General features: G+C 63.7%; 39 protein-coding genes (1 of these 39 cut by a window edge). 20 read left to right on the top strand and 19 right to left on the bottom strand.

What is annotated here, in order from left to right:
* Together ACQKPS_RS24045 and ACQKPS_RS24040 are read left to right on the top strand one after the other, a co-directional pair.
* Positions 1 to 6,573: amino acid adenylation domain-containing protein (locus ACQKPS_RS24045; RefSeq protein WP_427605741.1), on the top strand; the 6,573-nt coding region annotated here is incomplete at its 5' end.
* 59 nt (positions 6,574 to 6,632) lie between these two features.
* The gene (locus ACQKPS_RS24040; RefSeq protein WP_427605740.1) at positions 6,633 to 7,580 is read left to right on the top strand and encodes an alpha/beta hydrolase; all 948 of its coding nucleotides are present in this window, start codon (positions 6,633 to 6,635) and stop codon (positions 7,578 to 7,580) included.
* Positions 7,581 to 8,000: 420 nt separating this feature from the next.
* Here ACQKPS_RS24040 and ACQKPS_RS24035 read toward each other — a convergent pair whose 3' ends face one another.
* From ACQKPS_RS24035 to pvdM, 5 genes are all read right to left on the bottom strand, one after another.
* Entirely contained in the window at positions 8,001 to 10,478 is a 2,478-nt protein-coding gene (locus ACQKPS_RS24035; protein WP_427605739.1) for a TonB-dependent siderophore receptor, read from the bottom strand.
* Between the two features lie 80 nt (positions 10,479 to 10,558).
* Positions 10,559 to 12,217: a cyclic peptide export ABC transporter gene (locus ACQKPS_RS24030; protein ID WP_427605738.1), complete on the bottom strand. Its 1,659-nt coding sequence runs from the start codon at positions 12,215 to 12,217 to the stop codon at positions 10,559 to 10,561.
* A gap of 150 nt (positions 12,218 to 12,367) precedes the next feature.
* Complete coding sequence (locus ACQKPS_RS24025; RefSeq protein ID WP_427605737.1) at positions 12,368 to 13,222, bottom strand: formylglycine-generating enzyme family protein; 855 nt, start codon at positions 13,220 to 13,222, stop codon at positions 12,368 to 12,370.
* 25 nt (positions 13,223 to 13,247) lie between these two features.
* Positions 13,248 to 14,537 carry a pyoverdine-tailoring periplasmic protein PvdN gene (gene pvdN / locus ACQKPS_RS24020; RefSeq protein ID WP_427605736.1) on the bottom strand — a complete coding sequence of 430 codons (1,290 nt, stop codon included), beginning with the start codon at positions 14,535 to 14,537 and terminating at the stop codon, positions 13,248 to 13,250.
* Positions 14,537 to 15,895, bottom strand: coding sequence for a pyoverdine-tailoring dipeptidase-like protein PvdM (pvdM, locus tag ACQKPS_RS24015; protein WP_427605735.1), 1,359 nt, complete (start codon positions 15,893 to 15,895; stop codon positions 14,537 to 14,539). The genes pvdN and pvdM overlap by 1 nt, the downstream gene beginning before the upstream one ends.
* 177 nt (positions 15,896 to 16,072) lie before the next feature.
* Here pvdM and ACQKPS_RS24010 point away from each other — a divergent pair, with 177 nt between their 5' ends.
* On the top strand, positions 16,073 to 17,707 hold the full coding sequence (locus ACQKPS_RS24010; RefSeq protein ID WP_427605734.1) for a twin-arginine translocation signal domain-containing protein: 1,635 nt from the start codon (positions 16,073 to 16,075) through the stop codon (positions 17,705 to 17,707).
* Between the two features lie 397 nt (positions 17,708 to 18,104).
* Here the strand turns inward: ACQKPS_RS24010 and ACQKPS_RS24005 are convergent, their stop codons facing one another.
* From ACQKPS_RS24005 to surE, 3 genes are all read right to left on the bottom strand, one after another.
* Positions 18,105 to 18,377 (bottom strand): DUF3077 domain-containing protein, encoded by a 273-nt coding sequence (locus tag ACQKPS_RS24005; RefSeq protein ID WP_254484182.1) that lies wholly within the window; start codon positions 18,375 to 18,377, stop codon positions 18,105 to 18,107.
* A 3-nt stretch (positions 18,378 to 18,380) separates the two neighbouring features.
* Positions 18,381 to 18,650 (bottom strand): hypothetical protein, encoded by a 270-nt coding sequence (locus tag ACQKPS_RS24000; RefSeq protein WP_254484184.1) that lies wholly within the window; start codon positions 18,648 to 18,650, stop codon positions 18,381 to 18,383.
* A 410-nt stretch (positions 18,651 to 19,060) separates the two neighbouring features.
* Positions 19,061 to 19,828 (bottom strand): 5'/3'-nucleotidase SurE, encoded by a 768-nt coding sequence (gene surE, locus ACQKPS_RS23995; protein ID WP_283725601.1) that lies wholly within the window; start codon positions 19,826 to 19,828, stop codon positions 19,061 to 19,063.
* Positions 19,829 to 19,967: 139 nt separating this feature from the next.
* On the opposite strand from surE, the gene ACQKPS_RS23990 reads away from it, so the two are divergent.
* On the top strand, positions 19,968 to 20,885 hold the full coding sequence (locus ACQKPS_RS23990) for a bifunctional helix-turn-helix transcriptional regulator/GNAT family N-acetyltransferase (protein ID WP_427605733.1): 918 nt from the start codon (positions 19,968 to 19,970) through the stop codon (positions 20,883 to 20,885).
* Between the two features lie 381 nt (positions 20,886 to 21,266).
* On the opposite strand, the gene ACQKPS_RS23985 is transcribed toward ACQKPS_RS23990, so the two are convergent.
* On the bottom strand, positions 21,267 to 22,223 hold the full coding sequence (locus ACQKPS_RS23985; RefSeq protein WP_254484196.1) for an endonuclease: 957 nt from the start codon (positions 22,221 to 22,223) through the stop codon (positions 21,267 to 21,269).
* Between the two features lie 131 nt (positions 22,224 to 22,354).
* Between ACQKPS_RS23985 and ACQKPS_RS23980 the strand changes: the two genes are divergently transcribed.
* Positions 22,355 to 24,196: a sensor domain-containing diguanylate cyclase gene (locus ACQKPS_RS23980; protein ID WP_254484210.1), complete on the top strand. Its 1,842-nt coding sequence runs from the start codon at positions 22,355 to 22,357 to the stop codon at positions 24,194 to 24,196.
* Here the strand turns inward: ACQKPS_RS23980 and ACQKPS_RS23975 are convergent.
* Positions 24,193 to 24,519 (bottom strand): AzlD domain-containing protein, encoded by a 327-nt coding sequence (locus ACQKPS_RS23975; RefSeq protein ID WP_176508745.1) that lies wholly within the window; start codon positions 24,517 to 24,519, stop codon positions 24,193 to 24,195. The two genes, ACQKPS_RS23980 and ACQKPS_RS23975, sit on opposite strands and share 4 nt — an antisense overlap.
* Positions 24,516 to 25,235 (bottom strand): AzlC family ABC transporter permease, encoded by a 720-nt coding sequence (locus tag ACQKPS_RS23970; RefSeq protein WP_427605732.1) that lies wholly within the window; start codon positions 25,233 to 25,235, stop codon positions 24,516 to 24,518. The genes ACQKPS_RS23975 and ACQKPS_RS23970 overlap by 4 nt, the downstream gene beginning before the upstream one ends.
* Positions 25,236 to 25,425: 190 nt before the next feature.
* Between ACQKPS_RS23970 and ACQKPS_RS23965 the strand changes: the two genes are divergently transcribed.
* From ACQKPS_RS23965 to ACQKPS_RS23955, 3 genes are all read left to right on the top strand, one after another.
* Positions 25,426 to 26,424 carry a diguanylate cyclase domain-containing protein gene (locus ACQKPS_RS23965; protein ID WP_254484220.1) on the top strand — a complete coding sequence of 333 codons (999 nt, stop codon included), beginning with the start codon at positions 25,426 to 25,428 and terminating at the stop codon, positions 26,422 to 26,424.
* Positions 26,425 to 26,687: 263 nt separating this feature from the next.
* A complete protein-coding gene (locus ACQKPS_RS23960; RefSeq protein ID WP_427605731.1) occupies positions 26,688 to 27,554 on the top strand; it encodes a hypothetical protein in 867 nt (288 codons plus the stop codon).
* Entirely contained in the window at positions 27,551 to 28,273 is a 723-nt protein-coding gene (locus tag ACQKPS_RS23955; protein WP_152958803.1) for a TylF/MycF/NovP-related O-methyltransferase, read from the top strand. Before ACQKPS_RS23960 ends, ACQKPS_RS23955 begins: the two co-directional genes overlap by 4 nt.
* Positions 28,274 to 28,351: 78 nt before the next feature.
* On the opposite strand, the gene lpdA is transcribed toward ACQKPS_RS23955, so the two are convergent.
* Genes lpdA through ACQKPS_RS23935 form a run of 4 tightly spaced genes read right to left on the bottom strand, consistent with a single transcriptional unit; the run spans position 28,352 to position 33,295 of the window.
* On the bottom strand, positions 28,352 to 29,731 hold the full coding sequence (gene lpdA, locus ACQKPS_RS23950; RefSeq protein WP_427605730.1) for a dihydrolipoyl dehydrogenase: 1,380 nt from the start codon (positions 29,729 to 29,731) through the stop codon (positions 28,352 to 28,354).
* Positions 29,732 to 29,733: 2 nt separating this feature from the next.
* Positions 29,734 to 31,002, bottom strand: a complete 1,269-nt coding sequence (locus ACQKPS_RS23945) for a dihydrolipoamide acetyltransferase family protein (RefSeq protein WP_313202055.1) — start codon at positions 31,000 to 31,002, stop codon at positions 29,734 to 29,736.
* Complete coding sequence (locus tag ACQKPS_RS23940) at positions 31,003 to 32,061, bottom strand: alpha-ketoacid dehydrogenase subunit beta (RefSeq protein ID WP_254484227.1); 1,059 nt, start codon at positions 32,059 to 32,061, stop codon at positions 31,003 to 31,005.
* Position 32,062: 1 nt separating this feature from the next.
* Positions 32,063 to 33,295, bottom strand: coding sequence for a 3-methyl-2-oxobutanoate dehydrogenase (2-methylpropanoyl-transferring) subunit alpha (locus ACQKPS_RS23935; protein ID WP_254484229.1), 1,233 nt, complete (start codon positions 33,293 to 33,295; stop codon positions 32,063 to 32,065).
* Positions 33,296 to 33,492: 197 nt separating this feature from the next.
* On the opposite strand from ACQKPS_RS23935, the gene bkdR reads away from it, so the two are divergent.
* The 3 genes from bkdR to ACQKPS_RS23920 all read left to right on the top strand — a co-directional run bounded on the left by bkdR (position 33,493) and on the right by ACQKPS_RS23920 (position 36,927).
* Positions 33,493 to 33,978, top strand: a complete 486-nt coding sequence (gene bkdR / locus ACQKPS_RS23930) for a Bkd operon transcriptional regulator BkdR (RefSeq protein ID WP_012315571.1) — start codon at positions 33,493 to 33,495, stop codon at positions 33,976 to 33,978.
* Positions 33,979 to 34,211: 233 nt separating this feature from the next.
* Positions 34,212 to 35,453, top strand: coding sequence for a glutamine synthetase family protein (locus ACQKPS_RS23925; RefSeq protein ID WP_254485542.1), 1,242 nt, complete (start codon positions 34,212 to 34,214; stop codon positions 35,451 to 35,453).
* Positions 35,454 to 35,583: 130 nt separating this feature from the next.
* Positions 35,584 to 36,927, top strand: a complete 1,344-nt coding sequence (locus ACQKPS_RS23920) for an MFS transporter (protein ID WP_254484231.1) — start codon at positions 35,584 to 35,586, stop codon at positions 36,925 to 36,927.
* Between the two features lie 119 nt (positions 36,928 to 37,046).
* Here ACQKPS_RS23920 and ACQKPS_RS23915 read toward each other — a convergent pair whose 3' ends face one another.
* From ACQKPS_RS23915 to flgA, 4 genes are all read right to left on the bottom strand, one after another.
* Entirely contained in the window at positions 37,047 to 37,790 is a 744-nt protein-coding gene (locus tag ACQKPS_RS23915; RefSeq protein ID WP_054886330.1) for a flagellar brake protein, read from the bottom strand.
* Positions 37,791 to 37,870: 80 nt separating this feature from the next.
* Positions 37,871 to 38,338 carry a flagella synthesis protein FlgN gene (locus ACQKPS_RS23910; protein WP_254484233.1) on the bottom strand — a complete coding sequence of 156 codons (468 nt, stop codon included), beginning with the start codon at positions 38,336 to 38,338 and terminating at the stop codon, positions 37,871 to 37,873.
* A gap of 50 nt (positions 38,339 to 38,388) precedes the next feature.
* Entirely contained in the window at positions 38,389 to 38,703 is a 315-nt protein-coding gene (flgM, locus tag ACQKPS_RS23905) for a flagellar biosynthesis anti-sigma factor FlgM (protein WP_254484235.1), read from the bottom strand.
* Positions 38,704 to 38,855: 152 nt separating this feature from the next.
* Positions 38,856 to 39,608: a flagellar basal body P-ring formation chaperone FlgA gene (gene flgA / locus ACQKPS_RS23900; RefSeq protein ID WP_254484237.1), complete on the bottom strand. Its 753-nt coding sequence runs from the start codon at positions 39,606 to 39,608 to the stop codon at positions 38,856 to 38,858.
* A 78-nt stretch (positions 39,609 to 39,686) separates the two neighbouring features.
* Here flgA and ACQKPS_RS23895 point away from each other — a divergent pair, with 78 nt between their 5' ends.
* The 9 genes from ACQKPS_RS23895 to flgG form a co-directional block, all read left to right on the top strand.
* Positions 39,687 to 40,616 (top strand): chemotaxis protein CheV, encoded by a 930-nt coding sequence (locus tag ACQKPS_RS23895; protein ID WP_054886326.1) that lies wholly within the window; start codon positions 39,687 to 39,689, stop codon positions 40,614 to 40,616.
* A gap of 50 nt (positions 40,617 to 40,666) precedes the next feature.
* Positions 40,667 to 41,494 (top strand): protein-glutamate O-methyltransferase CheR, encoded by an 828-nt coding sequence (gene cheR, locus ACQKPS_RS23890; protein WP_054886325.1) that lies wholly within the window; start codon positions 40,667 to 40,669, stop codon positions 41,492 to 41,494.
* A gap of 298 nt (positions 41,495 to 41,792) precedes the next feature.
* Positions 41,793 to 42,200 carry a flagellar basal body rod protein FlgB gene (gene flgB, locus ACQKPS_RS23885; RefSeq protein WP_054886324.1) on the top strand — a complete coding sequence of 136 codons (408 nt, stop codon included), beginning with the start codon at positions 41,793 to 41,795 and terminating at the stop codon, positions 42,198 to 42,200.
* A 3-nt stretch (positions 42,201 to 42,203) separates the two neighbouring features.
* Positions 42,204 to 42,647: a flagellar basal body rod protein FlgC gene (gene flgC / locus ACQKPS_RS23880; RefSeq protein ID WP_427605729.1), complete on the top strand. Its 444-nt coding sequence runs from the start codon at positions 42,204 to 42,206 to the stop codon at positions 42,645 to 42,647.
* Between the two features lie 15 nt (positions 42,648 to 42,662).
* On the top strand, positions 42,663 to 43,370 hold the full coding sequence (gene flgD / locus ACQKPS_RS23875) for a flagellar hook assembly protein FlgD (RefSeq protein ID WP_254484239.1): 708 nt from the start codon (positions 42,663 to 42,665) through the stop codon (positions 43,368 to 43,370).
* A gap of 31 nt (positions 43,371 to 43,401) precedes the next feature.
* Positions 43,402 to 44,754, top strand: coding sequence for a flagellar hook protein FlgE (flgE, locus tag ACQKPS_RS23870; RefSeq protein ID WP_254484241.1), 1,353 nt, complete (start codon positions 43,402 to 43,404; stop codon positions 44,752 to 44,754).
* Positions 44,755 to 44,826: 72 nt separating this feature from the next.
* Positions 44,827 to 45,012, top strand: a complete 186-nt coding sequence (locus ACQKPS_RS23865; RefSeq protein WP_054886321.1) for a hypothetical protein — start codon at positions 44,827 to 44,829, stop codon at positions 45,010 to 45,012.
* A 229-nt stretch (positions 45,013 to 45,241) separates the two neighbouring features.
* Positions 45,242 to 45,982: a flagellar basal-body rod protein FlgF gene (flgF, locus tag ACQKPS_RS23860; RefSeq protein WP_427605728.1), complete on the top strand. Its 741-nt coding sequence runs from the start codon at positions 45,242 to 45,244 to the stop codon at positions 45,980 to 45,982.
* Positions 45,983 to 46,029: 47 nt separating this feature from the next.
* Positions 46,030 to 46,793: the 5' portion of a flagellar basal-body rod protein FlgG gene (gene flgG, locus ACQKPS_RS23855; RefSeq protein ID WP_027921148.1), read on the top strand. It continues 22 nt past the right edge of the window; 764 of the gene's 786 nt are visible here — the first part of the coding sequence; the start codon lies at positions 46,030 to 46,032; the stop codon falls past the right edge of the window.

Here is a 46,793-nt window from a genome sequence, read left to right as displayed (position 1 = left end):
GTCAGCCCCGGCGTGACCGGCGAGCTGTACCTCGGAGGTATCGGCCTGGCGCGCGGTTACCACCGTCGCCCGTCGCTCACCGCCGAGCGTTTCGTTACCAGCCCGTTCGGCGCTGGCCAGCGCCTGTACCGCACCGGCGACCTGGCGCGCCAGCGCGAAGATGGCGTGATCGAGTATGCCGGGCGCATCGACCACCAGGTGAAGATCCGCGGCCTGCGTATCGAACTGGGCGAGATCGAAGCCCGCCTGCAGGAACTGGAGGCGGTGCGTGAAGCCGTGGTGGTGGCGGCCGATGGCCCAAGCGGCAAGCAACTGGTGGCCTATGTGGTGGCAGAACAGGCCGACAGCCTGGAAGGGATCAAGGCACATCTGGCCGCAGTACTACCGGACTACATGGTGCCAGCGCAGTGGGTTTTGCTCGAAAAGATGCCGCTGTCGCCCAACGGCAAGCTCGACCGCAAGGCCCTGCCGAAACCGGAGCTGGGCCAGTCGCGGCGCGAGTACGTGGCGCCGCAGAGCGAGCTGGAACAACGCCTGGCCGCGATCTGGCAGGCCGTGTTGAAGGTCGAGCAGGTGGGGCTCACCGACAACTTCTTCGAACTGGGTGGCGACTCCATCGTCTCGATTCAGCTGGTCAGCCGTGCCCGCCAGCAAGGCCTGCGCTTCACGCCCAAGGACGTTTTCGAACAGCAGACCTTGCAGCGTCTGGCCGCCGTTGCCGGACACAGCGAAGCCAGCCAGGTCGAGCAAGCGCCGGTGACAGGCGAGGCGCCGTTGCTGCCGATCCAGCAACTGTTCTTCGAAAACGCCATTCCAGCCCGTCATCACTGGAACCAGGCCTTGCTGCTGGTGCCTGTCGAAGCCTTGGATGGTGAGCTGCTGGGCGCCGCGCTGGCGCATGTGACGTTGCACCACGATGCCTTGCGCCTGCGCTACCGCCAGGAGGCCACGGGCTGGGTCCAATACCACGCTGCGGTCGACCAGGCCGTTCAATTGGAGTGCGTTCAGGTCGAAAACCTCGAACAGACAGCCGCCGAGGCCCAGCGCAGCCTGTCGCTGGAGCATGGGCCACTGTGCCGTGCGCTGCTGGCCAGCCTGGCCGACGGTAGCCAGCGCCTGCTGCTGGTCATCCACCACTTGGTCATCGATGGTGTTTCCTGGCGGATCCTGCTGGAGGACCTGCAGGCCGCTTATCGCCAGTTGCAGGCGGGGCAGGCGTTGCAGTTGCCAGCCAAGACCAGCGCCTACAAGGCCTGGGGCGAGCAATTGGCAGCCCATGCGCAGTCCCCGGCCATGGCCGCCGAACTGGATTACTGGCAGGCGCAGCTTGCCGGTGGCGGCGAAGGCATCCTTGCCGATCACCGCGATGGCAGCCAGGCCAAACGCCATGCCCACACCCTGACCAGCCGCTTCGACCCGGCATTGACCCGTGCCTTGCTGCAAGAAGTGCCGGCGGCTTACCGCACCCAGGTCAACGACCTGCTGCTGACCGCCCTGGCCCAGGCGCTGTGCGCCTGGAGCGGCGAGGCGTCGGCGCTGGTTCAGTTGGAGGGGCATGGGCGTGAAGCGCTGTTCGACACTATCGACCTGTCGCGCACCCTGGGCTGGTTCACCAGCCTGTATCCGGTGCGCTTGCACCCTGCTGCCGATATCGGCACGTCGATCAAGCGCATCAAGGAACAACTGCGCAGCGTGCCGAACAAAGGCCTCGGCTACGGCCTGCTGCGCCACCTGGGGCCACAGGCAGCCCGGGACGCGCTGGCCGCCCTGCCGCAGCCACGCATCACCTTCAACTACCTGGGCCAGTTCGATGCCGCCTCGGCAGAGGATGCGCTATGGCGTCTGGCCGATGAATCGGCCGGCAGCGGGATCGACGACGATGCGCCGCTGGGCAACTGGCTGAACCTGGACGGGCAGGTTCACCAGGGCATGTTGAGCCTGAACTGGACGTTCAGTACCTGCACCTTCGAGGCTAGCCGGGTTCAGGCGCTGGCAAATGCTTTCGAAAGCGCCCTGCGGGCCTTGGTGGAGCATTGCCGGCAACCCGGCAACCAGGGTGTGACCCCGACAGACTTTCCGCTGGCCGGCCTTGACCAGGCCCGGCTCGATTCGTTACCGGTGGCCGTGGATGACATCGAGGACGTGTATGCGCTTTCACCGATGCAGGAAGGCATGTTGTTCCATACCCTGTCCGACGGCGGCTCGGCGTTGTACGTCAACCAGGTCTGCCTGCCTGTCGACGGCCTCGATCCGCAGCGCTTCGCAGCGGCCTGGCAGCGGGTCATGGCCCGCCACGACATCCTGCGTACCAGCTTCCACTGGCAAGGGCTGCCGCGCCCGGTGCAGGTGGTACATCGCCAGGCCCGCCTGGACGTCGAGTTGCTCGACTGGCGCGGTGAGGCGGTGGATGAGCAGCGCCTTGCCGAGCGCGCCGAAGCGGAGTGCGCGCGCGGCTTCGACCTGACCCGTGCGCCACTGCAGCGGCTGCTGCTGATCCGCGTGGCGGAGCAGCGCTATCACCTGGCCTGGACCAGCCACCACATTCTCATGGATGGCTGGTCCAGCTCGCAGTTGTTCGGCGAGGTGATGGAGCAGTATCACCACGGCCGCAGTACGGGTGAGGTGGGCCGCTACCGCGATTTCATCGCCTGGCTGCAGCGCCAGGACCAGGACGCTCTCGAACGTTTCTGGAAAGGCCGCCTGCAACGCCTGGACGAACCGACCTCGCTGAGCCAGGCCGTGCACCCGCGGCATGTCGGTGACGAACAGGGCCACCACGCGCTGTACACCCGTTGGGACGCCGCGCGCACGGCTCGCCTGCAGCAGCGCTGCCGCGAGTTGCGCATCACTGCCAATACCCTGGTACAGGGCGCCTGGCTGTTGTTGCTGCAGCGTTACACCGGCCAGGCGGCGCCATGCTTTGGCGCGACCGTCGCCGGGCGGCCGGAGGGCCTGGCAGGGGCCGAGCGCATGCTGGGGCTGTTCATCAACACCCTGCCGGTCATTGGCCGGATGGACGCCGAACAGTCCCTGCTCGACTGGCTGCAGGCTTTGCAGCACGACAACCTGGAACTGCGCGAGCACGCCCATGCGCCGTTGGCCGACGTCCAGCGCTGGTCGGGGCAGGGTGGTCAGCCGTTGTTCGACAGCATCATCGTTTTCGAGAACTACCCGATCGACCAGCGCCTGGGTGATAGCGCTGCCAGCGGGCTGAGCTTCGGCGAGTCGTCCAACCACGATGTCACCAACTTCCCCATGGACCTGGCGGTGCACCTGGGCGAGCAGCTGTCCATCGAATACCTGTACCTGCGTGGCTGTTTCAGCGAGCCCGTGGTGCAGGGCATTCGCGACATGATGGAGCATCTGCTGGAAGAAATGCTCGCCCACCCGCAGGTGTCACTGGGCAACCTGCAGCGCCTGTCGCAAGCACAACGCACAGCCCTGCAGGGCTGGAGCGCGGCACCCGGGAATGGCTGGCAGGCGCAGCCGCTGGTCGAGTTGATCGGCCGCCATGCCGAACTGCGCCCCCACGCGCTGGCCGTGCAATGCGGCGGGCAGCAGCTTGACTACCTGGAGCTGGAGCGCTCTGCCAATCGCCTGGCCAACCGCCTGCAAGCGGCGGGCGCAGGCCCTGAAGTGGTCGTCGGTGTTGCCCTGGAGCGTTCGGTGCAAACCCTGGTGGCCTTGCTGGCGGTGATGAAAACCGGCGCCGCCTACCTGCCGCTGGATATCGACTACCCGGCCGAGCGCCTGGCCTACATGGTCGAGGACTCGGGTATGGCCTTGCTGATTACCAAGGATGCGCTGCAGGCGCGCGTGCCCGCACCGGCTACCCTGCGACGTGTACTGCTTGACAGCGGCGACCCGTCCAGCTGGCCGGAAACCGCACCCGTGTCGCAGGCCGGGCCTGGCAACCTGGCCTACCTGATCTATACCTCGGGCTCTACCGGTCGGCCCAAAGGCGTGGCGGTGCCGCAAGGGCCGTTGAGCATGCATTGCCAGGCCATTGCCGAGCTATACGAGATGGAGCCTGGAGTGCGCGAGCTGCACTTCATGTCGTTCGCCTTCGATGGGGCCCATGAGCGCTGGCTGACCACCTTGATGGTCGGTGGCACGCTGGTGATTCGCGATGGCAGCCTGTGGACGCCGGAGCAGACCTGCCGCGCCCTGCACGAACAGCGTATCGACATCGCCTGCTTCCCGCCGGCCTACCTCAAGCAGATGGCGGAATTCGTCGAAGGCAGTGGCATGCCGGCGCCGCCCGTGCGCATCTACTGCTTTGGCGGTGATGCGGTGCCGGAGCGCAGCTTCGAGCAGGTCCGGGCAGCGCTGCGCCCGCGTTACTTCACCAATGGCTATGGCCCCACCGAGACCGTGGTCACGCCGTTGCTGTGGAAAGCGGCGGGCAATGACCGTTGCGGCGCAGACTACGCGCCCATCGGGCGTGCCGTAGGGGAGCGCAGCCTGCATGTGCTGGACGAGCAGCTCAACCCGTTGCCGGTGGGCTTTGCCGGCGAACTGTACATTGGTGGCGAAGGGGTTGCCCGTGGCTATCAGAACCGGCCCGGGCAGAGCGCCGAGCGCTTCGTGCCCGATCCGTTCGGCAGCCCCGGCGCGCGGCTGTACCGCACCGGCGACCTGGTGCGCCTGCGCGAGGACGGCATCCTCGATTACCTGGGGCGTATCGACCAGCAGGTGAAGATCCGTGGCTTCCGTATCGAACTGGGCGAAGTCGAAGCGGCGCTGCGTCGCCAGCCGGGTGTCGAGGACGCCCTGGTGGTAGCGCGTGACAGTGCCTCCGGCAAGCAGTTGGTGGGCTACGTGGTTGGTGATCAGTCGCTGTCGGGCGACAGCCTGAAAATGGCCCTGCGCGCCAGCCTGCCGGACTGGATGGTGCCGATGCAGGTGATGGTGCTGCCGGCCTTCCCGGTCACGCCCAATGGCAAGCTGGATCGCAAGGCGCTGCCAGAACCGAGCTTCCAGCAGGAGGCCTATGTGGCGCCGCGCAACGTCCAAGAGCAGTTGCTCGCCGAGATCTGGGCGCAGGTGCTGCAGGTCGAGCAGGTCGGCATCGAAGACAACTTCTTCGAGCTGGGCGGCGATTCGATTCTCAGCTTGCAGGTGGTGTCGCGGGTGAAGAACCACCCTGACCTGGACCTTGACCTGAAGCTACGCGACCTGTTGCGTTACCAGACCATCGCCGGCATTTGCGAGCGGCCTGCCGAGACGGTTTCCGGCCCGGTGGCGGACGGCAGCCAGGTGGCGGTCGAGGGTGCGTTCCGCTTGCTGCCGATCCAGGAGTGGCTGTTCGCCGAGGACATGCGCGAGCCGCAGCACTTCAACCAGGCGCTGATGCTCAAGGCGCGCAGTGCGCTGGACCTGGATGCGCTGGAGCGCGCGCTGGCGGTGATCCAGCGGCATCACGATTCGTTGCGTCTGCGCTTCAGTCGCGACAGCGGCCGTTGGCTGCAGCACTACCTGGGTGAAGGTGCCGATGTGCCGCAGCTGTGGCGACGCGAGGCTGCCGACGCCGAGGCCCTGGAGCGGTTGGCCAACCAGGCGCAACGCAGCCTGGACCTGGCCGACGGCCCTATGTGGCGTGCGATGCACGTGACCATGGCCAATGGTGAGGCACGCCTGTTGCTGGTCATCCACCACCTGGTGGTGGATGCGGTGTCCTGGCGTGTGCTGCTGGAGGACCTGCGCAGCGCCTACGAGGCCTGCTGCCAGGGCCAGGTGCCCACGCTGCCGATGCGCAGCAGCAGCTACCGCGCCTGGGTCGAGCGGCTGGCTGCGGATGCCGGGCGTATCGCTGCCGAGCAAAGCGACTGGTGGATAAAGCAGCTGGACCTGCCGGGGCGCGACTTGCCGTGCGACAACCCGCGGGGCCGCAACCAGGTCAGTGAGCAGGCCGTGGCCAGGGTCGTGCTCGACAGCCGCTCGACCAGCCGTCTGTTGAAGGAGGCGCCTGCCGCCTATGGCACGCAGATCAACGACCTGTTGCTGACCGCCCTGGGCCGTGTGCTGTGCCGTTGGACCGAGCAGGAGTCGGTGCTGGTGCAACTGGAAGGCCATGGCCGCGAAGACCTGTTCGAGGCCCTCGACCTGTCGCGCACGCTGGGCTGGTTCACCAGCATGTTCCCGGTGCGCCTGCAGCCTGAGGCGGACATCGGCAGTTCGATCCTGGCCATCCAGGGGCAACTGCAGGCAGTGCCCGACAAGGGCATCGGTTATGGCGTGCTGCGCTACCTCGGTGAGCCTGCGCTGGGTGAGCGCCTGGCGCGCCTGCCGCAGGCGCGGATCACCTTCAACTACCTGGGGCAGTTCGACCAGAGCTTCGACGACAAGGCACTGTTGGTGCCGGCTGCCGAAGGCACGGGGGACTGCTACAGCCCGGTCGCTCGCCTGGGTAACTGGCTGGAGGTCATCGGCCAGGTCTACGACGGCTGCCTGGCGCTGCGCTGCGTCTACAGCACTCGCCGTTACCGCCCCGAGACCGTGCAGGCGCTGATGGACGGCTACCGCACCGAACTGGAACTGTTGATCGAGCACTGCCTGGAACGTCTGGGCTGAGCTTTTCGTCATCCAATCGGGGGAGGCTGCCACAGGCCTCCCCCCCTTCGAGGAACACCATGCTGCATCCTGAACTTGAAGCTTTTCTCGACCTGGCTGAAGCCAACGCGGGCAACGCACCGTTTCATCAGATGAAACCTGAAGAAGCCCGCCGGGTCTTTGAGCAATCCACCGAGCAACTGCGCTGGGCCGCGCCGCAGGGCTTGGCCATCCAGGCGCTGCACGCCCCGGCCCGGGATGGTGCGGCCATACCGCTGCGCCTGTACCGGCCGCCACAGGCAACGGCGCAGTTGCCGGTGCTGGTGTACTTCCATGGCGGCGGTTTTGTCGTCGGCAGCCTCGACAGCCATGACGGCGTCTGCCGCGAATTGTGCGCCAGGGCCGGCTGCGCAGTGCTGGCAGTGGGTTACCGGCTGGCGCCGGAGCACCGCTTCCCGGTCGCCCTGGAGGACGGCCAGGACACCTTGGCCTGGTTGGCCAAGCAGGCCGGGTCGTTGGGGCTGGACAGCGCACGGGTTGCGTTCGGCGGCGACAGCGCAGGTGCGACGCTGGCCACGGTGCTGGCCATCGAAGCGGCGCAACTGGGGGAGCGAGCGGTGCTGACGCCATGTGCCCAGCTGCTGTGCTACCCGGTTACCGATGCCAGCCGGCAGAGTGTCTCGCGTACGCTGTTCGGCGAAGGCTACCTGCTGGAAAGCGATACGCTGGAATGGTTCTACGACCATTACGCGCGCACCCCGCAGGACCGCCAGGACTGGCGCTTCTCACCGTTGCTGGCCGAGGACCTGAGCGGTGTGGCGCCGGCCATCGTTGCCCTGGCCGGGCTCGATCCGTTGCTGGACGAAGGCCGGGCTTACGTCGAGCGCTTGCGCGAGGCGGGGGTGGCGGTCGAGGTGATGGAGCTGCCGGGGCTGACCCATGACCTGCTGCGCATGGCCTCGGTAGTGCCGGATGTGCTGCAGGTGCATGAGCGGTTGTGTGTGGCGTTGGGTAGGGTGTGGGGGTAGGGTCCCCGGAGGCCCGAGGTGTTCGCCTTGAGGTTTTCAGTGCCTGTGAGATCGAGCGCCGCCCGCGCGGCGCTTCGCGGGGCAAGCCCGCTCCCACAGTCTGTTTCGGGCCAATCTCTCCTGTGCAAGTACCGGCGCTTGCCTTAGTGCATGACTGAAGACAAAAGTAACTGCTCCACCTCAGATATCGAACAGGACAAACAAGGCGGACAGTGGAGACCTCCTAGGAGTAACTGGCCCGAAACAGACTGTGGGAGCGGGCTTGCCCCGCGAAGCGCCGCGCGGGCGGCGCTCGATCTCTCAGGCGCTGAACATGTTGTGGCAGGCACCTGGTGGCCTCACCAAGTCCCCAAGACAGACATCCAGAAACAAACAAAAAAGGGCCGCTAAGCGGCCCTTTCTGTTCCCAAGCTATCAACCTCAGAAATCACCCTTGAGCGTCAGCATGAAGTTGCGTGGCTCGCCGTAGTAGTTACCCCAACCGGTGGCACCGATGGTGGAGTAGTACTTCTTGTCGAACAGGTTGTTGCCGTTGACCGCCACGGTCCAGTGCTCGTCCAGGCGATACTGCACGCGGCCGCTGAACAGTGTGTAGCCTGGTTGTTCGATCTTGATATTGCCCTGGCGGCGGAAGTTGTCGCTCTGGCTGGACACCCCTGCGCCGATTGTCCAGCGATCCAGCGCACCATCGAGCTGGTAGTCACCCCAGACCTTGAGCATGTGCCGCGGAATGAAGCTGGAGGTGAAGGTCAGCTCGGTCGGGTCGGTATCGTTGATGGTCTTCAGGTACTTGGTCTGGGTGTAGGTGTAGCCGGCCAGCAGTTGCAGGCGGTCGATCGGCGAACCGCTGATCTCGGCCTCGAAGCCCTGGGCACGGACTTTGCCACTGTCTGTGTAGCAATAACCGTCACTGGAACCTGCACAGACATTTTCATAATCGGTTTCGGCACGGTGGTCTTCGATGGTACGGAACAGGTTGAACGAGGTATTCACATTGCCGTCGAGCAGTTCGCCCTTGATACCGAGCTCATAGCTGCCGCCAGTCTTGGGTTGCAGCGATTGACCGTCGGCAGTGGTCAGGTTGCCTTGCGGCTGGAAGATCTGCGCGTAGCTGGCGTAGGCGGTCCACTGGTCGTTCAGGTCGTAGAGCAGGGCGCCGAACGGGGTGACTTCACCGTTTTCCTTGCTGCGGATGTGCTCCCAGGTATCCCAGCGCTGGGTGTAGGAGTCGCGGTCGTTGCGGTACCAGCTGACGCGGGTACCCAGCACCAGGGTGAGTGGTTCGGCCAGCTTCAGGCGCAGGTTGGCATAGGTGCCCCACTGGGTGGTGGTGGAGTCGGTCGGAAACGGGCCGCCGCGGAGGGTGCCGGTCTGGTAGTCGGCCTTCGATGGATGCGGGAAGTCATCCGACGGGTCGAAAGGGTTCTGCGTGCCGCTCAACGCCAGCAGGGCAAAGTAGTCGTGGTTCTTCTGGCGGCTGGCGTTGGCCCCGACGATCAGCTCATGCTCGAGGCCGAATGCCTCGAACTTGCCATCGATGTAGCTATCGAAGCCGTAGTCGGTCTGGTCGTAGTCGAAGCGGCCGGAGTAGCGCCCCATCGCCCCGGTGGTGGCCCCCACCGGCACCGAACCTTCGGAGTAGCCGTACTCGATGTTCTGGTTGTTGTGGGTGTAGACCGAAGCGAAGTTCAGCGACCAGTCATCGTTGAAGCGGTGCTTGAGGTCGGCGAAACCGGTGATGCGCTCGCTTTGCAGGTCGTTCCAGCTGGCACCCAGGCAGGTCGAGCGGGACAGCTTCAGGTCGCTGCCATCGGCGTAACGGGGCAGGCCGTGGTAGCAGGGCGAGGCGTCGACGTCCTCGTAGGCCAGGCCGAAGCCCAGTGTGGTGTCGGGCGTCACGTCCCAGTCGATGGCACCATAGGCGACACGGTCCTGGCGATCGGCATTGTCGTAGAAATACTGCTTGTCCTGCAGCGCCGCCACGGCGCGGCCGCGCACGGTGCCTGACTCGTTCAGCGGGCCGCCCACGTCCACCTGGCTGCGGTAGTTGTCCCAGCTGCCAGCGGAGAGGGTCACGCTGGTGTGGGCCTTGTCCTGGCCTCGTTTACGCACGAAATTGACGCCACCGGCCGAGGAGCCGGAGCCCTTCATCATGCCGGCCGCGCCCTTGAGGATCTCGACGCGGTCATAGAACGCCATGTCGCTGGAAAAGCTGTTGGCCTGCACATAGTTGCCGCCCACGTCCAGGGGCACGCCATCGTACTGGTACTGGCCGTCGAGGTTGAAGCCGCGGGAATAGAAGTACTTGCCGCCCATGGGCGAGTCGTAGGTGGTGATGCCGGGCGTCTTGTCCAGCACCTGCTCGAGGGTGTTGAGGTTCTGGTCGTCGAGCATCTTGCGGGTCATGACGGTGACCGACTGCGGCGTTTCCTTCAGGGTATGGACGCCTTTGCCAATGGTCACGGCGCGTGCGGCATACGAGTTGGTCCCCTCACTCGTGGCATTCAGCGTGTTGGCATCGATGTTCAGTGGCCCCAGTTCCACTGCCGACGCACCGGATGCGCCACTGAGAATCACAGTATGGCCGTTGAGCTGGTAGGTCAGGCCGCTGTCACGCAGCAGCAGGCGCAGCGCCTGCTCCGGCTCCATGTTGCCGCGTATCGCCGGTGCGGTGGTGTTGCGCACGGTGTCCGGGCTGTACAGCAGTTGCAGGTCGGCCTGCCTGGCCAGCGCATCGAGCGCCCCGGCCAACCCTTGCGAAGGGATATCCAGTTGCACGGGTTCTGCATTGGCGTTCATCGCGGCAGCCAGCGTACAGGCCAGCAGCGACGGGGAAAGCAAGGCCAGTGACGTTCTGCGGATTGCCCTGGCAAGTGGTGAAAACGTGTTGGTGGTCATGCTGGTACTCAGTATTGGCAGATTACATATGAGTTTTATTCGCATTTATGTAACGTTCCGACCCGCAAGAACCGGAAAAGTCAGACCGAAAATTCTGTAACGGCTGTTTCAACGCGCTTCCCGTCGCGCAGGCGCAGCACGTGATCGGCGACGTCGAAGTAACGGTCGTCGTGGCTGATGACGATGATGGTCTTGCCCAGACGCTTCAGTTCCGGCAGCAGCTCGGTGTAGAAAATGCGCCGGAATGTCGGATCCTGGTCGGCCGCCCATTCGTCGAACACCAGTACCGGGCGCTTCTCCAGCCAGGCGTTGACCAGCGCCAGGCGCTTGCGCTGGCCGGTGGACAGGTCGGTGGTGGTGAAAGCACCGTCACGGATCTGCACCTTGTGGGCGATCTCCAGCCGTTGCAGGTACTTGCCGGCATCCTCGGGCAGGGCCTGGGCGTCCTGCAACAGGTCATCGAACAGGTAGTAGTCGGCGAACACGGTGGTGAACAGCTGACGGTAGTCGTCGCGATTGGCTGCGGTGACGGCGTGGCCATCGAGCAGGATCTCGCCTTGCTGCGGTGCATACAGGCCCAGCAGCAGCTTGATCAAGGTGGTCTTGCCGCAACCGTTCTCGCCGACGATGAACAGGATGTCGCCCTGTTCGATGCGCAGGTTGATCGGCCCCAGGGCGAACGGCGCCGCGCCGGCTACTGGCGCAAAGGCAAAACCGACGTCGCGCAGTTCGAGGCTGCGGATCTGTTGATCGGGCACTTCGGCGGCCGCAAGCAGCAGGTGAGGCTCGGGCGAGGAGAACTGCTGCGACAGTTCGGCAATGCGGCGGAAGGCGATCTGCGCGCGGCTGACGATCGGCAGGGTCGAGACCAGGTGTTCCAGCGGCCCTTTCATGTACAGCAGTACCAGCACGAAGCCACTGGTGACCTTGGGGTCGCTGACCAGCTGGGCCTGTTGCAGGGCCAGCACCAGGCCGATGACCACGAAGAACAGCATCGAGCCCAGGCTCTTGGCGATGACGAAAATGTTGATCGAGCGCACGTGCGTGTCGCGGATGTAGTTCGCCGTGCGGCTGATGCGGTCGTTGAACATGCGCTGGCGGCGTGGCCGGCTGATGCGCAGTTCCTTGGCACCGGAGGCAACGCCGTCGTAGTGCTTCTGCAGTTCATCCTCCGCTTCGCGCGCCGCATTGAAACCGCGAATGCCACGTACCCGCGCAATGTACTGCACCGCAGTACCGAGCAGCACGGCAAGGGCGGCGATCAGGAACATCGGCCAGGACAGCTGCGCCAGGTAACCTAGGCAGCCCAGGGTCACCGACAACGAGATGGCCAGTGGCGCGAAGGCGAAGGCGAAGTCGCTGATGGTGTCGACGTCGTGGGTCAGCACCGGGATCAGGCGGTGGCTGCGGTAGCGTTCGATCTGTTCGATGGGGGCGCTGAGCACCTTCTCGCCCAGGTCGCGGCGCAAACCGGCGATGACGTGCTGGCCCACATAGTTGGTGCCGATGTCCGAGGCGATGGAGGAGGCCAGTGCCACCAGGCAGATGCCGGCGAACGCCAGCACCACACCCCAGCTCAGGGCACCCGGTGCATGCAGCAGGTTGTTGATATTGGCCAGCAGCAGGGTGATGCAGAAACCGCCGACGATGCCCAGCCCGACGGCAATGGCGACAATCAGCCGGTAGGGTTTGAGCAAGCCGAGGAGTTCGCGAAGTGCGCCAGGGGTCGATCGGTTCATGGTGGGTTCCTGGTGGATGCGCGGATGCGCTTTGGGGCGCTATGCAAGGCAGGCGCCGTGCGGGCCATTGCCCTGTGATGAAGACGTTCGAGAAGCGTTCTTATTTAGGAGGCCCAGACCCTGGGCCTGGGCAGGTACTGCAAGCGGGGTTCAGAGCTCGCGGGCTACCCGGAAGCCCAGCCAGTCGCCGCGCACATAGGGTTCGCGGTAGTTGCGGTTGCCGGAGCGGGAGAACACCGGCGCTTCGCTGTAGTCGTTGCCGCGAATGTGGTTGTACTCGCAGCTCGCCTCCATCCAGGCACTGCCATCGGCCGGGGCACCGACATAGTTGTCGTGCCGGCAGTCGGCGACCCATTCGTAGACGTTGCCGTGCATGTCGTACAAGCCGAACGCGTTGGCCGGGAAGCTGCCGGCGGGCGAGGTGTAATTGTAGCCGTCGGCGGCGCCATAGGTGTTGGCGTGCTGGGCGATGCTGTAGTCCTTGCCTTCATCGAAGGGGAACGGGAACGGGCCGCTGGAGCCTGCGCGGGCGGCGTATTCGCGCTCGGCTTCGCTGAGCATGCGGTAGTGCTTGCCGGTCTTTTTCGACAGCCAGGCAACGTAGGCCTTGACCTCGTCGTAGCTGATGCACACCGCCGGTTGGTCTGGGCCCTGCGGGTAGCTGGGCTTGCCGTTGGTGCAGCGCCGGCCGGGGCGGTCGTCGCCGTCGGGCAGGGTGACCCTGGCGTCACGCTGCCATGCCTGCAGCTGTTTGGCTTGCACCTGAAACTGGCTGATGGCGAAGGGCTTGGCGAAGGTCACGGTGTGCATCGGGCCTTCGTCCGGCTGGCGGCCGACCTCGTCGTCAGGTACGCCCATGGTGAAGCTGCCAGCAGGCAGCACGACCATGGGCGGGCAATCCTTGCAGTCCTTGAACGTCTGGCCGGGTGCGTGGGCATCGGCGGCCAGGGCCGGTGCGCTGGCAAACAGGGCGGCCACCAGGGCCAGGGGGGGGAACGTGTGCATGGCGGTTCTCTTGAAAGGCAAAAGGTCAGGCAAGTTGCGGGGCGAGAATGGTCATCAACCGGTCGATCTCGGCCTCGTCGTTGAGCAGGCTCGGGGCCAGGCGCACCACCGGGCCGACGTCACGGTCGACGGCGTCGCTGATCACTTTGTTGGCCATCAGGTGGCGGGCGACGGCATCGCAGTCGCGGCCCTCGACACGGAAGAAGGTGAAGCCGGCGGAAAGCTGGCTGCTGCGCGGCGTTACCAGCTGCACCTTCGAGTGCTCGGCGAGGCGCTGCTTGAGGTAGTCGTTGAGCTGGTGCACCCGGGCCTGGACATCGGCCTTGCCCAGCTGCAGGTGCAGTTCGAACGCCTTGCCCAGGGCCAGGCGATGGTCGAAGGCGTGGTAGCCACCGGGGGTCATCAAGGTGCCGAAGTTATCGCCCTTGGTGAAGGTCGGCAGGCTCGGCACCAGGTAGGGCTGGGGCTTGGCTTCGCGGGCGATGATCACGCCGGTGCCGCGTGGGCCGAACAGCCATTTGTGGGTGCCGGCGATGAAGTAGTCGCAGTTGAAGTCGGCGAAGTTCACGTCCTCGATGCCGAAGCCGTGCACGCCGTCGACCACATAGATGATCTGGTCCTGCTCGTCACGGCTTCGGTTAAGCGTTTTGACCAGTTCACCGACCTCGCGGATCGGCAGCTTGACGCCGCTGCCGGACTGTACCCAGGTCATGCCCAGCACGCGGGTTTCCGGGCGGATGGCCTGACGGAGATTGCCGAGCATTTCGTCCACCGAGGCCTGTTGCGGCTCCTTGAACAGCGTCACGCGGCGCACCTGCGTGCCCATCAGCTGCTCGCGGTAGGCGAGGCGGGTATTGGTGGAATAATGCTCGTGGGCGCTGACCAGGATCTCCTTGCCTGGCGCCACCTGCAGGCCGCCGTAGATCATCGACAAACCTTCGGTGGTGCTGCCGGTCAGGGCCACCTGGCCCGGCTGCACGCCGAAGTAGCGGCCAGCCCAGGCGCGCACTTCGTCTTCATGGCCCCAGAGTTCCTCGCGGTCCCAGTCGACCATTTCGCCCGGGTTCTGGTCCAGCCGTGCGCGGAAGCGGGCAATGGCTTCGCTGACCACACGGGGGTGGGAGGCGAGCAGGAAATTGCAGAAGTGCAGGTAGGCTGGGTCCAGGTCGAACTGCTGGCGCAGGGCTTGCCATTTGTCTTGTGCGGGTTTTGCCACGGGCGTAGCAGCCAGTGCGCTCGGGGCAAAGCTGCCGGTCAGGGGCAGGGCGGCGGCGAGCAGGCCGGCCTGCTTGAGAAAACTGCGACGGTCGTTCATCAGCCACGCTCCGCTTGTGGGTTGGCACTTGGCTTGGCCAGGCGCTGTACCTCTTCCCACACCCGCAGGAAGTTGCCGCCCCACAGCTTGGCGATGTCGGCATCGGAGTAACCACGCTGGATCAGCTCGGCGGTGACATTGCGCGACTCGCCGACGTTCATCCAGCCGGTAACGCCGCCACCGTCGTTGAAGTCCGAAGCGATGCCGACATGGTCGATGCCGATCTTGCGCACGGTGTAGTCGATCGCATCGACCAAGTCCTTGACCGTGGCGTGGGGCTCTTCGTCGAGGATGGCGTACAGCGCGCTGGCGTACTCGCCGAACTTCTTCTCGGGCCAGATGGAGATGATCGCGTCACCCGGCATCAGGGCGTTGGCCAGGCCATTGAGCGGCTGCAGGTCGAAGCGCTTGCGCAGGGCATTGAGCTTGTCCAGGGTGCCCTGGCTGAGGGGTTTGAGGTAGGCCGGGAAGCCCACTACCTGAACCACGCCGCCGCTGTGCTTGATCGCTTGTAGCTCGTGGTCGCTGAGGTTGCGCGGGATGTCCACCAGCGCCCGCGGTGCCGAGTGGGAGGCGACCATCGGCGCGCGGCTCAGGCGGGCCACGTCTTCCAGGGCCAGAGTGGACATCTGCGACACGTCGATGATAACCCCCAGGTCATTGAGCCGGCCCACCGCCTGCTCGCCCAGCGGCGACAGGCCACCGAGGGCATCGGGGGTGTCGTTGAGAAACGGCAGCGGGCGCGAGGAGTCGGCCCAGGCGTTGTTGCCCACGTAGCTGAAGCCGAACATGCGCATGCCGCGTGCGGCCCAGGTGTCCAGGGCATCGAGGTCGTTGCCCAGCGGGTAGGCGTTGAGCATGCTGAGGAAGATCGCGAACTTGCCCTCGCCATGCAGGCGGCGGAAGTCGGCGGGGGTGTAGGCGATGGCGACCTGGTTGGGGTAGTCGCGGACCATACCGGTTAGGATCTTGTAGCGCATCTCCTGCTGCTGACGCGCTTCGTCGACGAAAGCAGCGGTCGGGCGATGGGGGGCGTTCGGGCCGTTCCAGATTTCCGGCCAGCCAAAGATCGTCAGCGCCGCACCCGAGAGCCGGCCGCGGCCGGCCTTGACCAGGTCGAACTGGCCGCTGCCATCCTTGTCGGCTTCCTTGCCTTCGGTGCCGAAGTTCAGCGGCACGGTGATATGGCTGTCGAAGGAGAGGATGCGCTCCTGAAGTTCTTCGGCATGTTTCATCACCTCACGCGGGTAACCGGCCGGCAGGTAGATGAAGAAGTACCAGGCCGCGGCGCCCGCGAGCGCGAGGATCAGCGCCAGGGCAGCGAGGTAGGGGGCCTTGCGCAAGCGTGTCGTGTTCATTGCCATCCCGTTGGTTGCAGGGTCGATGCGGTTGCGGCAGCCGCGATCACGGGGCTTGCCTGTCACGGAGGGACGAGAGCGACAGCGGGAAATTTAGCGACGTGCTGCCGGTAAATTTGCCGGGCGGCGTCTCGTTCTAGCTCGATAGGCGTGGCTGACACGGATACGGATGTGGCGATGAGGTTTTCCAGGCGTGGGTTCATGGTGGGGCTGGCGGTAGCCGGGGCAGCGGGCTCGGCAGCGTGGTATGCGCGCCAGCCGCGCGACCATGATGAACAACTCGAGAAAGACGAGGTGCAGACCCCTGGGGAAGCCACGGTAGAGGCTGCCACAGGGAATGGCGTGCGCATCGCCGATAAGCTGCGCGGGATCTGGGACCTGCGTTTCAGCGGTGCCGAGGCCGGCCTGGACGGCTTGGCGCTGCAGGGCCTGCAGATGCTGCTGGATGTCGGCCCGACCGGCCGCTCGCTGCGCGGCTTCATCGACCAGGCGGAGCGCCTGCGCGGCGATGACCCACCGCGCTACCGGGTGCTCGGCGAGCTGGTCGCCGCCGATGCCGGCAAGGTCCGCTGGCGCCTGGTGCCGGCCGGGGCATCCGCGCCGAGCCATGAACTGGAAGCGACCCTCGATGAAGTCTGGGCGTCCTGGGGCAACGCGGGTGCAGGCACCCTGACCGGGCGCATCCGTCGCCTCGACCGGCCATTGTCGAGCCCTGAGCCGGACAACCACTTCGTCGCCAGCAAGCGCGCCTTCCCCGAGGCGCGCCAGGTCACGCCACTGGCGCCAGCGCTGATGGCCTGGCTGAACTCCCCCGGGCACCGCCTGTTCCACCAGGTGTGGCATGCCACCCGGGACAAGTGGCACCGCCTGGACGACGACAAGCGCGATGCCCTGCGCGGCGCCGGCTGGCAACCCGGCCCGCGTGACGCCGAGCGCGGCGCACGTGGGCGACGCAAGCACCTCAATGGCTCCGGTGAGGATTTCTTCTTCATGCACCGGCACATGCTGGGGCACGCCCGCAGCCTGCAGCCTGACTTGCCGAACTGGACGCAACTGCCGCTGCCGTCACCGCAACTGGAATACGACCGGTTGGGGTTCATCCGCTACCAGGAAAACCATGACGGCAACTCGGTGCCGCCGGCCTGGGTCGCGGCAGATGATGAAGAACTGAGCCAATGGCTGCATGGCATCAAGGCGGCGGAAACGTTTTTCAGCAACTTCCAGGTCTGGGAGTCGCAATACCAGGACCCGGACTACCTCAGCCGCCTGACGCTGGGGCAGTTCGGTTCGGAAGTGGAACTGAACATTCACGACTGGCTGCACATGCGCTGGGCGACCGTGACCCGCGACCCCTCCAACGGCGCGCCGGTGATGGGTGATCGCAACCAGACGGACTATGCGGCGCGCTGGTTCCGGGAGGAAAACGACTTCCTTGGCGACCCGTTCTCGTCCCACGTCAACCCGGTGTTCTGGCGTTTCCATGGCTGGATCGACGACCGCATCGAGGACTGGTACCGGGCCCACGAGCGCGCCCACCCGGGTGAGGTGCAGCGTCGCGAGGTCAATGGTGTGTGGTGGTTTGCGCCGGGGCGCTGGGTGCAGGTTGGCGACCCTTGGCTGGGGCCGATGACCCATGGCTGCGGGGGGATTTCCGATGCCGGGGGCGGGGCGGGGGAGATGGAAGTGGAGGCGATGAAGCTGGCGTTGCGCATTGCCTTCAGTGGCGAGCGGGAGGTTGATGAGCTGCTGCGGCGTACGCCGCGCAGGCCTTGGTATGCGCGGCATATGAAGTTGCCGGAGGGGGCGGTTTAGGTTGCGTGATGGCTTGCAGGTGTTTGCCGTGACAGGTGCAGCGCCTATGAGATCGAGCGCCGCCCGCGCGGCGCTTCGCGGGGCAAGCCCGCTCCCACCGTCTGTTTCGGGCCAGTTACTCCTGTGAGGTCACCACTGTCCGCCTTGTTTGTTCCATTCGCTCTTGAGTTGGGCTCACCCGCTTTCCCACTGATTTCCAGCCATGCACCAAGGCGGGCACCGGTACTTGCACAGGAGGGATTGGCCCGAAACAGACTGTGGGAGCGGGCTTGCCCCGCGAAGCGCCGCGCGGGCGGCGCTCGATCTCACAGGCGCTGCACCTGTCATGGCGCACCTGTAAGCTTCCCCCAATCTCAATCGACCCTATCCCCAGTCAACCGACAACACGGGCTGTAGCTCAACGCAACCTGTTCTTGGTCAGCTCGATTTCGTTCATCAGTGCCTTGGCCAAGGCAATCAGGTAATCCGCCGCACCCAGCAGCTTGTGGTCATCTTCCATGTCGCCTTCGCGTACCAGGTGCTTGATGTAGCCCAGCAGAATCGAGACTTGCTCGTAGGCATCCTCGATCGGTACATCGGGTTGCACGCGCAGCAGGTTGATCGGTGGGTTGCCGACGTCGAGGAAGGTTTCCGCGCCGATGGTGGTGATGACGTTGGGTTCGTCTGCCATGCGTCACTCCTGGGCCTGCTGGCCGTAAAGCTGGGCGTGGACATGTTCGACCAGTGAATGGGCGATCTCGCTGGCATGCATGGCGTTGCCGAGCATGTTGAGGCCCGGCTCGCCGGCGCGGGCGCGGCAGTGTTCGTCGATGGTTTCGACGACCCCGCGCAGGAGTTCGCTGGCGTGGGCCAGGGCGTCGGGGGGGCACATGCCGGTGCGGACGGTGAAGAATGGAGTGTTGACGGGTTTGTTGCGGGGAGGGTCGGGTACTATTTTTTTCATGACAGTTGACCTTTGTTCGGTGACGGGAACTGCCACTTCAATCTTTCTCACGGATTGGGTGGCAGCCATGCACGGGGTGAGAAACCGAGGAACAAAGGCAAACTCGGCCAGACCGAAGTCTGCCCGTGCATAGCCGCCATAGCGACGGCGCCTTGTATCAGTCGGGTTCTCACACCCGGTCGCCGGAGCGACCCGAAAACGTTATCCGTGAGGGGTTTCCCCGACAACAGCGATACTTCAGCACTGCGCGTAGGATAATTCCCAAGCATGTTGTTCTTGAAGCATTTGGTTTCAGGTTCGGGAAAATCTTACAGGTAAGGGCTTGGAGGGATAGGGCGGGGGATTGGGTTAGGCCTACCATGTGTTCGCCATGACAGGTGCAGCGCCTGTAAGCCTCTCCCAATCTCAAATCACTTCAACACCGCATCATTGAGCGCCGCCATATGTGTCCTTTCAAATTGCAGCGGCGTAACGGTGATGTGACCCGCCGCCAGCTCAGCCATTTCCGTGCCGGGCTGATCAACCTCTCGCGCATTGTTCAACCTGATCCAGTGGTAATCGAACCCGCGAGGATCAACTTCCGTGCGCACCGACATGCTGTTCAAAGGCCCGGCGCCCTGCCGCGTCACCTTCAGCGGCAGCGTGGCCTGTTGGTCGCAGTTGGGGAAGTTCACATTCAGGCAGGCATCGCTCGGCCAATCCTGACTGAGCAGTGCTTGAAGCACCTTGGGCGCATGGGTCAGCGCGTTGTCCCAAGGCACGTTCGCCCGGTCACTGTAGGCCTGGCTCAGGGCAATCGAGCGGATCCCAAGCAGCATGCCGGTCATGGCCGCGCCGACCGTGCCGGAGAACACCGTTTCCATACCTAGGTTAGCGCCGCGGTTGACTCCCGAGAGAACGAGGTCGGGCCGGGCATCCTTGAGCAGATGCTGTACCGCAATCACCACACAGTCACCGGGTGTGCCGGTGACCGCGAAGCGTCTTTCACCATGCTCACTGACCCGCAGCGGCGCATGCAGGCTGAGCGAGTGCGAGGTGCCGCTCTGGTCTGCACGCGGGGCCACCACCCACACCTCATCGGCCAGTTGCGCGGCAACCTGCTCCAACACTTTCAGCCCCGTGGCGTCGATGCCGTCGTCGTTGGTGACCAGAATCCTTCCAAGTTTTTGCTGAGTCATGGCGGTCGGAAAATCCTTGTGATGGGAGCCGACAGTTGAGACTAGACCGTTTCCATAGGTCTGGGGCTCGCAATGCATCGTTGACATAGTTGCCTTTAGCAATGATATGCTTGCTTAAAGCAACTATATGGATCTGGTCATGTCCACTGCAAATTATCCGCGCGTTGATTCCATTCGTGCCTTCAATCGGTTTTACACGCATCAGTTGGGCCTGCTTGATGAACACCTGCTGCGCTCTGAGTTCTCTTTGACCGAGGCGCGCATTCTGTTCGAACTGGGAGCAAGAAATGGACTGACCAGCTCGGACCTGAGGCAACAGCTGGGCCTTGACGCGGGTTATCTGAGCCGGGTCATTACCGGATTGGAAAAACGCGGCCTGGTCGAAAAGGCGCGTTCCGAGTCGGATGCACGAGCCTATGAAATTCACCTTACCGAGATGGGGCAGCAAACGCTGGGCGGCTTGCAGCAAGATTCGCGGGAGGCTGTAGCAGGTTTGTTGCTGCGCCTTGGCGAGCCCCAGCAGGAACAACTGCTCCGGGCCATGACCCAGATAGAAATGCTGCTGGGGGATTCGAATCGTTCCTATGTGCTGCGCGATCCCCGGCCGGGCGACATGGGACTGGTGGTTCAGCAACAGGCCGAACTCTATGCCCGCGAATACGGGTGGAACTCGGAGTTCGAGGCTCTGGTGGCCGAGATCGTTGCGAAGTACCTGCGCGAGTATGACGCGAGGTTCGATCGCTGCTGGATCGCAGAATTGGCCGGGAAAGTTGTGGGCTCGATCTTCGTGGTCAGGCATGACGCAACCACGGCGAAGCTGAGGATGCTGTATGTCGACGCCAGTGCAAGGGGGATGGGCATCGGCAACCGGCTGGTGGATGAGACGCTTCGGTTTGCCCGGCAGGCGGGTTACAAGCGGATGATTCTGTGGACTACCAGCAATCTTGTTGCTGCGCGCAAGATCTATCAGCGAGCAGGATTCGAGCTGATCGAAGAAGAGCCAGTCAGCAGTTTTGGCAAGGAGCTGGTGAGCCAGACCTGGGGGCGGGATTTGTGATGGGCAGGGTTGTGGATTGGGTGAGGGCTGCCATGTGCCAGCCACAACAGTTGCAGCGCCTGTGAGATCGAGCGCCGCCCGCGCGGCGCTTCCCGGGGCAAGCCCGCTCCCACAGTCTGTTTCGGGCCAGTTACTCCTGTGAGGTCACCACTGTCCGCCTTGTTTGTTCCATTCGCTCTTGAGTTGGGCTCACCCGCTTTCCCACTGATTTCCAGCCATGCACCAAGGCGGGCACCGGTACTTGCACAGGAGGGATTGGCCCGAAACAGACTGTGGGAGCGGGCTTGCCCCGGGAAGCGCCGCGCGGGCGGCGCTCGATCTCACAAGCGCAGATGCTCTTACTGGCGAACACCTGCAAGCCCTCACACATCTCTCACGCCGTTACTTACAATTCCCCGCCTTGCGATACCCTGCCGCCTGCGCCTCGGCCTCACTACCAAACGCCACCTGGTTCTTCTGCGAAACCTGGCTGTACCCCGGGCAACCGCTGGCCAGGTGATACACATGGCTATTGCGGTTTCCCAGCACCGCACCGCCAGCCGCGGTACTGGCCAGCGTAGGCTTGGCCGCTTCCTTCACCGCGGTTGCCGGCACCACGGCCGCACCCTGCGGCGTATACCCCAGCGCCCATTTGCGCTCACCGGTCACGAACGGGTTGTTGTGCCCCATGATCGCGGCAATCCGCTGGTCACGCTGCTTCTCCCAGGCCGTCACCGGGTGCTGCTTGTCCCAGGCCATCAGTACCTGCTGCTGCTGGCGCGACATGCTCAGCTTGTAGCGATCGAACATGTAGAACGTGGTGCGTGCCACCAGCCCCTTCACCTCGTCGCGTGGCTCGGCGGTTTTCTGCTGGAAGTCGATCCTGGTGGTGCACTGGCCGTACTGCGGCGCAACGCCAGAGACCATGCCGTAGTTGAAGTTGCTGCGGTCTCCGTTCACTTCGCCCACGGACGGGTAGAGGTTGAACAGGTCCGCCTCCATGGCCCGGAAGGTCGGGTCGCTGTCGACGCACTGCTCGCGCCCGCCGTTCTGCCAGCACTGGCGCTGGTGGCCGAAGGTCCAGGCCGGGACGATATGCTCCCACTCGGTACGCTCGGCGCGGGTCTGCAGCTTGCGGGTTTCATAACCACAGGATTTCAGGTCGACCCGGCCACCAGACTTGCCGACCCAGGTCCACTTGCAGCCACAGTACAGCTCGCCCATGGCGCTGTTGCCCTGGTCCTGGTAGATCTTCTGTTTGGCGATCACCTTGGCTTCGGTGAAGGTGGCGGGTGGGGTGGCGAAGGCGGCGGGGATGGCAGCGAAGGCGAGGGCGACGGCGCAAAGCAGTTTCTTCATGAAATACGTCTTAGGCTTACAAAAAGACGCGATTATACGGCTTGCGCAATTTGATAGAAGAGATGAAAGGCTTGCACTTGAGCGCTGCGGCGCTATCGTTTGCGGGTCATGATCTAGTCGAGCGCGTTGTCATGCAAATTGCCCCATCGCCTCTCAACGAGGCCGCCCGCCTGTGTTTCCTCGAGAGCCTGAACATTCTCGATACCCCGGCCGAGGAAACCTTCGACCGCATTACCCGGTTGGCCAGTGTACTGATCGATGTGCCCATGGCCCTGGTGTCGCTGATCGACATGAACCGCCAGTGGTTCAAGTCGCGCCAGGGCATCGATGTCGCCGAGACCACGCGCGATGTGGCGTTCTGTGCCCATGCCCTGCATGCCCAAGACATCCTGGTGATCCCGGATGCCAGCGCCGACCCACGTTTCGAAAACAACCCGCTGGTGACCGGTGGGCCGTGCATCCGCTTCTATGCCGGTGTGCCGCTGCGCTTTGCCGGCGAGCTGACCGTGGGCACCCTGTGCGTGCTGGACTCGCGGCCCCGCCAGGTGTCGGATACCGAACTGGCGCACCTGCGCGACCTCGCGCGGATCGTCGAGCGTGAGATGTTGCACCGCAGCCTGGCCATCGACTCGGGCAGCGCAGTGCAGCAGGCGGAGCAGGGCGCCCTGGCGTCTTCCGAGGCGCGTTTTCAACGGGTGTTCGATAGCAGCCCGACGAGCAAGGCGCTGGTGGGCCTTGACGGGCGCATCCTCGAGCCCAACCGGGAATTCTGCCAGTTGCTGGGCAGGGCCAGGGAGTGGCTGGTGCTGACCCGGTTGGGCGAGCTGATCGATCCTCAAGACCTGGCCAAGCTGGACGAGCCCTGGCAGCAGATCGTTGCCGGCGAGCAGGATTCTCTGGTCATCGAGGTACGGCTGATGACCCCCGGCAATGCCGCACTGTGGAGCGAGCTGAGCGTGTCGGCGCTGCGCAACGAGCGCGGCGTTACCGAGCAATTGGTGGTGTTCGTGCGCGACATCAGCGAGCGCAGGCGCCGCCAGCAGCAACTGCAACGCTACCAGGCGACCCTGGAGCAACAGGTGGCGCAGCGCACCGAAGAGCTGGCCCGCAGCCAGGAAACCCTGCAAGCCATCGCCGACAATATCCCGGTGCTGATCGCGCATATCGGCACCCACCTCGAATACCGCTTCAACAACGCCGTGTACCGGCAGATTTTCGGCGTCGAGCCGACCCAGCTCAAAGGCCGCAAGGTGCAGGATGTGCTGCCGGCGGACGTGTATGAGCAGCTGTTGCCTTGCTTCCAGAAAGCGCTGGCCGGCGAGCGGGTGGAGGCTGACAACGTGCGTTACAGCCTCGACGACCCGCGGATCTGGCACGCGACGTATGTGCCCGATATCCGCAATGGCAAGGTCGAGGGCTTTTTCGTCATGTCGCTGGATGTGACCGAACGCAAGCGCAAGGAAAAGACCCTGCTCGACCAGGCCACGCTCGACCCGCTGACCGGGCTCCCCAACCGCGCGGCGTTGCATGAGGAACTGGACTTCGCCTTGAAACAGCGGGCGGCGTTTGCCTTGTTCTTCATCGACCTGGATGGCTTCAAGCAAGTCAACGACCAGCATGGCCACGAAGCGGGCGATGCCGTGCTGCAGGCTGCTGCGGGGCGCATGCTGGCGGCCATGCGCGCCGATGATACGGTGGCCAGGCTGGCCGGTGACGAGTTCGTGGTCATCGCCCAGGCCGTGACCAACCAGGCGTCAGCGCGGGATATCGCGGGCAAGCTGTGTGATGTGCTGTCGGCACCGATCGCGGTGGAAGGGGCCGAGGTGGCCGTCGGCGCCAGTATTGGCGTGTACCTCAACCATTCCGGGCATGACCCGCAAACGGCCGAAGATGCCCTGGCACTCGCCGACAAGGCCATGTACGAGGCCAAGCGCGGCGGGCGCAACCGCTTCAGTATGGTGCCTGACCGTTAGAAGCCCCAATGCTGCAGTGCCCATAACCCGCCCATGCCCACCGCCAGGGTCAGCAGCGTGCTGCGCGTGCGCCAGGCAACCAGCCCGGCGACGATCGCGGCCGGTATCTGCGGGTTGCCCCAATCGATACCGGGCTGGCCGGCCTTGAACACCACGGCCGGCAGCACCAGCGCGGCCAACACACTGGCCGGCACATACACCAGCGCGCGGCGTAACATCGGCGGAATACGCAACGTCCCGTAGAACTCGATGAACGACAGCCGTATCGCAAAGGTGCCCAAGCCAATCAGGGCAAAGGTGATCCATGGGTTGATGTCGGTCATGGCGCCTCCGTTGCCACGGTTGCGCCTTTGCGCAGCTGTTCGATGCACAGCCCACTGGCCACGCCGCCCAGCGAAGCGACCAGCAAGCCCAGGTTGTAGGGCAGGTCGTGGGCCAGGACGGCCAGCGCGCCGCCGACCACCGCTGCGCCCAGCGTTGCCGGGTTACGGATGCCCGGCACCAGCAGTGCCAGGAACGACAGTGGAATGGCAAAGCCAAGTGACCAGGATTCCGGAATGCCGGTCCCCAGGTACACACCCGCCAGCACCGCCAGGTTCCAGCCGAGCCACATCGGCACGGCGGTGCCCAGGTAGTACGGGAAAGCGAATCGGCCGAGGTCGCCAGCGCCGAACTTCAGGCTGCACAGGGCGAACGCCTGGTCGGATAACAGGTAGGACAGTGGCCAGGTCTTGCGCCGTGGCAGGCCGCTCAGATGCGGGGCCAGGGCTGCGCTGTACATCAGGAAGCGCAGGTTGATCACCAGCGCGGTGGCCACCATGGTCAGCGGCAGCGCGCCGCTCTGCATCAGCTGCAGCACCACCATTTGCGCGGAGCCGGAATAGAACAGCAGGGTCATGCCCATCGCCTCGAACGGGGACATGCCCATACCGATGGCAGTGACCCCGGTAATCAGACCGAACGGCAGCATGCCGGTGGTCAGCGTTAGAACGGCGCGGACTCCGTCGTTGAAAGCGTGCATCCCGCTTTTGTAGTGCATGAGGGTTCCTTGAAGTTTCATCAGCCATGCCGGCGCGCAGGTGGAAATACAATGCCCGTGCTATTCCAGTGGTCAGCCGCGCGGCATATGCTTGGCTGTGTGGGAAGCACGTTGCCGTATGCGGCAAACACATGCACTGTCGGCAGCACCTTGTTCGGGGCGCAGTTGCTGGACATCAGGGAGAGCGTCCATGAATCAGGAAGCACAGCCGGCTCCGGCCGGTTTCAGTGAACAGCAGATCGCCACGCTGTTCAACTTGATCAGCGATGGGATCTGGGATTGGAATGCCAATACCGGTTTCGTCTATCGCAACCCCGGCTGGTACGCGATGCTCGGTTACCCAAGCCATTCCAAGGCCAACACCGTGCTGACCTGGGAAAGCATCATCCATCCTGAAGACTATCCACGCGTGATGGCGCACTTCGAAGCCTACATCAACCGGCACAGTGAGCACTATCTCATCGAGTACCGTTGCCGTTGCGGCGACGGCAGCTACCTGTGGGTGGAAGACCGTGGCCATATCATCGATCGCAACGAGGACGGCTCGGTGGCGCGCATGCTCGGTGCGCACCGCAACATCGATGCCGGCAAGCGCCTGGTGGCGGAGCTGGAACAGAGAAACCTCTCGCTGGAAGCCCAGGTGGCCGAGCGCACCCGCGAGCTGTCATGGGTCAACCAGCAGCTGCAGCACCAGCTCGACGAGAACCGCGTCCTGGCCGAGCGCGATGCGCTGACGCGGCTGGCCAACCGCTACCGGCTGGAAAAGACCTTGCACGATGAGTGCGAGCGGGCCAGGCGTTTCCGCCAGCCGCTGGCGCTGATTGCCATGGACCTGGATGATTTCAAGCCGATCAATGATCGCCATGGCCATGCCCGAGGTGACGCGGCACTGATCCAGGTGGCGGACAACCTGCGTACCTGCCTGCGTGAGCCCGACCTGCTGGCGCGCTGGGGCGGCGACGAGTTCGTCATGGTGCTGCCGCAGACCACGCTGGGTGAGGCACTCGAGCTGGCGGGGCAGTTGCGCCGGGTGATGGAACGAATGGAGCCGGTGGGCGAGTGCCGCCTGACCATGAGCTATGGCGTGGTGCAGTGGCAGGCAGGAGAGGGCCAAGAGGATTTGTTGGCCCGGGCCGATCAGGCCTTGTACCGGGCGAAGGGCTCGGGCAAGAACGCCATTTGCGATTGAAGCGCTTTGCAAGTGGATGTGATACCGGCAAGCGCTGCTGGGGCGCATCCTGATCGCCGGTACGCGCGCGGCTTAAAGTTTCCTGTCAGCATGCCGACTCATAGGTCACTGGATACGGGCAATGCATCCGTATCGCCAATGGTTGAAGTTCCTGCCCGCAGCGGCAGGGTGCGTCGCCTTGCGTCCACTTCAATTCATGCGCCGCTGCCGGTCGACGCAACCCGCGGTGGGCATTGGTCTCAAAGAGTTCTGAAGGGGCAAGTATGAATCTTTACGTCAACCAGGTGAAAAACAAGCCGGACTACCGGGGTGCGCTGTTCAAGGGCGATATCTTCCTCGAGACCGGCCTTGGCAATGCACACCAGCTGTGCGCCCTGGCCCGGCAGAGCATCACTGCCGCTTTCGAGGGTGAAACCGATCACCAGTCGCTGCACAAGATGATGCCGGTGGAGACCTTCGTCGAGCGCGTCACCGCACTCAAGCGCCAGTTCACCAATGGCCCTGAAGCCAAGGCACTGATCCGCGATTTCATCCGCGAGATCGGCGCCGACCCGAAAGACTACATCTTCGACGTGCCGCGGGTGCGCGTGGTGCCCAACTACGACTACCTGCATGCTGGCGTGAGCTATGCCTACAAACCGCACCGGGATACCTGGTATGGCAGCGTCGAAAGCCAGGTGAACACCTGGATGCCGGTGTACAGCATCGAGCCGGAACAGACCATGATGATCAACCCGGCATATTTCGAGCGGCCTGTGCACAACAGTTCGGCCCAGTGGAGCCTGAACGACTGGATCAACGTGCAGCGGCACAAGGCCTCGCAGAACATCACCGAAGAAACTCGGGTGCATCCGGTGCCGCTGGAAGACATCGACACCAGCGCCGAGCTGCGTGTTGCTGCCAACAGTGGCGAGATGCTGATCTTCTCGGGGGCCCACCTGCACGGCACCGTGGCCAACTTCACCGACAAGGTGCGCTTCAGCGTGGACTTCCGCCTGATTCACCTGCAAGACTTGTTGCACAAGCGCGGCGCACCGAACGTCGACAACGGCTGTTCGGACGCAGAGGCCGGCTTCAAAGACTTTTTCAATGCCAGCGACTTTTCGCAATTCCAGGGAGTTAACCCATGACCAAGCGTCGTCTGACTGCTGCCGAGGTCGAGTACAACGAAAAGCGCGCCAGCGTGCTGAGCCGTGTCGATGCCCAATACGTGGCTGACGCGCCGTTCCTGTTCGCCAACCGTATTGCCGTGACCGCTGCGCTGTCGCGTATCGAACTGTTCAAGATGGTCCAGGACATTCCTGGCGCCATCGTCGAGTGTGGTGTGTACAAAGGCAACTCGTTGATGCTGTACATGCAGCTGTCGATGATCCTGGAGCCGTATGCGATCAACCGTTCGATCATTGGTTTCGACACCTTCGGTGGTTTCGCCAGCATCGATGCCGAGCAGGATCCGGCCGACATCAATGAAAGCATGTTCTCCGACACCGACGAGACGCTGATCCAGGACATGATCGATGCCAACGACCTGATCCGTCCGGTCAACCGCATCCCGCGCTGCGAGATCGTCAAGGGCGACATCCTCGAAACCGTGCCGGCCTTCGTCAAGACCCGTCCGGACCTGGTGGTGGCGATGCTGATTCTCGACACCGACCTGTACAAATCGACCAAGGTAGCGCTGGAAACTTTCCTGCCGTACATGCCCAAAGGGGCAATCGTGGTGCTGGACGAGGTGGCCTATCGCAACTTCCCGGGCGAAACCCAGGCGCTGCGTGACGTGCTGGACTTGAACAAGGTCGAGCTCAAGCGTCTGCCGTTCGATTCGTCGGTAGGCTACTTCCGCGTCTGACGTGGTATAGCGACCAGCGAAAAAAGACCCGCGGCGCCTGGGGCGCAGCGGGTCAAATCGGCCTCGGCCGCTTCAGTGTCAGATATGCAGTGCGTGGCCCAGTGCGCGCAGTGCCGCTTCCTGCACCGCCTCGCCCAGCGTTGGGTGGGCATGGATGGTGCCAGCCACATCTTCCAGCCGTGCGCCCATCTCAAGCGACTGGGCAAACGCCGTGGACAGTTCCGATACCGCCACGCCAACCGCCTGCCAGCCGACGATCAGGTGGTTGTCACGCCGCGCCACCACCCGCACGAAACCGCTTTTCGATTCCAGGCTCATGGCCCGGCCATTGGCGGCGAACGGGAACTGCGCGACGATGCAGTCCAACCCTTGCTGGCTGGCTTGCTCCGGCGTCTTGCCCGCCACCACGACCTCTGGGTCGGTGAAGCACACCGCAGCAATCGCTGCGGGTTCGAAACGTCGGCTCTTGCCGGCAATGATTTCGGCAACCATCTCGCCTTGGGCCATGGCGCGGTGGGCGAGCATCGGCTCGCCGGCCACGTCACCGATGGCCCAGACGTTGCGCATGCTGGTCTGGCAGCGCTCGTCGATGGCAATGGCGGCGCCGTTCATTTTCAGGTCCAGGCATTCCAGGTTGAAGCCTTGGGTCCGTGGCCGGCGGCCGACGGCCACCAATACCCGGTCGGCCTCCAGGCGCAGTTGCCCGCCCTTGCCATCGCTGGCCAGCAGGCAGCCGTTTTCGTAGCCTTCGACGCTGTGGCCCAGGTGCAGGGCGATGCCCAGCTTCTTCAACGATTCGGTCACCGGCGCGGTCAGTTCGCTGTCATAGGTCGGCAGAATGCGTTCACGCGCTTCCACCACACTGACTTGCGCCCCCAGCTTGCGATAGGCGATGCCCAGCTCCAGGCCGATGTAACCGCCGCCCACCACTACCAGGTGCTTGGGCTGGGCCTTGGGCGCCAGGGCTTCGGTGGAGGAGATGATCGGCCCGCCGAGCGGCAGCATCGGCAGCTCGACGCTGTTCGAGCCGGTGGCCAGCAGCAGGTGTTCGCACTGGATGCGCTGGCCGCCGACCTCGACCTGTTTGCCGTCGAGGATCTTCGCCCAGCCGTGAATCACCTTGACCCCATGCTTTTTCAGCAAGGCGGCCACGCCGGTGGTCAGGCGGTCGACGATGCCGTCCTTCCAGGCCACGCTCTGGCCGAGGTCCAGGCGCGGGCTATCGACGCTGATGCCCAGCGGCGACTGCCCGGCAAAACGTGCGGTCTGGTGGAACTGCTCGGCCACGTGGATCAGCGCCTTGGACGGGATGCAGCCGATGTTCAGGCAGGTGCCGCCCAGGGCCTGGCCTTCGACCAGCACGGTAGGGATGCCCAGTTGGCCGGCGCGGATGGCGGCGACGTAGCCGCCGGGGCCGCCGCCGATGATCAGCAGGGTGGTGTCGATGGTCTGGGACATGCTCACTCCAGGAACAAACAGGCAGGTTGTTCAAGCAGGCCACGCACGGCCTGGATGAACTGCGCGGCATCCATGCCATCGACCACCCGGTGGTCGAACGAGCTGGACAGGTTCATCATCTTGCGCACGACGATCTGGCCATCGATCACCACCGGCCGCTCGACGATGCGGTTGACGCCGACGATCGCCACTTCCGGGGTGTTGACCACCGGGGTGCTGACGATGCCGCCCAAGGCGCCGAGGCTGGTCAGGGTGATGGTCGAGCCGCTCAGTTCTTCACGGCTGGCCTTGTTGGTTCGCGCGGCGTTGGCCAGGCGCGAGATTTCGCCGGCATTGGCCCAGAGGCTGCCGGCCTCGGCATGGCGCAGCACCGGCACCATCAGGCCGTTGTCACCCTGGGTGGCGATGCCCACATGCACAGCACCATGGCGGGTGATGACCTGGGCTTCATCGTCATAGGTGGCGTTGATCTGCGGGAAGTCGCGCAGGGCCACGACCATGGCACGGACCAGGAACGGCAGCAGGGTCAGCTTGCCACGGGTGTTGCCGTGCTTGGCATTGAGCTGCTGGCGCAAGGCCTCCACGGCGGTGACGTCGATCTCTTCCACGTAGCTGAAGTGCGCGACGCGACGCTTGGCATCCTGCATGCGCTGGGCGATCTTGCGGCGCAGGCCGATCACCGGCACCTGCTCGCTGTCGGTGCGCTTGGCATAGCCACCCGGCGCCTGGCCGGCAGGGCTGTGCGGCTTGTTCATGAAGGCGTCGAGGTCTTCGTGCAGGATGCGTCCGGCCGGGCCACTGCCATGCACGTAGCGCAGTTCGATGCCTGCATCCAGGGCGCGTTTGCGCACCGCCGGCGAAGCCAGCGGCTTGTCGCCTGGCTGGCGCGGCACGATCGGTGCTTCGACGTGCTGTTCAGGGGCCTGGTAGCTGACGGGCTGCGGTGCTGGCACGGCTGGCTTGGGCGCGGCGGGCGCGCTGGGCGCTTCCACCGTTTTGGCCTGCGGCACATCCACATGGTTGCCGCTGCCTTCCACCTCGATGCGGATCAGCTCGCTGCCAACCGCCATCACCTCACCTGGCTGGCCGCCCAGGGCCAGCACCTTGCCGCTGACCGGCGAAGGGATTTCCACGGTGGCCTTGTCGGTCATGACATCGGCCACCACCTGGTCTTCGGCGATCACATCCCCAACCTTGACGAACCATTCCACCAACTCGACCTGCGCGATGCCTTCGCCAATGTCCGGCATCTTGATGACGTGCGTGCCCATTCAGACCTCCATGACCCGTTTCAATGCCGCGCCTACCCGCGAAGGGCCTGGGAAGTAAGCCCATTCCTGTGCGTGGGGGTAGGGGGTGTCCCAGCCGGTGACGCGCTCGATCGGCGCTTCGAGGTGATGGAAGCAGTGCTCTTGCACCAGCGACACCAGTTCGGCGCCAAAGCCGCAGGTACGGGTGGCTTCATGCACGACCACGCAGCGGCCGGTCTTCTTCACCGACTCGACGATGGTTTCCAGGTCCAGCGGCCAGAGGCTGCGCAGGTCGATGACTTCGGCGTCAACGCCGCTCTCTTCGGCGGCCACCTGGGCTACGTAGACCGTTGTCCCGTAGGTCAGCACGGTGACATCGTTGCCTGGGCGGGTGATCGCCGCCTTGTCCAGCGGCACGGTGTAGTAACCGTCCGGCACGGCGCTTTGCGGGTGCTTCGACCAGGGCGTGACAGGGCGGTCGTGGTGGCCGTCGAACGGGCCGTTGTACAGGCGCTTGGGCTCGAGGAAGATCACCGGGTCGTCGCATTCGATCGAGGCGATCAGCAGGCCCTTGGCGTCATACGGGTTGGACGGCATCACCGTGCGCAAGCCGCAGACCTGGGTGAACATCGCTTCCGGGCTCTGGCTGTGGGTCTGGCCGCCATAGATGCCGCCGCCGCAGGGCATGCGCAGGGTCAGCGGGGCGATGAACTCGCCGGCCGAACGGTAGCGCAGGCGGGCCATCTCCGAGACGATCTGGTCGGAGGCTGGGTAGAAGTAGTCGGCGAACTGGATTTCCACCACCGGGCGCAGGCCGTAGGCGCCCATGCCCACGGCAGTGCCGACGATGCCGCTTTCCGAGATCGGGGCGTCGAACACCCGCGATTTGCCGTACTTGCTCTGCAGGCCTTCGGTGCAACGGAACACGCCGCCGAAGTAACCGACGTCCTGGCCGTAGATCACCACATTGTCGTCGCGCTCGAGCATGACATCCATGGCTGAGCGCAGGGCCTGGATCATGGTCAGTGTGCTGGTGGCCATGGCGGTTTCCGGGTTGATGCTGTTGTTGTGATCGTTCATCTCAGACCCCCAGTTCCTGGCGCTGACGGCGCAGGTGATCAGGCATTTCCTTGTACACGTCCTCGAACATCGAGGCCGCGCTCGGGATGTGGCCGTTGGCCAGGGTGCCGTACTGTTCCGCTTCCTTCTGCGCTGCGATGACCGCGGCTTCGAACTCGGCGGTGGTGGCCTGGTGTTCTTCCTCGGACCAGTGGCCGATCTTGATCAGGTGCTGCTTCAGGCGGGCGATCGGGTCGCCCAGCGGGAAGTGGCTCCAGTCATCGGCCGGGCGGTACTTGGACGGGTCGTCCGAGGTCGAGTGCGGGCCGGCGCGGTAGGTGACCCACTCGATCAGCGAGGGGCCGAGGCCGCGGCGGGCGCGTTCGGCGGCCCAGCGCGAGGCGGCGTAGACAGCGACGAAATCGTTGCCGTCGACCCGCAGCGAAGCGATGCCGCAACCCACGCCACGGCCGGCGAAGGTGGTCTGCTCGCCACCGGCGATGGCCTGGAAGGTGGAGATCGCCCACTGGTTGTTGACCACGTTGAGGATCACCGGGGCGCGGTAGACGTGGGCGAAGGTGAGGGCGGTGTGGAAATCCGATTCGGCGGTGGCGCCGTCGCCGATCCAGGCCGAGGCGATCTTGGTATCGCCCTTGATCGCCGAAGCCATGGCCCAGCCGACCGCCTGCACGAACTGCGTCGCCAGGTTGCCGCTGATGGTGAAGAAACCGGCTTCGCGCACCGAATACATGATCGGTAGCTGGCGGCCCTTGAGTGGGTCGCGCTCGTTGGACAGCAGCTGGCAGATCATCTCGACCAGCGACACGTCGCGGGCCATGAGGATGCTCTGCTGGCGATAGGTGGGGAAGCACATGTCGGTGCGGTTGAGCGCCAGCGCCTGGGCGCTGCCGATGGCTTCTTCGCCCAGGCTCTGCATGTAGAAGGACATCTTCTTCTGGCGCTGGGCAACCACCATGCGGCTGTCGAAGATGCGCGTCTTGAGCATTGCGCGCATGCCTTGGCGGAGGATCTGCGGGTCGATGTCCTCGGCCCACGGGCCTTGGGCATTGCCGTGCTCGTCGAGCACGCGGACCAGGCTGTATGACAGGTCGGCAGTGTCGGCAGCGTCGACATCGATCGGCGGTTTACGGACTTGCCCTGCGTCGTTCAGGCGCAGGTAGGAGAAATCGGTCTGGCAGCCTGGCCGGCCGGTGGGCTCGGGCACATGCAAACGCAGGGGGGCGTACTCGTTCATGCTTTTTACGCTCGCTCGGATGTTGTTTTTGTGAGCTCTGAAGCGGCCGCCGCTGAGTACCGGCTTGTGACTGGTAGGTCAGCGTCATCTACATCTTAGTGGCAGGGCAGGAGAATTTTTCTCTCAAGTTGATTGCCTTTGCCTGACGGTGGAGATAAACATTCCGGATAAACACAAAAAACCGGTGAATTTGTCTCATGCGCAAGCTCGATCGTACCGATATCGGCATTCTCAACAGCCTCCAGGACAATGCCCGCATTACCAACGCGGAACTGGCGCGTTCGGTGAACCTGTCGCCGACGCCCTGTTTCAACCGGGTCAAGGCCATGGAAGAGTTGGGTGTGATCCGCCAGCAGGTGACCTTGTTGTCACCGGAGGTGCTGGGGCTGGATGTGAACGTGTTCATCCATGTCAGCCTGGAGAAGCAGGTCGAGCAGGCGTTGCACCGCTTTGAAGAAGAGATCGCCGAACGGCCCGAGGTGATGGAGTGCTACCTGATGACCGGCGACCCGGACTATCTGCTGCGCGTGCTGTTGCCGAGCATCCAGGCGCTGGAGCGGTTTCTCGATTACCTGACGCGGTTGCCGGGGGTGGCCAATATCCGCTCCAGCTTTGCCCTCAAGCAGGTGAGGTACAAGACCGCGTTGCCGTTGCCCTCCAATGGCATGACCTTGCGAGAATAGTGTTCACCAGTACCGGCCTCTTTGCGGGTTTACCCGCGAAAGGGCCGGCACAGGCGATACCGAGGGTGCTTGATATTTTAAACACCCCAAGCCTATGTTGTTGTCAGCCTATAACAACAAGGACAAGCGTCATGACCACCGCCGCCCACCGCTCGCTGGCCGAGCACCTCCAGGGCATCGACCAGATCGAATGCGTCACTCCCGACCTCAATGGCGTCCCGCGTGGCAAGGTGATGACCGCCGAGGGCTTCCTCGAAGGCCGCCGCCTGCAAATGGCCCGGGGCGTGCTGTTGCAATGCATCATGGGCGGCTACCCGCCGGCGCGTTTCTATGGCAGCGATGACGGCGACCTGGCCCTGGTGGCGGAGCCCTCGCAGATTCACCGGCTACCCTGGAGCGAAGAAGGGCTGGCGCTGGCCATCTGTGACGCCAATGAACTGGATGGCCGGCCCTCGGCGCTGTCCACCCGTGGTCAGCTCAAGGCGGTGATCGCCCGTTACGCCGCCTTGGGCCTGGCACCGGTGGTGGCGACCGAGCTGGAGTTCTTCGTCTTCGCCCCCAACACCGACCCGCAGCAACCCTTCCTGCCACCCGTGGGCAAGGATGGCCGCCGCGAGCTTGGCCATTCGGCATTCAGCGTCAGTTCCAACAACGGCCTGCGCCCGTTCTTCCAAGAGGTCTACCAGTGCATGGCGGCCCTGGGCCTGCCGCGCGACACCTTCATGCACGAAATGGGCGTGAGCCAGTTCGAGATAAATTTATTGCACGGCGACCCTTTGCTGCTGGCTGACCAGACCTTCCTGTTCAAGCACCTGCTCAAGGAAGTGGCGCTCAAGCATGGCCTGAGCGTGGTGTGCATGGCCAAGCCGTTGGCGCATACCCCTGGCAGTTCCATGCATATTCACCAAAGCGTGGTGGACATGGCCACGGGGCGTAACGTATTCAGCGACGAGCAAGGCCAGCCGACCGAGGCTTTCTACCACTTCATTGGTGGGCAGCAGGCGTGCATGGCCGACTTCACCGCGCTGTTCGCGCCCAACGTCAACTCCTACCAGCGGCTGTGCCACCCCTACGCTTCGCCGAACAATGCCTGCTGGTCCGAGGACAACCGCGCGGCCGGCCTGCGCATTCCGGCCAGTGCTCCGGTGGCGCGGCGGGTCGAGAACCGCCTGCCGGGTGCCGACGCCAACCCCTACCTGGCCATTGCGGCCAGCCTGGCCGCCGGCCTGCACGGTATCGAGCAGCGCCTGCAGCCTGCCCCGGCGATCCAGGGGGAGTTCGAGGTGCCGGAGCCCCTGAGCCTGCCATGCACCCTGCATGCGGCGCTCGAACGTCTCAAGCGCAGCGCTCTGGCGCGGGAACTGTTCGGCAGCGAGTTCATCGAAGGCTACATTGCCAGCAAGACCTTGGAACTGACGGACTTCTTCAACGAGATCACCCCCTGGGAGCGGCGCGTGCTCGCAGCACAGGCCTGATCGCGACACAATCGGTACTGGACGCGCCCCTGTCCGCTTATTTGGCGGGCAGGGGACTGCGCCGTGACCATTTTGCTTTTATGCTTGCCAGCAAGCCAACGCCACCTGACCAGGGAGCTCGACGGGACGTATGCGAAACATCTGGAAGCCCTTTCAGTCGTTGTATTTCGCCGCCTTGATGATGTTGATCGGCTCGGGCCTGCTCAGTACCTACCTGGCGCTGCGCCTGGCAGCCGATCATGTCGACAGCCTGTGGGTCGGTGCCTTGATGGCCGCCAACTACTTCGGCCTGGCGGTGGGCGGCAAGGTCGGCCACCGGCTGATCGGCCGGGTGGGGCACATCAGGGCCTACGCCACGTGCGCCGGCATCGTCTGCGCCGCCGTGCTGGGGCATGGCATGACCAGCTGGCTGCCGGTGTGGGTCGGGCTGCGGATGATCGTCGGCCTGGGGATGATGTGCCAGTACATGGTCATCGAGAGCTGGCTCAATGAGCAGGCCGAGGCCAAGCACCGAGGGGCGGTGTTCAGTGGCTACATGATTGCATCCTACCTTGGCCTGGTGCTCGGCCAGCTGATCCTGGTGGTGCACCCGCAACTGGGCCCGGAACTGTTGATGCTGGTGGCCATGTGCTTCGCCCTGTGCCTTGTGCCGGTAGCGATGACCCGGCGCATCCACCCGGCGCCCCTGCGTCCGGCACCGATGGAACCCAAGTTCTTCATCAAGCGGGTACCGCAGTCGCTCAGTACGGTACTGGGGTCAGGCTTGATCGTCGGTTCGTTCTATGGCCTGGCGCCTCTCTACGCCTCCAGCCAGGGCTTGTCGACCGAGCAGATCGGTCTGTTCATGGGCTGCTGCATCTTTGCCGGCCTGCTGGTGCAGTGGCCCTTGGGCTGGTTGTCCGACCGCTATGACCGGGCGGTGCTGATCCGCAGCGTTGCGATAGGCCTGGCGCTGGCTTCGGTGCCGCTGGCGTTGCTGCCGAGCGTGCCGCTGGAGGCGTTGTTCGGCATTGGCTTCGTGATTTCACTGTTGCAGTTCTGCCTGTACCCGCTGGCGGTGGCGTTTTCCAATGACCATGTGGAAAGCGAGCGGCGCGTGTCGCTGACGGCCATGCTGCTGGTCACCTATGGCGTCGGTGCCTGTATCGGGCCGCTGGCGGCGGGGGTACTGATGAAGGTGCTGGGGGCGCAGATGCTTTATGCGTTCTTCGCGTTCTTCGCGTTGGTACTGGTGTGGCGCATCCGGCCGAAGGCGGTCACCGGGCTGCACCAGGTGCAGGATGCGCCGTTGGGGCACGTGGCGATGCCGGCGGCGGGTTCGCCATTGTCGGCAGCGCTTGACCCGCGGGTGGATGAACAGACTGTGCAGGAGGTGATGCAGGCGCCGGTGGCGGCTGAGGATACCGAGGATGAGCAGAAGGCCGAGCCGGCCGCGGAGGCGCGGGCTGAGGATGAGGTCAGCAAGTCAGTTTGAGCCTGTGCCGGCCTCTTCGCGGGTTTATCGAGGCGTCGAACCGCCGCGAAGAGGCCGGCACAGGTTAACCACAAACAAAAACGCCACCCAATGGGTGGCGTTCTCGTATCACCAATCAATCAATAGTCGTCCTTGTCGAACCGCCGCGCCTCACGCTGCAGCTGGTAGACAAAACTCTCGACCTTGCGCTGTGCCTGGCCATTGAGGTTGTGGAAACGCACACCGGCGAAGGTGGTATTGATCCGCTCTTCATAGTGCAGGTGGCGCAGCTCGACCATGGTGTCTACCAGGCCCAGCGGGTTGCTGGCCTTGAAGCGCTCGTACACCTGGCCCAGTTGCAGGCGGTCCTCGACATTGCCCTCGAAGCGCAACTTGCAGCCGGTGGCAGAGATGTCCAGCAGCTTGCCGCGCAAGGCGCCGTTGCCCTTGAGGTAGCTGCCATCGAGAATGATGTCGACCAGTTGCGACAGCTTCAGCGCAGCGCGGAAGGCATTGCGACGCTGGTGGTAGGTCATCTCTTCGGGCATCGCGCCACGGTAGCAGCGGTGGCCGTCCACTTCGCTGATTTTCAATTCATGGTTGCACTCCCAGGCGATGCGCACACCGTCATGGAAGCCTTCGACGCGGAACGGTTCGCCGTTCTCGATGAATTTCTCGCCGTCGCGCGGGATCATTTCGTCCAGCGCGAGGATATTGCTGTCACGGTCCACGTGTACCACGTAGCTCTGGAACCGCTGGCTGCGCTCATGGAAGGTGATGATCAGCGGATCATGGCTGTCTTGCAGCTGGCGCAGGTTGGCCGCGATCTCCAAGGGCGTGTTCAGCACCTTTGGCGGTTGCGGGGCATCGGTTTCATTGAACACGGGTTTTCAATCTCCAGGCAAAAACGACACACGCAATTAACGGCATTTTGCCAGTATGTTCCGTGCCTTGATAGAAGTAATCACACTTGGCTGAGCGCCCGGGGCTTGGCAAGTGGAGAAGTGGCGCCACGGCTGTCGTAGAGCGACGGTGCTTCGCCACCCTGAAGGATTCTGATCTGGTTGGCCGTAACGTGTTGTTGCACCTGGATGATCCGGCCATTGGTCTCGTTGACCTTCTGGCAATCATTCATCAACTGGTTCAGTACATCCAGCTGTTGCAGGATCAGTTCGCCATTGTCTGACTGCGCCGCCAATGCCTGGACCCCGGCGCGGTTGGCGCTCAGGCCGAGGCTGGTAAGCAGGTTGTTGCGGCGCATGCCTTGCTGCTCGAGCAGGACGATCAGCGACTGCTTGCGGGCCAGGATGCCCTCCAGCGGCGCCATGTCGCGACCATGCAGGGCCACTGACTCCTGCTGGAGCAGGTCGAGCAGTTCCTGGGTCGGAGCGATGTCGTCTTCGATCAATTGCAGCAAAGTGATGTCGTGCATGGCTAACTCTTGGCTTTACATGGCGTCCGTGAAGTCAGCGCGCCGAACGGTCAGCGCTGGGCTTCGAAATCGAGCAGTTTGCTGGCGACGCGGCCGGCATCGACCTGGTAGCTGCCGTCGGCGATCGCCTGCTTCAACTGAGCCACGCGGGCACTGTTGACCACGGGCTGGTCGCGCAGCTTGTCGCTGACCTTTTGCAACTGCTGGGCCTCTTGGCTGAGGTGTACCGCTTCTCCGCTGGCGCTGGCGCTTTTCGGCGCTTCTTGGGTTTCGCCGGTTTTCTCGGCGTTGCCGGACGTGGCGTTGCCACGAACGCCGCCCGTGATGGACGGAGAATTATTCAAACGACTGAAGTCGATGACCATGATCAGAAACCTCTGGGTATTTGGACGCTTGCCTTGTTTTCGGCCAACCCGAAAGAAACTTTAGGCGTAAATGCATAGCCGCCTGTCAGCAAGCTCGCGAACCCGTGTTCTGACACAGTTTAGGAAAAGCGGTTCCTCACCGCCAGCGCAATCTACATGGCGACCTCGACCTGGCCGGGGCCGGTGACGCGGGCTTTCACCACGCGCTGCGAATTGAGGTTACGCACGCGGATTTGTTCGCCCTGGCCGCCCTTGGCCAAGGCTTCGCCAGGCATGCGCACGCTCAACGGGCCGCTGCGTGCGGTGATCACCACATGATCGCCTTTGCGCACCACTTCGGCTTGCTCCAGGTGCTGCGGCGTGAGGACCTGGTCGAGCACTGTCGGGCGCAGCATCTTCATGCCTACCGCCTGGTCGAGGTCGGTGAGAAAGCCCTGGGGCAGCGTGCCGACGTCACGCTCGCGCAGGGCCACGTCGCCTTCGCCAACGACATTGTCGCGCTTGAGCGGACGGGTCACCACCACCACATCACGGAACAGCTTTACGGTTGCCGGCACGAAGATGGTCCATGGCGCGCTGCCGTCACAGCGGACCCGCACGGTGACCCGGCCCAGCGGTTGCGCCGGGCTCTCCAGCGAGGCGTCCAGCGGCTGGCTGCACAGCGGCATGCGCAGACGCGGATCGAGCGGGTTGACCTGGATTTCGTAGCGCCCGGGCGTCTGGGTGGTCGCCAGGTAATCCTCGACACTGAATTCAAGAAACCCTTGGGTGACACCGATAAGCTGTTCAGGCAAGGTAACCGCATCCGCCAGCGTGCGAACGCCGGGTGCCAGCAGGCACAGCACGGCGAGCGTGCCGCTCAGCAGGTGCGTCAGTCGTCGGAAATTTGTCGTTTTCGTGTACATGGCGCTCAAAAAAGCAAAGCCCGTGCCGACTTGGTGGTCATGTAGCACCAAAAAGGCAGAACGCATAAGGAGTCAGGCATGGCGGGGGTAATGGATTCAGTCAACCAGCGCACGCAGCTGGTTGGGCAGAATCGCCTGGAATTGCTGCTGTTCCGTCTCAACGGGGCGCAGCTATACGGCATCAACGTGTTCAAGGTTCGCGAAGTGCTGCAGTGTCCGGAGCTGACCGTGCTGCCCAAGTCGCACCCGGTGGTGCGCGGCGTGGCCAACATTCGCGGGGCGACCATCCCGATCCTCGATCTGTCGATGGCGACCGGCCTGCCGGGGTTGCAGGAAGACACGCGCAACAGCTTCGTGATCATCACCGAGTACAACACCAAGACCCAGGGCTTCCTGGTGCACTCGGTGGAGCGCATCGTCAACATGAACTGGGAAGAGATCCATCCGCCACCCAAGGGCACCGGCCGCGACCACTACCTGACCGCCGTCACCCGGGTCGACAACCGCATGGTCGAGATCATCGATGTGGAGAAGGTGCTGGCCGAAGTGGCGCCGTCGTCCGAGTCGGTGTCTGCCGGTGTGGTCGATGCCGAGGTGCAGGACAAGGCCACGCTGCTGCGGGTGCTGACCGTCGACGATTCGTCGGTGGCGCGCAAGCAGGTCAGCCGCTGCCTGCAGACGGTGGGGGTGGACGTGGTGGCGCTCAACGATGGCCGACAGGCCCTCGACTACCTGCGCAAGCTGGTGGAGGAGGGCAAAAAGCCGGAAGAAGAGTTCCTGATGATGATCTCCGACATTGAAATGCCGGAAATGGATGGCTACACGCTTACCGCAGAGATCCGCAGCGATCCGCGCATGCAAAAATTGCACATCTGCCTGCATACTTCGCTGTCCGGGGTATTCAACCAGGCGATGGTCAAGAAGGTCGGGGCGGATGATTTCCTGGCCAAGTTCAAGCCGGACGACCTGGCCCAGCGCGTGGTCGACCGGATCAAGGCAGCGAATTGAAGCGGCCGGGGCATGTTTCCGGCACCAGTGATTTAAAAGAGGCGGCAGTAGTGTCTACGGGTAATTTGGAGTTCGAACAGTTCAGGGTCTTCCTGGAAAAAGCCTGTGGCATCCTGCTGGGCGAGAATAAGCAGTACCTGGTTTCCAGCCGTCTCAACAAGTTGATGGAGCAGCAGGGCATCAAGAGCCTGGGCGAGCTGGTGCAGCGGATCCAGACCCAGCCGCGAGGTGGCCTGCGCGAACAGGTGGTGGATGCGATGACCACCAACGAGACCCTGTGGTTTCGCGATACCTACCCGTTCGAAGTGCTGAAGAACAAGGTCATTCCCGAGTTCATCAGGAACAACCCCGGGCAGCGCCTGCGCATGTGGTCGGCGGCTTGCTCCTCGGGGCAGGAGCCGTATTCGATCTCGATGGCCATCGACGAGTTCGAGCGCAGCAACCTGGGCCAGTTGAAGATGGGCGCCCAGATCGTGGCCACCGACCTGTCCGGCTCGATGCTGACCAACTGCAAGACCGGTGAGTACGACAGCCTGGCCATCGCCCGTGGCCTGTCCCAGGAGCGCCTGCAACGTTACTTCGACGCCAAGGGGCCGGGGCGCTGGGCGGTCAAGCCGGCAATCCGTAGCCGCGTCGAGTTCCGCTCGTTCAACCTGCTCGACAGCTATGCGAGCCTGGGCAAGTTCGACATCGTGTTCTGTCGCAATGTGCTGATCTACTTCTCCGCGCAGGTGAAGAAGGACATCCTGATGCGTATCCACAGCACCCTGAAACCTGGGGGCTACCTGTTCCTCGGCGCTTCCGAGGCGCTGAACGGGTTGCCGGACCATTACCAGATGGTCCAGTGCAGCCCGGGGATCATCTACCAGGCCAAGTAAGCCAGAAGGCCGGCGGCGAAAGTTGCCGGCCTTCTTGTTTGCCTGTGCCGCCTTCTTCGCGGGCGAGCCCGCGAAGAAGGCAGCGCGGTTTGACGTCAATTTTTTGATTTGCCGCTTTTGCCACCCGGCAATTGCCGCTTTCGCTTCGCCAGGCGGAAGCAGTTTGCCGCTTTTCTGGCATCACGCCATCAGCTACCAGCGTCGTAGCCCAGCATTTCCGGGCTTTCGGAATTCTGGCACAGCCCTTGCTATACCTTGCTCAACGTAATTCCGGCCAACCTTCGAAGGTTTCCCCGACATGAGCATCAGTTTCGACAAGGCGCTTGGCATTCACGAAAAGGCACTGGGCTTCCGCGCCCAGCGCGCCGAAGTGCTGGCCAACAACATCGCCAACGCCGACACGCCCAACTACAAGGCGCGTGACATGGACTTCTCGTCGGTGCTCGCCGCCGAGAGCCAGAAGCAGCAAAGCGGCCGCTTCGCCATGGACCGCACCAACAGCCGCCACATCGAGGCCGAAGGCCTGGCAATGGCCGACGACACCCTGCAGTACCGCGTGCCGACACAGCCATCGATCGACCAGAACACCGTGGACGCCCAGATCGAGCAATCGAACTACACGGAGAACGCCATCGGTTTCCAGGCCAGCTTCACCTTGCTCAACAGTAAATTCAAAGGGCTGGTTTCGGCCCTGCGCGGAGAGTAATTCATGTCCCTTTCCAGTGTTTTCAACATTGCCGGCAGCGGCATGAGCGCGCAGAACACCCGCCTCAACACCGTCGCCTCGAACATCGCCAACGCCGAGACCGTGTCGTCGAGCATCGACCAGACCTACCGTGCGCGCCACCCGGTGTTCGCCACCACCTTCCAGAACGCGCAAAGCGGCGTCAGCCAGTCGCTGTTCGAGGGCCAGGGCGAAGCGGGGCAGGGTGTGCAGGTCAAGGGCATCGTCGAAGACCAGAGCAACCTGGAGGCGCGCTACGAGCCGAATCATCCGGCGGCGAACAAGGACGGCTACGTCTATTACCCGAACGTCAACGTGGTCGAGGAGATGGCAGACATGATCTCCGCCAGCCGTGCGTTCCAGACCAACGCCGAGCTGATGAATACCGCCAAGAACATGATGCAGAAAGTCCTGACCCTGGGTCAGTGATAAGGAATCCAGACCATGGCAGTCGATAGCACCAGCGGTGTGAACCTCAACGACGTCATCGCGGCGTCCGGTGTGACCACCAACACCAGCAAAACCTCCACGACCAGTTCCGCGACTGGTGGTCAGACCCTGGGCAAGGACGCGTTCCTGCAGTTGCTGGTCACCCAGATGCAGAACCAGAACCCGCTGGACCCGCAGGACAACAGCGAATTCGTTGCGCAGCTGGCGCAGTTCAGCAGCCTCGAAGGGATCACGTCGCTGAACGAGTCGGTCAGCGCCATCACCAGTGCCATGGCCTCGTCCCAGGCGCTGCAGGCCTCTTCGCTGGTCGGTCGCTCGGTGATCGTGCAGAACGACAAGGCCGTCGTCGATACCACCAGCAGCTTCAACGCACAGTTCGTGGTGCCTCAGGCCATCAGCGAGGCGAAGATCACCATCACCGACAAGGATGGCAATACCGTCAAGACCATCGAGCTGGGCGAGCAGGCGGCCGGTTACGGCGACTTCATCTGGGATGGCACCAATAACAGCGGCGAGAAGGTCGATCCGGGCACCTACACCTTCACTGCCACCACCACGGTGGATGGCAAAGCCGTGCAGATGAACACCTTGCTGCCAGCCAAGGTCACCAGCGTCAGCTTCAACACCACTGGCGAGATGGTGCTGAACCTGGCGGGTGTGGGCAAGGTTTCCCTGTCCGACGTACAAACCATCGGTATCTAAGGCCGACAGAACGGCAATAAGGAGCAACAGCATGTCTTTCAATATCGGCCTTAGCGGTCTGTACGCAGCCAACAAGCAACTGGACGTTACCGGCAACAACATTGCCAACGTCAACACCACTGGCTTCAAGTCCTCGCGTGCCGAGTTCGCCGACGTCTACGCCGGTGCCAACCGCCTGGGTGTAGGCAAGAACCAGGTCGGCAACGGTGTGCGCCTGGCGGCGATCTCCCAGCAGTTCAGCCAGGGTGACGTCAACAACACCGGCAACGTGCTGGACATGGGTATCCAGGGCCAGGGTTTCTTCGTGCTGTCCGACAACGGCGCACGCGTTTACACCCGTGCCGGCGCCTTCCAGAACAGCAAGGACAACTACGTGGTCACCTCGGATGGCCTGCGCCTGCAGGGCTATGCCGCTGACGAGAACGGCAACATCAAGCGCGGTGTGCTGACCGACTTGAAGATCGATACCTCGTCGCTTGCGCCGAAGGCCACCACCCTGATCGACCAGGGCATCAACCTCAACTCCGAAGCGACCATCATCCCGCTGCCGAGCGCGACGCCTGCCGGCCCGACCTTCGACCCGGCGGATGATACTACTTACACCAAGTCCTTCCCGACCAAGGTGTACGACAGCCAGGGCAACGAGCACACCATGGAGCAGTTCTACCGCAAGACCGGTACGAACCAGTGGACCATGTATACCCTGATTGATGGTCGCAATCCGATGGATCCGACGTCCACTGCGCCGCTGGAAGCGTCCATGACGTTCAACTCCGACGGTAGCGTGGCGTCCATGGCCACCGATCCGGCCAGCATCCCGGTAGGTGCCCCGGCAGGTGCCCAGTGGGACGTGACCAACAACACCTTCACCCTCAAGGGCTGGATCCCGGCCGCCAAAGATGCATCGGGCAACTGGGCCTCCAACGGTTCGGCGGAAAACACCGCCGGCATGCGCCTGTCGATGAACAGCACCACCTCGTACAACACCGAGACTGCGCGTATGTCGCAGTCCCAGGACGGTTACGCCACCGGTATCCTGTCGAGCCTGTCGATCGACTCCACCGGCGTGATGTTCGCCAGCTTCAGCAACCAGCAATCGCGCGCCATCGGCCAGGTGGCCCTGGCCAGCTTTGCCAACGAGCAAGGGTTGCAGCAGATTGGCGGCACACGCTGGACCGAGACCTACTCGTCGGGTATTCCGGGTATCGATTCACCGAAAACCGGCACCCTGGGCAGCGTCGAGTCGAACTCGCTGGAAGCCTCGAACGTCAACCTGACCCAGGAGCTGGTCGAGCTGATCAAGGCGCAGAGCAACTACCAGGCAAACGCCAAGACCATCTCCACCGAAAGCACCATCATGCAGACCATCATCCAGATGACCTGATGGCCGCTGGCTGAGCGTGTGTGGACGAACCCCTTTCCCGTGAGGGGGTTCGTCGTCTCTGCGGGAGTGAACATGAAAAGGCTGGTTGTCGCATTGATCGCCGCGTTCTGCCTGTATCAGGCCCAGGCCGGCACCGCGCCGTGGTGGCGCTGGGAAAGCCAGGCGGATGGCCGGCTGGTGTGCTCGCAATGGCCGCCGGGGGAGGGCTGGAAGAAGTTTGCCGGCCCATTCAGCAATGGCGGTTGTCGCGAGCCTTGATTGACCTGTGCCGGCCCTTTCGCGGGCTTGCCCGCGAAAGGGCCGGTACAGGATTGCCGCGATCGGCAATCCGGCGCCGGATAACCGGCGGCGGCTCAGTGGCAGAACCCCGGAAAAGCCCGTAATCACGGGCTTTTTCATCAATTCAAAAAGTTGGTTCGGAACTTGCTTTAGAGCCTGCACAGCAACGGCGAGCGGCAAACGATCGTCAGTGCAGCGGAGGATGACTGTGGACAAGATGCTTTACGTGGCCATGACCGGCGCCAGCCAGAACGCGCTGGCGCAAAAGGCCCACGCCAACAACCTGGCGAACGTTTCCACCAACGGCTTCCAGCGCGACCTGGAACAGGCACGCTCGATGCCGGTGTTCGGTGACAGCTTTCCGTCACGGGCGTTTGCCATGACCGAACGCCCGGCCACCGACTTCAGCGAAGGGCCGATGGTCGAGACCGGGCGTGAGCTGGACGTGGCCGTGAGTGGTCAGGGCTTCATCGCCGTGCAGGCGCCCGATGGCAGCGAAGCCTACGTGCGCACCGGCAGCCTGAACATCGACGCCCTCGGCGTGCTGCGTGCCGGCAACGGCATGCCGGTGATCGGCAACGGTGGCCCGATCGCCATTCCGCCAGAGCAAAAGGTCGAAGTCGGTGCCGACGGCACCATCAGCATCCGCTCGATGGGTGAGGACCCGCGCGTGATGGCCGAGGTCGACCGTATCAAGCTGGTCAACCCGGACATCAAGGGCATGACCAAAGGCCTGGACGGCCTGATCCACACCCAGAACGGCCAACCGGCACCCGCCGACGTCAATGTGCGGGTGGTGTCGGGCTTCCTCGAAGGCAGCAACGTCAACGCCGTTGAAGAAATGACCTCGGTACTGGCGCTGTCCCGCCAGTTCGAGCTGCACGTGAAAATGATGAACGCGGCCAAGGAAGGCGATGAAGCCATGGCGCGTGTTTTGCAAATCGGCTAACCAACTTTGAACGGGTGCCGTAAAACAGGCGCACGAGGAGAATACTGATGCTTCCGGCTCTTTGGGTCGCTAAAACCGGCCTGTCCGCCCAGGACACCAACCTGACCGTCATTTCCAACAACCTGGCCAACGTCTCGACCACCGGCTTCAAGCGTGATCGTGCCGAGTTCGCCGACCTGCTGTACCAGATCAAGCGTCAGCCAGGCGCGCAGTCGACCCAGGACAGCGAGCTGCCGTCGGGCCTGCAGGTCGGTACCGGTGTGCGCATCGTCGGCACCCAGAAAAACTTCCAGACCGGCAGCCTGCAGACCACCGAAAACCCGTTGGACATGGCGGTCAACGGCCGCGGCTTCTTCCAGGTGCTGCAGCCGGACGGTACCGTCTCGTACACCCGTGACGGTACCTTCCACCTGAACTCCGATGGCCAGATCGTCACCGCCCAAGGCTTTGCCCTTGAGCCGGCGATCGTGGTGCCGAACGATGCCCAGACCTTCACCGTCGGCCAGGATGGCACCGTGTCGATCACCACCGCCGGCAACCCGGCTGCCCAGGTGATCGGCAACCTGCAGACCGCCGACTTCATCAACCCGGCCGGCCTGCAGGCGATCGGTGACAACCTGTTCCTGGAAACCGCTGCCAGCGGCGCGCCACAGGTCGGTACTCCAGGCCTGAACGGCTTCGGCACCACCCTGCAGCAGACCCTGGAAAACTCTAACGTCAGCACCGTGGAAGAGCTGGTGAACATGATCACCACCCAGCGTGCCTACGAGATGAACTCCAAGGTCATCTCCACCGCCGACCAGATGCTGTC

It is taken from the genome of Pseudomonas sp. NPDC086566, assembly GCF_050280885.1.
Taxonomy (GTDB): Bacteria; Pseudomonadota; Gammaproteobacteria; order Pseudomonadales; family Pseudomonadaceae; genus Aquipseudomonas; species Aquipseudomonas vlassakiae.
Note: the sequence above shows the minus strand (reverse complement) of the source record. Positions and strands in the feature narration are given on the sequence as shown.

Coding starts and splice junctions, on each gene's coding strand:
- ACQKPS_RS23970 (WP_427605732.1), bottom strand. CDS start 25,235: ATGCACTACAAAAGCGGGATGCACGCTTTCAACGACGGAGTCCGCGCC.
- ACQKPS_RS24010 (WP_427605734.1), top strand. CDS start 16,073: ATGAGGTTTTCCAGGCGTGGGTTCATGGTGGGGCTGGCGGTAGCCGGG.
- ACQKPS_RS23985 (WP_254484196.1), bottom strand. CDS start 22,223: ATGAAGAAACTGCTTTGCGCCGTCGCCCTCGCCTTCGCTGCCATCCCC.
- flgA (WP_254484237.1), bottom strand. CDS start 39,608: ATGTACACGAAAACGACAAATTTCCGACGACTGACGCACCTGCTGAGC.
- surE (WP_283725601.1), bottom strand. CDS start 19,828: ATGACTCAGCAAAAACTTGGAAGGATTCTGGTCACCAACGACGACGGC.
- ACQKPS_RS24035 (WP_427605739.1), bottom strand. CDS start 10,478: ATGACCACCAACACGTTTTCACCACTTGCCAGGGCAATCCGCAGAACG.
- flgE (WP_254484241.1), top strand. CDS start 43,402: ATGTCTTTCAATATCGGCCTTAGCGGTCTGTACGCAGCCAACAAGCAA.
- ACQKPS_RS24005 (WP_254484182.1), bottom strand. CDS start 18,377: ATGGCAGACGAACCCAACGTCATCACCACCATCGGCGCGGAAACCTTC.
- ACQKPS_RS23910 (WP_254484233.1), bottom strand. CDS start 38,338: ATGCACGACATCACTTTGCTGCAATTGATCGAAGACGACATCGCTCCG.
- ACQKPS_RS23920 (WP_254484231.1), top strand. CDS start 35,584: ATGCGAAACATCTGGAAGCCCTTTCAGTCGTTGTATTTCGCCGCCTTG.
- ACQKPS_RS24040 (WP_427605740.1), top strand. CDS start 6,633: ATGCTGCATCCTGAACTTGAAGCTTTTCTCGACCTGGCTGAAGCCAAC.
- ACQKPS_RS24000 (WP_254484184.1), bottom strand. CDS start 18,650: ATGAAAAAAATAGTACCCGACCCTCCCCGCAACAAACCCGTCAACACT.
- flgB (WP_054886324.1), top strand. CDS start 41,793: ATGAGCATCAGTTTCGACAAGGCGCTTGGCATTCACGAAAAGGCACTG.
- ACQKPS_RS23935 (WP_254484229.1), bottom strand. CDS start 33,295: ATGAACGAGTACGCCCCCCTGCGTTTGCATGTGCCCGAGCCCACCGGC.
- ACQKPS_RS23975 (WP_176508745.1), bottom strand. CDS start 24,519: ATGACCGACATCAACCCATGGATCACCTTTGCCCTGATTGGCTTGGGC.
- ACQKPS_RS23895 (WP_054886326.1), top strand. CDS start 39,687: ATGGCGGGGGTAATGGATTCAGTCAACCAGCGCACGCAGCTGGTTGGG.
- ACQKPS_RS23940 (WP_254484227.1), bottom strand. CDS start 32,061: ATGAACGATCACAACAACAGCATCAACCCGGAAACCGCCATGGCCACC.
- pvdM (WP_427605735.1), bottom strand. CDS start 15,895: ATGAACACGACACGCTTGCGCAAGGCCCCCTACCTCGCTGCCCTGGCG.
- ACQKPS_RS23980 (WP_254484210.1), top strand. CDS start 22,355: ATGCAAATTGCCCCATCGCCTCTCAACGAGGCCGCCCGCCTGTGTTTC.
- ACQKPS_RS24025 (WP_427605737.1), bottom strand. CDS start 13,222: ATGCACACGTTCCCCCCCCTGGCCCTGGTGGCCGCCCTGTTTGCCAGC.
- ACQKPS_RS23865 (WP_054886321.1), top strand. CDS start 44,827: ATGAAAAGGCTGGTTGTCGCATTGATCGCCGCGTTCTGCCTGTATCAG.
- ACQKPS_RS23945 (WP_313202055.1), bottom strand. CDS start 31,002: ATGGGCACGCACGTCATCAAGATGCCGGACATTGGCGAAGGCATCGCG.
- lpdA (WP_427605730.1), bottom strand. CDS start 29,731: ATGTCCCAGACCATCGACACCACCCTGCTGATCATCGGCGGCGGCCCC.
- ACQKPS_RS23955 (WP_152958803.1), top strand. CDS start 27,551: ATGACCAAGCGTCGTCTGACTGCTGCCGAGGTCGAGTACAACGAAAAG.
- ACQKPS_RS23965 (WP_254484220.1), top strand. CDS start 25,426: ATGAATCAGGAAGCACAGCCGGCTCCGGCCGGTTTCAGTGAACAGCAG.
- ACQKPS_RS24030 (WP_427605738.1), bottom strand. CDS start 12,217: ATGAACCGATCGACCCCTGGCGCACTTCGCGAACTCCTCGGCTTGCTC.
- ACQKPS_RS23925 (WP_254485542.1), top strand. CDS start 34,212: ATGACCGCCGAGGGCTTCCTCGAAGGCCGCCGCCTGCAAATGGCCCGG.
- bkdR (WP_012315571.1), top strand. CDS start 33,493: ATGCGCAAGCTCGATCGTACCGATATCGGCATTCTCAACAGCCTCCAG.
- flgD (WP_254484239.1), top strand. CDS start 42,663: ATGGCAGTCGATAGCACCAGCGGTGTGAACCTCAACGACGTCATCGCG.
- flgC (WP_427605729.1), top strand. CDS start 42,204: ATGTCCCTTTCCAGTGTTTTCAACATTGCCGGCAGCGGCATGAGCGCG.
- ACQKPS_RS23960 (WP_427605731.1), top strand. CDS start 26,688: ATGAATCTTTACGTCAACCAGGTGAAAAACAAGCCGGACTACCGGGGT.
- flgM (WP_254484235.1), bottom strand. CDS start 38,703: ATGGTCATCGACTTCAGTCGTTTGAATAATTCTCCGTCCATCACGGGC.
- pvdN (WP_427605736.1), bottom strand. CDS start 14,537: ATGAACGACCGTCGCAGTTTTCTCAAGCAGGCCGGCCTGCTCGCCGCC.
- ACQKPS_RS23990 (WP_427605733.1), top strand. CDS start 19,968: ATGTCCACTGCAAATTATCCGCGCGTTGATTCCATTCGTGCCTTCAAT.